Origin of the sequence: Desulfonatronovibrio magnus, from assembly GCF_000934755.1 — a bacterium.
Classification (GTDB): Bacteria; Desulfobacterota; Desulfovibrionia; order Desulfovibrionales; family Desulfonatronovibrionaceae; genus Desulfonatronovibrio; species Desulfonatronovibrio magnus.
The window spans coordinates 1-57,671 of record NZ_KN882179.1 but is presented as its reverse complement, the minus strand read 5'-3'; the positions used below and the strand labels follow the sequence as shown (position 1 = coordinate 57,671).

The following is a 57,671-nucleotide window of genomic DNA, read 5'->3' as shown; positions in this document are numbered from 1 at the left end:
TGGTGCAAAATGGGGCTGACCATTTTGACGAACTGCTTAAACAGACTGATGAGGGCCTGAGATATTGTCTGTCATTTCTTAATGCTGACAGTTCTCCAAAAGAGATGATGGCCTGGGTAAACGGTTTTCTTGGAGGGCTTAAGGATTTCTCCCTGAAAACATATTATATCCCCAAAGTAGCAGGGCTTTTGGGGCTCACCGAAACAGAGCTTAGAAAGGGCCTCAAGGATAAGCAGCCCGGAAAAAGACCACCCCGTGCAGAGGGAAAAGATAATGAGAATGTTCACAAGCCATGTCTGAGAGATCTGGAGATACTGACTTTTGCTGTTTGTTTTCCTGAATACAGAAATCATCTGGACCAGAAAAACCTTGATATTGTTTTAAGCTCCAGCTGGTCCAGAACGTTCTGGAACAAAATAAAGACCAAGTCGGACAAGGATGAAGAACATGGTTTTGACGCTGGAGAACTGGACTTTTATTACCGTGCCAGGATGCAGGAGTCGTCTCTAAAAGTAAATAAGGAGGAAATTTTTAATGAATTGTCAGGGTTCATTGATGAAAACTACCTGACCTTGATTAGGCAAAATTACAAGCAGGCCCTGATCAGGGCCCAAAAAAACAATGACAAAGATGAAATTAAAAGAATCCTTCGCATGATGCAGAGTGTGTATAATGATAAAATCAAATCAATATAGAATTTTCAAGGGGGGGCAATGCGCAGCATCAAAGATGTACAACAGATAAAAACACTTCTGGCTGAGGGCAGGAAAAAAGGTTTCCTTACATTTGAGGAAATTAACAAGGCCTTGCCCTCTGACGTGACCACTCCTGACCAGATCGAAGAGATTATCTCGATTTTTGATCAGCTTGATATTGCCATAGTTGACGGAAAGATGGGTAAAACCATGTCGGTAGTACCTGAAGATTCCGAGACCATTGCCGAGACTCTGGCTATCAATCTGGAAAAATTGGAGGATGTTTCAGACACTCTTTCCAGAAGCAGTGATCCTGTACGCATGTACTTGCGTGAAATGGGAGCAGTAGGTTTGTTAGACAGAGATGGCGAGGTGGTGATTGCTAAAAAGATTGAAGCCGGTGAGATGGAAGTGCTCTATTCTCTCGTGGAAGTTCCTGTGGCTGTTGAAGAACTTATCGGAGTTGGCGAAGATCTGCGAAAGGAACGTATCAAGCTGAAGGATGTGGTCAAGACCATTGAAGAGGATGATCCCTCTGAGGAAGAAATGAATCAGCGAGAGAGGGTGATTTCTCTGTTGGAAGAGGTCAAAAATATTTACCGCAAGAGGCGCAATGTCTATGAAAAACTCAATGACTGCGCTCGGCTTGACCGCAGAGTCTATGGTATGCAGAAAAAAATCATGGATTATAAAGATGACATAGTGGAGTGTCTGCGCAACATTAAAATTGAAAAGACGCTGATTGACAGGATCATTGAAACTGTGAGTGATTATGTGCGCCAGATGTATAACTGTCAGCGTGATTTGAGTGCCTACATACTTTCTCTCGGACTTTCCAATGAAGAGCTTTTTTCTCTTTTGGAAAAGTTAGATAAAAGAGAAATTAATCCAGTAGCAGCGGCTGATCAATTGGATATGACCATAGAGGAGTTGTTTTCCTTCAAGGAAATGATCTATGGCAAAACTGAAATTTTAGAGCGCCTTGAGCAGAAGTGCATGCATAACGTGCATGAGCTTGAGGAAATACTATGGCGCATCAGAAGGGGTAATCATGACGCTTTGAAGGCCAAGCAGGAACTTATCAGGGCTAATTTGCGTCTTGTGGTGAGTATTGCCAAGAAATACACCAATAGGGGCCTGCAGTTTCTTGACCTTATTCAGGAAGGTAACATCGGCCTGATGAAGGCAGTGGACAAATTTGAATATCAGCGCGGTTACAAGTTTTCCACTTACGCCACCTGGTGGATCAGACAGGCCATAACCAGGGCTATTGCAGATCAGGCGCGTACTATCCGCATTCCCGTTCATATGATTGAGACTATTAATAAACTGGTGCGTACTTCAAGATATCTTGTCCAGGAACTTGGCCGCGATCCAAGTCCGGAAGAGATAGCCGAGCGCATGGACTATCCTTTGGAAAAAGTTAAAAAGGTCTTGAAGATCGCCAAAGAACCCATCTCCTTAGAAACTCCTATTGGAGATGAAGAAGATTCCAGCCTCGGCGATTTTATTGAGGATAAAAAAGCAGTGGCTCCTGCAGATGAAGTGGTTAATTCCAAGCTTTCCGAGCAGATTGCCAAAGTTCTTGCAGAGTTGACCCCAAGGGAGGAACAGGTTCTGCGCAAGCGTTTCGGCATTGGTGAGAAGTCGGATCATACCCTGGAGGAAGTGGGCAAACTATTTAACGTCACAAGGGAGAGAATCAGGCAGATCGAAGCCAAGGCCCTGCGCAAGCTAAGACATCCTGTTCGCAGCTCTTGTCTGAAAACCTATTATGAAACTTAGATGACATTTTTGCCATTGGGAAGTTTTTCCTGGACTGGCCCTCCCGGAACCTGATAGCCCCTTAAACAACACGTTTAAAACATCGGCCGATGCACAAGTGGATCTCGGAGCGCTTGTCTTCTTTTATAATGGATCAGGAGTGTTTATGTGTAAAGTATTTAGAGTCTTTTTTATATTTTTATTTTGTCTGTTTTTGTATGGGCTGGCAGGTGCTCAAGATGTTCGTGTAGCATGGGTGCCGGACGGAGATACAGTAATCTTAGACAACAGAGAAGTTGTCCGCCTCAAAGGCATAGATGCTCCTGAGACAGGTTTTGATGGCGGACAGGATCAGTATTTTGCCAGAGAAGCTACACAGCGCCTGGAAGATCTGGTTATGGGCAGAACCATTACCATGCGTACTGGACAGGAACCCAGAGACAGGTTTGGAAGAACTCTTGCCTACCTTTATCTTCCTGATGGACAAAATATCAATCTGTTACTTATAAGAGATGGTTATGCATTTTACTATCCTCATGAACAGCAGGATGAAGAGATCTCATCAAGACTGCTGAGAGCCCAGCGCCAGGCCATGGAACAGAACCTTGGATTCTGGCCGGAAATTTTTACGCTTGATGAATTAGATCTAAATTTCGTTGGCAACAGGCGATCCCAGCGTTTTCATGTAGCTACTTGTGGATATGGCCAGCGCATCTCTCCTCAAAACAGGATAGAATTTTCTTCAATTTATGATGCTTTTTACGCTGGCCATGCACCATGCAGGCGTTGCTCTCCCTGGCCTGATGCCAGATAAACTTTTGCCAGCAAAACTTACTATGGTTAGATAAAATATATCTGTTTAGCGCTTTTAAGGAAAGCAGGGGACAGGCACTCCGGGAGCCACTTGAGCATCAATTTGTGCTCAAAATGACTCATTTTTGGGACAAGTGGGTCCCGGAAGAGCCAGTCCCCGTGCCACATCCAAAGCGCTAAACAGATACGATAAAATGATTTTATCGGGGTAATTTATTGTTTTCAGCTGGAAATTTGACAACACAACATAAACAGGGAGCATTACGCTTTTCTGAAAACATAAATAATGAGCTGTGTGCCATAGCTATTTTGGGATTAAAGCCTGATTTTAACAGCATGGCACGGCTTCCTGCCCGGAGGCTACAGCCCGGAGGGGGACTGCCCCTGACTTTGGGACTGTCCACAATCGATCTTTCAGAAAAGTGTAAAGCTTTGGTACAAGGAGATGAATCATGGATGACTGGGTTATTGTAGCAACATTTGATGAGATGAGTGAAGCTGTTAATAAGGAAAAGGAACGGATTGAAGACATGGCTGTTGATGTTGGCCTGATGCCGGAGCAGGTTGTAAAAATCCAGGATAAGGACAACAAGGTTTTTATTGTGATTCACCCTGAGTTTTACTCATATTACGAAGGTTAATGGCCTCAAGGTGGATTTTTTATGAATACAATGTTATTCTGGCAGACTTTGGCAGTTTTTGGCCTGAGCAATGTGGACTGGTCCTACTGGCCGTTTGGAGAAGGTTTCACAGGAAGCTGGATCCTGACCCTGTCAAAGTTTGTCTTTATAGGGGTTATCCTTGCTGTCATCCTGGGTTTTTTACGGATACTTTTCGGGCCAAAGGGGATTTTCAGAGACAAGGAAATGGATCTGGAAGCTGAGCAGGAGCGGGAAAGAGTTCGGGAAGCAGTGGATATCCTGCGCCAGCGACTGGCCAAAGGCGAGATAAGCGAGGATGAGTTTGAGCATAAGAAATGGCTTCTGGAAAAATGAATGATTACAATTATTTTGAATCTTTTTTCAACAACTATGCTCAAAGGTTCATCCAGGCCGCAGATAATGACCCCAATATCAGCTTGAAAAAAGATCATTCACATAATGTAGCTGAACAAGCCCGCTGTATTGCAGAAAGTGAAGGCTTTCCCGGCGGGCTTGTCTTTTTGTGTCGATTGACCGGTCTGTTTCACGATATTGGACGCTTTGAGCAATATCGGCAGTTCAAAACTTTTAAAGACAGTGAGTCTGTCAATCATGCCGGTCTGGGGTTTAGAATCATTACAGCAGAACCGGTGTTTAACTGTCTGAGCATAGCTCAGAAAAGGGATCTGCGCCTTGCAGTGCTTTTTCACAGCCGCATGAAAATACCCGTTGGTCTGCCTTTTACAACGGCATCTGTATGTAAAGTCCTGCGCGACGCTGACAAACTGGACATTTATCCCATCATGCTTTCCCATCTGACTCCGGGCAACGCCACCAGTACAGTTGTTACTCTGGGCCTTGATCCTGAGAATCGGGTTTCACCTGAAATACTGGATCAGGTCAGTCAGGGCAGACTGGGTGAATACTCTGCCATGCGGTACGAAAATGACTTCAAACTGCTGTTATGTTCCTGGGTTTATGACCTGAATTATGATTATTCCCGTAAATTTGTTTTAGACAATGGCTATCTGGACCAAATTTTTGATCTTTTACCTTCAGCCAATGATATTAAACGATTGAGAATACAGGTCATGGATCATCTTGTCCGGTCTTCTTCCTGAAGCTGCCTGAATATAAATCCGTCAAGACTTTTAATCAGTTTTTTGTAAAGCCCCCCATAGCCGGGAAATTTTCCAAAGAGTATTATTTTCTGTTCCTGCAGTTCTTTATTGGAGCTGCACTCCGGGGATGAAGGTGCCAGGGCCATGGCCAGCCGCTCATGGCTTAAGTAGTCCAAAAGCTGGTCAAGAAAAGTATTCATTGCTGAAGAAAATTCCTGCTGGCATTGTTCCCAATAAAGTTCTGCATCAGGTCCTGGCAAAGTGGATAAAGCCTGGCAGATCATTGCATAAAGAAAGTTTATGGGCGATCCGGGCACTCCTCTTCTCCAGCCAAGCAGCCAGGGGGTGCGCCAGAACAGAAGGAACTGGCTCTGGCTGATTTTTATTGCGTGATCCATGCCTTTTTTGGCTTTTAGCAGCACAGTATTGTTCCACATTGGGATGAAGTTTTTCAGGTCCCAGAATATCTGGTCCGGCTTGAAACAACTTTGTGAATAGGTATTTCCAAGGGTTTTCGCGAGCAAATGGTACAATACTGTGTTGGCCTGGTTAGATTCAGGAGTTTCAAGGTGGGAGTAACTCAGATAGTATTGTCCCTGGCCGTAAACTCCCTTGATCAGGCAGGGTTCGCCGTTGATAAGTTGTGGATTCAGGTTAATGCCATAGATTGATTCCCACCTGCTCAGATCCTGTCCGGAAATCTGGGAAAGATTGAGATCAGAACTCCAGAAGTCAGGTCCTGGCGTGGAATAAGTTATTAGAACCTGGACGCGGTCACTGGTTTTACTGGGTTGAAATTGCGAAGGCCACCATACAGGAAGCATGAGGCTGTCCTTGTCCTGGACCGGTAGTTTCAGCTCTGGAGAAGCTTTGCAATAAACATGACCACTGAAGTTGGGCAGTCTTTCATTAAATGGCTTTCGTCCCCAGGGACACAGTTCCAGACATGGTGCATGGGGTGCAGCTTCAAGGGCCATACCGGCACCGCCGCAAAAGCCTATGTACGTTCCACCCTGGCGCACGTAAGTTCTGATGTTGTCAAGCCCCTGCTCGCTTAGACTTAAGGCCTTGAGCCTGGCCCATCCTCCTGGAACCAGCAGCCCGGCAGGAGGATTTGCATCAAGAAGGCCTGACTTTACAGCCTTGGAGTCGATAACCTGAAATGGGACCCTTAAGCTTTTCAGTGATCTTGCAAGCATCACTCCCCAAAGATGAGATTCATCCCAGAGCATATAGAATGTTTTGTTCTGCTGCTTCATATTCTGCTGCTTTGTGGTTCAAGTTGTTTTATGACAGGGTTCAGGGAATAAGTTGCTAACGCAGGCTGTGCCCACAACCCAGTTATCTGTTATCTGTTAATTGTTATTTGTTATTTGTCATCAGGGTAAGGCAGTGAATTCAGGCTTTTGTTTTTTAACCACTAACCATTAACTATTAACTGATAACAATTTCTTGTTTTTTCTACAGGATTCAGGCGGTAAGTCACTAAATGTCATTGTAGTGATAAGAACTTAAAACAAACAGAGCAATGGAACTTCTAAGGTTTGGCTGCCAGGTTATTTTGCTGAATTTTCCTGATGGCCCTTGCCCTGCATGATGGCTCTCCCTGATTTCGGCTTTGAGTTTACGGCACAGCAGAACAAAATCATCCACTGTAACTAATCGAATGTTTGGGGTTTCATACCATTCATATGGTAAATCCCGGTTAACAGGCAAGCGTCCCTTAAACATGAGCTGCAGCCTGATTCTCCAGTGAGCAAAGTTGGGAAAAGTGACAATCACCTGATTTGCCGCCTGAAGAGAGGCCTTTAAAAGTTTTTCCGGGCTGGGAACACTCAGTAGAATCTGGTTGAGAATGATCAGGTCGAATGCTCCAGGCTCGTAGTCACTGATGCTTTCCATAAGATCACTTTGGATCACCCTGAGTCCTCTTGCCAGACAGTCCGCCACCTGTTCAGGATCCAGCTCCACCCCAAGTTCGTCAATACTTTTCAGGTCCTTGAGCATGTGCAGCAGTTCACCCTTACCGCATCCAAGGTCCAGAACACGGCTTTTGCTGCGGGTCAGACTGCAGATGATCTGGTCAAAATACCTGTCTCGATCCTGACTGGCAGACCAGTTAATATTTTTATCCACAAGATCATTGTTCATCTTCGGATCTCACTTTCGAGTCTGGTGAGAAAGCCTGACACAACCTCACCCATTCTGTTGCCTGGCAGCAGAAAAGCGTCGTGGCCCTGATCACTGCCAACATTGCAGTAGGAAACATGTTTACCAGCCATACGAATGGCTTTGACCAGCTCTTGAGAGCATTCAGGCGGGAAAAGCCAGTCGCTGGTAAAGGAAATTACCAGAAATGAGCTCTGGCATTTTTCAAAAGCAGCTTTAAGACTGCCATAATCAGCTTCGAGATCAAAATAATCCATGGCTTTGGTGATAAACAGATAAGTATTGGCATCAAAGCGCTTTACAAAAGAGCTTCCCTGGTAGTGCAGATAGCTCTCTACTTCAAAGTCTGCTTCAAATTTATAACCCCTGGTGTTGCCCTGAATGAAGCGTCTGGAAAACTTGCGCAGCATGGCATCCTGAGACAGATAGGTAATATGGCCGATCATCCTGGCCAAAGCGAGGCCAGAGGCAGGTGGGCTTTGTGGTTCATAAAGACCAAAATTCCATTGAGGATCACTCATAATGGCCTGCCTGGCAACTGCGTTAAAAGCAATGCTTTGCGGTGACATTCTGGCTGTGGTGGCAATGGGCAGAGCACCGTGCACCATTTCCGGAAACTGGATGGCCCATTGCAGTACCTGCATCCCGCCCAGGGATCCGCCAATGACAGCGAGAAGGCTCTTTATGTTGAGATGGCTGACAAGCCACTGCTGGACCTGGACCATATCCCTGACAGTGTAAAAAGGAAAATCAAGTCCGTAGGGCTTTCCTGTGGCTGGGTTTATGGAGGTCGGACCTGTGGTGCCTTTGCAGCCCCCCAGAAAGTTGCTGCAGATAATAAAATATCGATCTGTATCAAGACATTTGCCCGGTCCGATAAGCATATCCCACCATCCGGGTTTTTCACCTTCAACACCAGTGTGATATCCTGCAGCGTGTGCATCTCCTGTCAAGGCATGGCAGACAAGTATGGCATTATTTTTATCCGGGTTCAACTCACCGTATGTCTCATAGGCAATTGTGACTGGATGCAGTCTCTGTCCGCAATCAAGATTAAGAACATAATCATCGCCCTGAAAAGTTACCTTCTCAGTGGTGACCAAGCCTACCGATTTATTTCCAAACTCGCAAACGAGGGACATGCAAAACTCCGAAAAATGGCTCAGATTAAAAAGTCAACCCGCAAACTCCCAGCATGAGCGCGTAAGTCAAACCATAACACAGATGCTTGCAAAGAATTTTTGTCTGTCCAGTAACAAAAAAACAAGTGGTTGATACCTGTGAATAATTATATCGACTTTGTTGATGACAACCAACTGAAAAATGGTGACAATCTGTCACTTTTACATTAATAGTAACTCACCGGACGTGCCCAAGACCTGACAGACAACTGAATTTTCAAGGTCCAATTCCCGCATATGTCCCTAAGGAGGAAAATAATGAGTGTCAAGGATAAGGGTTTTATGACCAGATGTCTGCATGCTGGACATAACCCGGACAAAGATACCGGATCCAGGGCTGTGCCCATTTACCAGACAACAAGCTATATGTTTCAGGACTCAGACCATGCGGCCAGGCTGTTCGCCCTGCAGGAGCCGGGATACATATATTCCAGGATCATGAACCCTACAACAGATGTGCTGGAAAAAAGGCTGGCAGCCCTGCACAACGCTCCAGGAGCTCTGGCAGTTGCCTCTGGAATGTCTGCTGTTTTCTATGCAGTTACAGCCATTACTTCTGCGGGCCAGAACATTGTTTCCGGCAGCAACCTTTACGGTGGTACGCATACCCTTTTTGCACATACCCTGAAAAGATTTGGGATTGAAGTCAGGTTTGTGGATTCTTCTAATGTTGAGAATTTTTCCCGGGCCGCAGACAGTAACACCCGTCTTTTTTTTACTGAGACCATTGGCAACCCCAAATGCAATATTGACGATTTTGTGGGAATATCCCGCAGGGCTGAAAAGATTGGAGTACCTTTTATTGTAGATAACACCCTGGTGCCTCCTCCCCTGTTCAATCCCTTTGCCTGGGGAGCTCATATAGCAGTATATTCACTGACTAAGATGCTTGGGGGGCACGGCAACAGTATTGGTGGAGCCATAGTGGAAAGTGGTGAGTTTGACTGGCGCAGCTCTGGTAAATTTCCTGAAATGACTGGGCCTGATGAGTCGTACCATAATCTTAATGTATGGGAGCACATAGGATGCGGCAGCCAGGACAGCTCTGAATGTTCAATTTTTACCACCAAAATTAGAATCGGTCTTTTGCGGGATACTGGAGCTGCACTGGCACCCATGAACAGTTTTCTGATTCTGCAGGGATTGGAAACTCTGCCCCTTCGAGCAAAACTTCACTGCGAAAACGCCCTGACAATAGCTCAGTTCCTTGAAGGTCACTATGCAGTAACATGGGTCAACTATGCCGGACTGCCGTCTCATCCTAATAATTGGAGATGCCAGTCCATGTTTCTTAAGGGGTGCGGCGCTGTATTTGGTTTTGGAGTAAAAGGCGGACTTAAGGCTGCAAAGAAATTTGTTGAATCTGTAGAGCTTTGTTCTCATCTCGCCAATATACTGGATGCCAGGACCCTGGTCATACATCCGGCAGGCACAACTCATCAGCAACTGTCTAAGGAAGAACAGATCCAGGCGGGTGTTACTGAAGACATGATCAGGATTTCCGTTGGGCTGGAAAATATTGAAGATCTTTTAGATGATATTGATCAGGCCCTGGAAAAGTCGCAAACAGTTTAGGTTCCTGCTGGAAGTTTCAAACACATTTCAAAACAACAGTAGTTGCTCACGTGGCCCCTGGACTGTCTTTAGACTACTTTTTTTAAAATATGAGCAAAATTGCTATCAATAATCATGTTGTTTCTTTCCAGCTTCTTCCAGGAGAAGAAAGTATAATATAAAAGACTGCTGGACGAGCAATGATCCGGCAGCAGGCGGAGTTTCCCATGGACGAAGAAAGGCCCCTGAAACCCTCAAAAAAGGATGACGAACTAAAATTTTGTATTGGCTCAGGTAATTATGATCCTGAATATCCAGTATTGAAATTTCTTAAACTAATCATCCGCTATGCTGTAGTGGTTTTGGCCATTACCATGACTCTGGTCATAATATGGGGGGTGGGCGATGTTATCTGGGTTCTGGTAAACAGACTGCAGGAACCTCCGTACATGCTTCTCAGCATAAGTGATATCCTGGCAACCTTTGGTGCTTTTATTGCCGTGCTTATTGCCATAGAAATTTTTGTCAACATCACTCTTTACCTTGACGGCAAGATTATTCATGTCAAGCTTGTTCTGGCTACAGCTCTCATGGCCATTGCCAGAAAGGTTATTATCTTTGATTATGAAAAGCTGGGCCCTGAATATGTCTGGGCCACAGCTGCGGTTATCTTTGCACTTGTTGTGGGGTATTGGCTGGTGGATGAGTGATGTTGGAGGGACCGATTTAAGAAATTGTTATCAGTTAACTGTTAATAGTTAATAGTTAACTGTTAATAATTAATGGTTAATGGTTAGTTCTTGCGGCTCCAGCCGTTTCTTCAAAATGTGGCTGGAGCCACAAAAAAAGAGCTGTTCCCAGGCTGGAGCCTGGGAACAAGAAAAACATCATTAGCGCGAGATTGCTTCGCTTCGCTCGCAACAAGGATTGCCGCGCTCGAAGACTCGCTCGCAATGACACCTGAGTTGTCAGGGATGTACTTGCTGAAAACCTGTCATCCACGAGGGAGCCTAAGCGACCGAAGCAATCTGTATGGTAAAACCATAATACCCTGATTTTATTAGTAATTAACAAATAACAAATAACAGATAACAGATAACAGATAACAGATAACAAATAACTGTGTTGTGGGCACAACCCGCATTAATAAACACTATTATGCTTAGTGAAAAGTGTGTAACCAGTATTGTTACAAAAGCTGGAGTTGAAGAAGTTTCCGAGCACCTGCTGAAAGAAACACCTTTTGCAGTGAATCTCAATGATGAGCCTGCAGGATCGTCCATGGTTCTGGCTTCAAATCTTGAGGAATTTGGCGTTGGCTTTCTTTTTGGCCGTGGTCATTTGACTGCAGAGGCACAGATTCTGGAAGTAAAAGTCTGCCCGGAAGGCAGGGTCGATGTTTACGCAGATGTAAGCATGAATCCGGATGAAGAGATGATCATAACTTCAGGCTGCGGTGCCACGGGACAGATAGCGAAAAGACTTTTAAAGGAGGATTTTCCTGTTCTGCCTGATTTTCAGATTGATTTTGCCTCCCTGAAAGATCTGGTAACAGGGTCCCTGTCTGCCTCAAACCTGTCACAGCAGACCCATTGTGTCCATGGATGTGGATTTTTGACCAGCAAAGGGTTTGAGGCCTGTTATGAGGATGTTGGCAGGCACAATGCTGTAGACAAAGTGATGGGGGCAATTATAATGGGAAGATTTTCCCGCACAGGCGCAATATATACTACTGGCAGACTGACATCGGATATGGTTCTCAAATGCGCCCGCATGGGCATACCCATTGTCCTCTCGAGAACCGCTCCATCGTCATTGGGTCTTGAAATAGCGAGAAAAGCGGGCATAACTCTTGGAGCCTATGTTCGTCCCGGCAGAGTTAATGTCTTTAATGCACCCGGCAGGATAATCAGTGGCTAACTGCTGGCTGCATTATTTTTTTGGTTACAGCAGTTGCAGGAAATCTGAATTATCAGTGAAAATCAGGAATGATCGAGCCTGGAAAGAACTTTTTGACCGCCGATATAGTTGGCCATAACCCGTCCCTGTAATGTCTGGCCAAGACAGGGTGTATTTTTACTCTTTGAAAGCATGCTCTCAGAAGTGACCTTCCATTTTTTCTCCATATCAACCAGTATAAAATCAGCAGGATCTCCCTTGGAAAATCTGTTTACAGGAAATCCAAATAGTTGGGCAGGATTGTGAGACATCAGTCCGCAAAGATCGGACAGATTGATGACCCCGTCCCTGACCAGCTGCAGGCAGATGCTTAGAGCTGTATCTAACCCTGATATTCCATTAGGGGCCTGGGCAAAAGGTACTTCCTTTTCAAAGTCTGCATGAGGAGCATGATCAGTTGCAATGATGCTTATAACACCGCTTTTAACTGCGTGACGCAAGGCCAGAACGTCCTTTTTGGTGCGCAGGGGGGGATTAACCTTTGCCAGGGTGTTGTAGCCCTGAACAGCTTCTTCGTCCCATACAAGATAATGGGGACATGTTTCAGCGGTTACCGGAATGGACTTTTCCCTGGCCCAGGCAATGAGCTCGACAGATTCTTCACAGCTTATATGAGCAAGATGTACGGGTGTATCAAGATAAGCTGCAAGCAAAATATCTCGCGCGGCCTGCATACTTTCAGCAGTTGTGGGTATGCCCTTTAGCCCGAGATATCCTGACAGCCTGCCCTCGTTCATTACTCCGTCTGCAGCAAGATAAGAATCTTCACAATGGTCGATGACCAGCATATCTAAGTCGGAAGCGTATTCCATGGCCCTGCGGAAAAGCTCGTTATCCTGAACCGGCAGACCGTCATTGGAAAAGGCTTTGCATCCGGCATCCTTGAGTTCTGCCAGTGGAGCAAGCTCTTTGCCCTGGAGATTTCTGGTCAGAGCGCCCACAGGATGCACATAAGGCCCGTAAGGATGATGGACCTGATTTTTTTCCAGCATCAGCTTAGTGACTGCTGAGTTGTCATTGACCGGTGCTGTATTGGCCATGGCCATAACCCTGCTGAACCCTCCACCAGCTGCCGCGCCAAGGCCTGAATTTATGTCTTCCTTATACTCAAAGCCTGGCTCACGAAGGTGGACGTGTACGTCAATGAGGCCAGGCATGATAGTACACCCTTTACCGTCGAAAGTATTATCTGAAGAGTCCAAACTCATCCGGCCCTGAACAAATGAGTCTATGGTATTGTCTTTAATTATCAGAGTGCCGGATTGATCATTCAGGAAAACATTTGTTATCTTTAAAGTTGCCATTTAATCCTCCTGAATTTCCTGTTCATTTTTGTTGCCAGTGCAATATAGAAAAAGCAGAGCCATACGCACGGCAACTCCGGATTCAACTTGATCCAGAATCAGACTGTCTTTTGAGTCTGCCAGCTCTGATGATATTTCAATGCCTCGATTAATGGGACCCGGGTGCATGACTCGAACATCCGGCCCGGCATTGCAAAGATGGTGTCGTGACAGACAATAGCGAGAGGCGTATTCCCGGATATCAGGCAAAAGGCCGGCTTTCTGACGTTCAAGCTGGAGGCGTAAACTGATGACAGCGTCAACCCCCTTGCAAGCATCAATTAGATTGTTGTAAACTTTAACCGGCCAAGTATCCACACCCGAAGGCTGCAGTGTTCTCGGAGCGCAGATACGCACATTGCATCCCAGTCTGGTGAAAAGTTTGATATCTGATCTTGCCACTCTGCTGTGAGCTATGTCGCCGAGAAGAAGCAGGTTTTTACCGGTAAAGTTGCTGTGCCATACCTGGTTAAGGGTCAGGCCGTCCAGAAGAGCCTGGGTAGGGTGGGCGTGCCATCCATCGCCTGCGTTGATGACGCTGCATTTGAGGTGCTTGGAAATAAAGCCGGCTGACCCGCTTAAGTTGTGGCGCATGACAATGACATCAGGCTTCATGGCCTGCAGGGTGAGTACTGTATCCTTAAGACTCTCGCCTTTTTTCAGGCTGCTGCCTGATGTAGCAAGAGAAAAGCTGTCCGCGGACAGTCTCTTAGCAGCCATGTCAAAGGAAGTCTTGGTGCGGGTGGACGGTTCGGCAAAGAAAAGAACAACACTTTTTCCCTTGAGGATGGGAACTTTTTTGATGCTCCTGGAATTGATCTCAATGAATCTGGATGAAGTGTGGAAAATATGTTGGATTTCTTCGATAGACAAAGACTCAATGTCCAGAAGGTCCTTGTGAGTCCAGTTCATTATTCACCTTTTGTGTCAGTTGAGCGTTTTTTACAAAAAAATGGTGGTAGCTGTTTGTTCAAAGTTTGTGGCTGTTTGTGGGTCATGCTCGCAAGCCGTAAAGATTTTATACCAAAACCTACTCATGCGCAAGGATATTATACGTAATGTCAAGCTGTATCAGTAGACTGCCTTTTACGATATAAATCAGCCCTTTTATCGGCAAAAACAGGACTATGGTCATGCAAGTGATTAAAAATTATCATCTCAATAAGCGGTTTAGGTCTTGACCTCAGCGCGATAAAAAGTCAAAAAACCAGCTTGCGGGTGAAAAGACCTGGAATTGGCTTTTTTTCCAGGGCTTTTTATTCGGCAAACACAACGGGGAGGAAGGTTCATGAAAAAATGTCTGATGTTTTTATCGATTTTGCTTATGATGACTGTGGGAATTGCCAGTGCCCAGGACTCAATAAAGATAGGGGCAGTGGTGTCTGTGACCGGAGCTGCATCTTTTCTCGGCGAACCGGAGCGCAACACTCTAATCATGCTTGAAGATCAGATCAATGCCGATGGCGGCATTCTGGGCAAGAAGCTGGAAATTATTATTTATGATGATGAAACAGAGGTCAATAACGCAGTACTTGCCGCAGACAGGCTGATCAGACGCGATCGGGTTCAGGCAGCAATCGGGGGCACAACATCAGGAAATACCCTGGCCATCATGAATAACTTTGCACGGGCACAGATACCTCTGGTGTCCATGGCTGCAGCCGAGCGCATTGTCAATCCCATTAATCCCTGGATATTTAAAACCCCACAATCCGACCGCCATGCCGTGACCAGAATTCTGAATCACGCCAGAGAACAGGGGCATAACCGCATTGCTATTTTGACAGTTTCCGACGGTTTTGGCCAGGCAGGAAGGGAAGTGTTAAGAGAGCTTGTACCTGAATTGGGTTTTGAGCTTGTAGCTGATGAAATTTACGGCCCCAGGGACACTGATATGACTTCCCAGCTGACCAGAATCAGAAACCTGAGTCCGGATGCCATAATCTGCTGGGGAACCAACCCCGGCCCGGCAGTCATTGCTCGCAACAGACACCAGCTCAGGTTGGATGTACCTCTATACATGAGTCATGGAGTTGCTTCGAGGCGTTTTATTGAGCTGGCCGGAAGTGCATCTGAAGGTTTGCTTTTACCCCTTGGCCGTCTGTCTGTAGCTGATCAGATCCCGGATGATCATCCGCAGAAAGACCTGCTTACAAGATATATTGCAGATTATGAGAGCAGATTCAACACCCCTGTGTCCTCTTTTGGAGGTTACGCATGGGATGCATTGATGCTCATAAAAGAGGCTATTGAAATGGGCGAGTCTGCAGAGTCACAATCAATTAGAGACAATCTGGAGAAAATTCAGGGTTTTGTGGGAACTGGCGGCATTTTCAACATGTCTCCTGAGGATCATAACGGCCTTGATGAATCTTCTTTTGTAATGGCTGTTATTGAGGATCAGGACTGGGTGATTGTTTCAGAGTAAGTCAGGGGTCAGATATCAGAGGTCAAGGGGCAGAGATCAGAAGTCAGGTATCAGGGAGTTGAGTTCTAATCTCCTCACTAAGGCGGCCCGGGACCGAGCCTGCGAGTAGCTTATACCTATCAAAACCTGGATTCCGGCTTTCGCCGGAATGACGGTAAAGAGTAAAAATTTGCTTTAACCGTCACCCCGGACTTGATCCGGGGTCCAGTTTTTTATAGTTACTTGCAAGCTCCTTACCCGGGCTGGCCAGGACCAAACCTGTGAGTAACTTATACCCCGTCGTTCCCAGGCTCCAGCCTGGGGACGTTTAGTTCTTGCGGCTCCAGCCGCTTCTTCAGAATGTGGCTGGAGCCACAAAAAAGAGGAAAATAACCTTAGCACGTTAGGGATTGCCGCGCTCGAAGACTCGCTCGCAATGACACCTGAGCTGTCAGGGATGTGGTTGCTGAAAACCTGTCACCCACGAGGGAGCCTAAGCGACCGAAGTAATCTGTATGGTAAAAGCATAATATTCTGAATTTATTTATTATACGGTCAAGTTACTTGTAAGTAGACAGTGGAGTTGCACTATAGCCTGGCACGGGGACTGTCCCCAGTCGTCTTTTCAGGTTACGTTCAACCAGGAACAAAGAACCAAGAACGAGGAACGAGGAACCAAGAACGAGGAACCAGGAACCAGGAACCAAGAACCAGAAACCAGAACTTTTAACTCTCAAGTTAGCGATAAGCCTAACCAAATTATGGATCTAAGCAGTTTCCTTCAATACCTCATATCCGGATTGACCGTTGGCAGCACATATGGACTGACTGCCCTGGGATTTACCATCATCTTTAATGCCACCAGGGTCATTAACTTTGCTCAAGGTGAGTTTGTTATGATGGGGGGAATGCTTTCGGTCTTTTTTATGAGCGCTCTGGGAGCCGGTCTTATGCCGGCCATTGTTCTGGCCATAACCTGCACCACCATTGTCGGTGTCTGCATGGAGCGCCTGACAATTCGTCCTGTTCAGGGGGCTCATGTAATAAATATCATCATTATCACCATAGGGGTGTCCATTTTCATCCGGGGTATGGTTATGCTGTTCCTCGGTAAAGACACTTATGTCCTGCCGCCCTTTTTCGGACAGGAAAACATTATCGACTTTTTTGGTGCTTCCATAATGCCTCAAAGCCTATGGATTCTGTGCATCACCATGCTGGTTCTGGCAGGTTTGCGGGAGTTTTTTAACAAGACAATTTTCGGAAAAGCCATGCTGGCCTGTTCTTTTGAACAAAAGGCTGCACACCTCGTGGGCATCAGTGTTGACCGCATGGTGATGTTCTCTTTTGCCATTTCGGCTCTGGTAGGTTCCATTGGAGGAGTTATCCTGACTCCCATTACCATGACCTCTTATGATGTAGGCATTATCCTTGGCCTCAAGGGGTTTGCTGCCTGTATCCTGGGAGGACTTGGCAATCCATTCGGCGCTGCAGCTGGAGGTCTGATGATCGGAGTTCTGGAGGCCTTCGGGGCCGGATATATATCTTCGGCCTTTAAAGATGCCTTTGCTTTTATAATTTTGCTGGCCATTCTGTTTGTTAAACCGTCAGGCATTTTCGGCAAAGCCGAAATCGAGAGGGTTTGACAATGGAGGGAAGAAAAAGTTTATTTGCTTTTATTGTATTTGTGGTTATTGCCTATGGTTTTCCCTGGGTCCTGACCAATGACTACTACCTGAGCATTTTGATCCTTTCAGGCATTACCGCCATTGGCGTTGTAGGACTTAATCTTCTTCTGGGGTATGCAGGCCAGATCTCCATAGGCCATGCTGCCTTTTTTGCAATTTCAGCTTACACTTCCGCTATCTTGACCACAAATTATGGACTGCCGGTGTTCGCTGGCATGGCAGTGGGTATTGTCTTGTCCGCTGTGGTGGCTGTTGTCATCGGCATACCCGCCCTGAAGCTCAAAGCTCTGTCCCTGGCCATGGCTACTCTGGGTTTTGGGCTGATTGTATATATCTGCCTCAATGAAGCCATTACCTTTACCGGAGGGCCATCAGGCTTTGTCGGCATTCCAAGGTTCAATATTCTGGGGCATTATTTTTATTCTGATCTGCACTATTATTATCTTGTCACCGGGGTCTTGACTCTGGTCATTATAATATCTTTAAATATTATCAATTCCAGGGCGGGGCGGGCCCTGAAGGCCATCCACTCCAGCGAGAACGCAGCCCGGGTCATGGGTGTCAATGTGGCCAGGTTCAAGCTGTTCGTTTTCGTGCTCTCAGCATTATTTGCAGCCACAGCAGGGGGATTGTATGCCCACTACCTGAGTTTTGTGGCCCCATCGTCTTTTGATTACCATTTTTCCATCAAACTTATTGTCATGGCAGTACTGGGAGGTATGTCCAGTGTGTGGGGAGGGGTGCTGGGAGCTCTGTTTCTGACATCCATGCCGGAGTTTTTGCGTATGTACGAAGAACTTGAAACCATTCTTTACGGCCTGATTCTAATTTTGTGCATGATGTTCATGCCCACTGGAATAGTTGGTGGCTTCAGTAAACTTGCAGGCCTTTTTATGGGCCGGCATTCCAAGGGTGGCAAGGATGTCTGACTTCGTTGATTTGATGCAATGTAAAGATGTATATGTCCGCTTTGGAGGAGTTATGGCCCTGAGCGGGGTCAGCTTCAATGTACCTCAAGGCATAGTGTCTGCCCTCATTGGGCCTAACGGAGCAGGAAAGACAACCCTTCTCAATGTTATGACCGGCATGGTTATTCAGACAGAAGGAACCATCACTTTCAAGTCTCAAGATATTTCTCAGGCACAGACTCATGAACGCTCAGCATGGGGTATGGTCCGTACGTTTCAAAATCTGGAAATTTTTTCGCACATGACAGTTCTGGAAAATGTCATGACTGGTGCTCACAATCTGTTCAGCTACTCCATGCTGGATGCTGTTTTCAAGACACCTCGCTATTTTTCCCAGGAAAAAAAATGCCGGGATGCGGCTATGGAAAAGTTGAAGTTTGTGGGTCTTGAGGGAGACTGGAATCAAAATGCAGAAGATCTGCCATATGGAAAACAGCGCCTTCTTGAACTTGCCAGGGCCATTTGCGGAAAGCCTGATCTTCTGCTTCTCGATGAACCGGCAGCAGGGCTCAACCCAAAAGAAACCAGGTCCCTGGCCGAGGTTATCGCCAATGTCCGTTCAAAATTAAACATCACGATTGTACTGGTGGAACATGATATGGATCTGGTCATGAATGTCAGTGATTACATAACTGTTCTTAACTTTGGTCAGGTCATAGCCCAGGGAACACCAGGAGAAATTCAGAATAATCCCGAAGTCATCAAGGCTTATCTCGGAAGCGAGGACTAAAGGATATAAAGGACTGCTGAGTAATATGCTGGTTATTAAAAATATTGATGTTTTTTACGGCAATGTACATGCGGTAAAAAGGGTGTCACTGCACGTGGATCAGGGAGAAATCGTTGCCCTGATCGGCAGCAACGGGGCAGGCAAGACCACTTTGCTCAGCACTGTATCCGGCCTGATACGAGCCAAAAGCGGGACAATAGTATTTGATGGGCAGCAGATCAGCAGGCAAAAACCCGATAAAATAGTTAAGACTGGTGTATCCCAGGTGCCCGAGCGCAGGCTGGTATTCAAACCTCTTTCGGTTGAAGACAATCTGCTTCTTGGTTCCTACCATCGTTACAGCTTAGGTAAATCCAGAGCTATTTCTCAGGATATTGAGGAAATTTACACCATGTTTCCGGTTCTTGGAGAACGCAGGAACCAGGCTGCTGGCACCCTGTCAGGTGGTGAGCAACAGATGCTGGCCATTGGCCGGGCATTAATGGCCAAGCCAAGACTGCTCCTGCTTGATGAGCCGAGCATGGGGCTTGCTCCTGCAGTTTCCCAGATGATCTTCAGGCATGTTTCCAAGTTGCGGGACGAATTAGATGTTACAGTATTGCTGGTAGAACAAAATGCCAGAGCTGCTCTCAAAATATCTGACAGAGGATATGTTCTTGAGACAGGCAGAGTTATCGTACAGGGAACTTCTCAGGAACTGGCCCGCAATAATGATGTTCAGCGTGCTTATCTCGGAAGGGATCAGGAAAGTTAAGAGGGCTGGATTTTACTTTGCAACTGCATATGTTCAAATTTTCTGTAATGCATATTACCCGTCTGCAGCCAGTATTGCGGGTGATGGCCTGGTAATGGAGAAAGATTAATGTATTTTGAAAAAAAATATGAGTGCATGAACCGGCAAGATCTTGAACACCTTCAACTGGAGCGATTGCAATCGGTTTTGACCAGGGTATCCAAGAATGTTCCGTTTTATCGTCAGAAGTTTGCTGATCTGAAAATTGACCCTTATGACTTTGACTCTATTGGCGATGTGATTAATTTGCCATTTACAACCAAGGCTGACCTGGCCCACCATGCACCTTACGGGCTTTTTGCAGTACCGCTGAGGGAAGTAGTCAGGCTGCATGGCACATACGGTCTCCGGGGAAAGTCAGTAGTTGTGGGCTATACAATAAATGATATACATCGCTGGTCTAAGCTCGCGGCAAGGGTGCTCATGGCCGGGGGCGTAACCAAGGATGATGTCATTCAGGTTGCCTATAATTACGGGTTGTCCACCAGCGGTTTTGGAATTCACTACGGGGCCGAGGAAATGGGTGCAGCTGTTGTTCCTGTTTCCAGCGGCAACACCAGTCGGCAGATAAGTATAGTGCAGGACTACAATGTTACCACTCTGGTCTGTCTGCCCAGTTATGCCCTTTATCTCGCGGACCGGCTTGATGAAATGGGCATTAATGTCAATGCCCTGAACCTAAGGACTGGCTTGTTCGGTGAAGAGGCCTGGTCTGAAGAAACAAGATCTGAAATACAAGACAGGCTGAAAATTACTGCTGCAGATAATTATGGACTGAGCGAGCTTATGGGGCCGGGTATTGCGGGTGAATGTCTTGAACGAAAGGGCATGCATATAAATGAAGATCATTTTCTGCCCGAAGTTATTGATCCCGTTACCTTAGAACCTGTAGAGCCCGGACAGGCAGGTGAACTGGTAATCACCACCCTGACCAAAGAAGCCTTGCCCCTGGTGCGCTTTAGAACAGGAGATTTGACCAGGATTGTGTACGACCAGTGTTCCTGCGGCAGAACTTTTGCTCGTTTGCAGCGTATTGCCGGGCGTTGTGATGACATGCTCATTGTTCAGGGTATAAATGTATTTCCAGAGCAAATCAGTTCCATTTTATCAGGATTGCAGGGTAAGAATCTCAACCATCAGATTGTGCTTGAGCGTGAGGGGCGCCTGGACAAAGCCACAGTCCTGATTGAAGCAGATGTGCTGGTGCCGGACAAGATCAAAGAGCAGCAGAGATTTATTGAGACACTCAAACAGCGCCTGACCATGGAGCTTGGGGTGTTTTTTGAGGTCCGGCTTGTTGAGCCTGCCAGTATGAAGCATGAGGGAGACGCTATCGTACCTGTTGTGGATAAAAGGACTTTTTGATGATCTCATTGCAAGTTCTTATGCTGCTGCAAATCATACCAAATGAGTAGAGTCAGGGTTTTTACCAGAAGTCTGGGTTGTCCAAAAAACCTGGTTGACACGGAAAATATTCTTGGCGGGCTGGGTAAATCTTATGAGCCTGCCCCGGATATTCAAAACTGCGATGTGGTACTGATAAACACCTGCGCCTTTATTCAGCCTGCTGTAGAGGAATCACTTGAAGTAATTTTCGCTGCTCATGAAGAGCGCAGAAGACTTGAAAAATCTCCGCTGCTGGTGGTGACCGGTTGTCTGCCTTCAAGATATGGAAACAGTTTAGAGATGGAGTTGCCTGAAGCAGATTTGCTTGCACCCATCAGCCGACAGAAAAATCTGCCTCAAGACATCCTTGCTGCCCTGAATGCCAAACCTGCATCCTCAGCCTGTCAAAGGCGCATCAGTACCCCCAACAGCTACGCCTACCTTAAAATCAGTGAAGGGTGCAATAACAAGTGTTTTTTCTGCACCATTCCCTCCATCAGAGGAAGACTGAAATCTCGAAATGCTGATGATATTTTAACTGAAGCCCAGTGGCTTATATCTTCGGGAATTAAAGAAATTATAGTTGTAGCCCAGGATAGTACAGCCTGGGGGCGCGACAGCGCAGAAACATCTGATGCTGCCGGGCTGATAGCAGAGCTTTCAGGATTGAAAGGCCTGCAGCGCCTGCGCCTTATGTATCTTTACCCCACAGGGCTGAGCCATACCTTTCTTGAATTCATGGCCCGGACCGGACCTCCACTTTTGCCTTATTTTGATGTACCATTTCAGCATTCCCATCCAGATATTCTTAAAAGTATGGGCAGGCCCTTCAGGCAGGATCCCATGGAAGTTGTCAAAAAAATTAGACAAGTTTTGCCCGGAGCTGTTTTAAGAACCACTCTTATAACCGGATATCCTGGTGAAAAGGAAGAGCACTTTGCACATCTTTGCGACTTTGTGAAGAATGTAGGCTTTAATCATCTTGGAGTCTTTCCGTTTCATGCTGAAGAGGGAACAAGGGCTGCAGAAATGCCGGAACAGGTACCTGAAGAGCAGAAGGTCAGACGGGCGGAAATGATTATGTCCATGCAGAAAAATATCAGTCGTGAAAAGCTTGCAAAATATCAGGATAAAGAAGTGGAAGTTCTTGTTGATATCCCTCATCCTGAATGGCCGGGGCTGTTTATGGGCAGAACCTGGTTTCAGGCCCCGGAGATTGATGGCATTACCTATGTCAGCGGTCCGGATGTTGAACCTGGGGCTATTGTCAGGGCCAGGGTCCAGGAGACCAAGGACTATGACCTTGTGGCCATGCAGGATTAAACATGCTGATGTTCATATAAATTTTCAAAACCACCCATTATTTTTGTTGTCAATTCCAGGACTATCTGATAGATGTGCACAAATTTATTTGTGTGTTAGGGGGATTTTTTATGCAAAACACAGAAAACGTGGCTGATGTGAACGAGAATTTTGACAACGACAATTTTGAAGGGGAAATGGACTTTGAATCCGCGCTGGAGGATTATCTCAACGCAGACTTTGGTGAAGTTCAGGAAGGCGGCATAGTAACAGGAGAAGTGGTCAAGGTTGAAAAAGACTATATCCTGGTGGATGTCTGTTTTAAGTCTGAAGGGCAGATTCCTGTTGCTGAATTTACAGATGCTGATGGTAATGTTACTGTCAAGGAAGGCGACAAGATTGATGTTTTTGTAACTAACAAAGACGAAAAAGAAGGCATCATCACTTTGTCCCGTGAAAAGGCTAAACGGGTCAAGCTGCTGGATGACCTTGAAGATATTCTTGAAAATGAGACCACTATCAAGGGTCGTATTATCAAGCGCATCAAGGGTGGTTATAATGTAGATCTTGACGGATTAGAGGCGTTTTTACCTGGATCACATGTGGATTTAAGGCCGGTGCCTGATATGGATGCACTTGTGGATCAGGAGTTTGAATTCAGGATTCTCAAGATTAACCGCCGCAGAAGTAATGTAATTATTTCACGCCGGGTACTATTGGAAGAAGAAAGAGAATCCATGCGCGAAGATCTGCTCAACTCCATTGAAGAGGGGCAGGTGGTTACAGGGCGTGTCAAAAATGTTACTGAGTACGGAGTCTTTATTGACCTTGGCGGTCTTGACGGATTGCTGCACATAACAGACATGTCCTGGAAAAGAATCAGACATCCCAAGGAGATGGTTCAGATCGGTGATGAGCTGGAGCTTAAGGTTCTTGGTTTTGATCCGGATGAAAAAAAGGTCTCTCTTGGCATGAAGCAGTTAGTGATTGACCCGTGGGAAAATATTCATGAGAAATATCCTGAGGGTGAAAAATTCACAGGCAAGGTGACCAATCTGGCTGATTATGGAGCTTTTGTGGAGTTGGGAGACGGTGTAGAAGGCCTGGTGCATATCTCTGAAATGTCCTGGACCCGGAAGCTCAGACATCCATCCCAGATGGTCAAGCCTGGCGATGAAGTTGAGGTAGTCATTCTTGGCATTGATTCCGAGCGCAAACGCATTTCTCTTGGCATGAAGCAAGTTAATCCCAATCCATGGGATGTGGTCGCTGAAAAGTATCCTAAAGACACTATTCTGGAAGCCCCCATCAAAAATATCACTGAGTTTGGTCTTTTTATAGGCATTGAAGATGGAATAGACGGACTGATTCATGTATCAGACATGTCCTGGACTAAAAAAGTCCGGCACCCTTCTGAAATGTTCAAAAACGGCGAGTTTGTCAGGGCCAAGGTGATTATGGTGGACAAGGAAAATGAAAAGTTCACCCTTGGCATCAAACAGTTGACAGAGGATCCATGGCTTGAAGTTCCTAATCACTATCCTGTAGGCACTACAGTTAATGGCAAGATTACCAATATCACTGATTTTGGTCTTTTTGTAGAAGTTGAAGAAGGGATTGAAGGGCTGGTTCATGTCTCTGAGATGAGCAAGAAAAAGATCAAAAGCCCCAAAGAGTCCTTTGAAGAAGGCCAGGAAATTCAGGCCAAAGTTATCCATGTGAGTGCAGATGAAAGACGACTGGGTCTATCCATCAAGCAGCAGCAGGAAGAAGAAGACAAGAAGCGAGGCGGTGAACAGAAAGCTAAAGTCGGCGCCGCACCTGCTGGAAGCAATCTTGGAGACTTGATCCGACAAAAGCTGGAAGCAGAGGATGGAGAAAACAACTCACAATAAATTCAGCCAGAGGCATCCTCTTATATTTGGATTTATGATGATAATTACGGCCGTAGTCATCTTTATGATGGCTATGGCCGTTTTTAATTTCCTGTTCTTCAGCGAACAGTCCAAGATGAGGGGAAAGCAAGTAATAGGTGTTGTCAAAGTCAACGGCCTGATAACGGACTCCCGGGATATTGTGGACTGGATCAGCGAGCTGAAGAGGAAGGACCATATTAGAGGAGTTGTTATCCGAGTCAACTCTCCAGGCGGAGTTGTGGCTCCTTCGCAGGAGATATATGCAGCTGTGCGGGATCTGGCTCTTGAAAAAACAGTAGTTGTGTCCATGGGTGCCATGGCTACATCGGGCGGTTATTATCTGTCCAGCCCGGCGCATAAGATTGTGGCTAATCCAGGTACTCTTACAGCCAATATTGGTGTCAAGGCAACCTTGACCAACATGCAGGAACTTATGCGTAAGATCGGGATTGAAGACCAGGCGATTTACAGCAGCGAATACAAAGATGCAGGTACAGTTACCAGGCCCATGACGGACAGAGAAAAAGCGTATTTCCAGGAAATCATGGATGATCTCCATGAGCAGTTTGTACTGGATGTTGCGGCTGGAAGGAATATGGATGTTGAGACTGTGGCCTCTCTTGCCGATGGCAGGGCAATGACCGGCAGGCAGGCTTTAAATAATGGTCTGGTGGATAAGCTGGGAGGCATGAATGATGCTGTTGATTTAGTGCGGGAGCTTGCTGAAATCAAAGATCAGGTTTTTCTTCTGGAAGGTCCTGAGCAAAAAACTTCCCTGCTTAGAAGAATTGTGGGAGAGTTTTCCCTCAGACAGGAAATTTTTGGTCCAGGGTGGGTTTTTTCTTATGAATAGTGCAACACCGGTAATCAAGAAAGTCATGGATGGTGGGCGCATTTCAGCAGAAGACGCCTTAATTCTTGTGGAAAATGCTTCCATTCACGATCTTGGCAGTATAGCTCATACGGTGCGCAGCAGGCTTCACAATAATAAAGCTTATTTTATATATAATCAGCATTTGAATTTTACCAATATCTGCGCCAACAAATGCAGATTCTGTGCTTACAGCAAAAGATCGGGAGAGCCTGGAGCCTTCAGTCTGAGTATAGACCAGGTCAAAGACATGATTCTTGCCAGATCCGATGAACCCATAGATGAAATTCATATTGTGGGCGGCCTGAATCCTGATCTTGGCTATGAATACTACATTGACATGTTGAAGACTGTCCGCAAGCTGCGTCCCAAAGCCGGGATCAAAGCATTTACAGCTGTGGAGATAGCTTTTTTGTCAGATGAGTACGGACTTACCCATGAGCAGGTCTTGACGGATTTTTCCAAAGCCGGCTTAGATGCATTGCCTGGCGGGGGAGCTGAAGTTTTTTCACCCCGGCTGCGTCAAAAATTATGCCCTGAAAAAGTATCTGGAAAAAGATGGTTGGAGATCCATGAGACTGCGCACAAGATATCCATTCCCACAAACTGTACCTTGCTTTTCGGCCATGTGGAAACATGGTTAGACAGGATTAATCATCTTCTGGCCTTAAGAGATCTTCAGGATAAGACTGGGGGCTTTTTGTGCTTTATTCCACTGGCTTACCAGCCAGGCTATAATGATCTAAACGCAAAGGGGCCGGATGGAGTTGACTTTTTCAAAATGACTGCCATTTCCAGGATATTTCTGGACAATATCCCTCATATCAAGGCTTATTGGGCTTTCAGCGGCATAAAGGCTGCGCAGCTTGGGCTATGGTATGGTGCAGATGATTTTGACGGTACCATTGTAGAGGAAAAAATTGGCCATGCTGCAGGTGCTGATACTCCCAAGGGGCTGACCATGGAACAGTTGCGGTCATATATCCGGGAAGCAGGTTTTGAACCAGAGCAGAGAAACTCTTTTTTCCGTATTAGTAAGTCTTTCTGAGTGACGCATGGTGGCAGTTTTCATTCTGGCCTGGAGTGGAAGCATTACGCATTTGAGAAAACATAAAAATTTATTGTGAGGTTATAATCTAATTATAACAGCAGGGCACAGGGATTTCCCTGGCTTCGGGACTGTCCCAATCGACTTTTCTGAAACGCGTAATGCATCCATTGGTGTGAACAGTATCTGCGCGGCGATAATATGCGCTGGAAATAGCCACTACCCGCGCCATATGCAAACCAATAAACAGTTATGAGAACTACTACTTGACATTGATCAGGTCTGATGATTATTTAGTGAAATAAGTAACGTACATTTAAGTCAATACAGGAGGCTGACATGCTTGTAGAACTTTTTCGAGACATGATGAGCAGTACAACCGAAGGTTTTTTTGGCGTAACCGGGATTTATCTGTATTTTGTGGTCATGGTGGCTGCCGCCATTTACCGCATTAAGGAAGGCATGAACGAGGGCCATCACTAAAGTTCCAGATCAAAGCTTACAAGTACCTGCAATCGTATTGCCAATAAAATCAGATACTTACAAAATTCAGTAAATTTGCTCTTGTTCCCAGGCTCCAGCCTGGGAACACCTATTTTTTTGTGGCTCCAGCCACATTTTGAAGAAGCGGCTGGAGCCGCAAGAGTAAGACATCCCCTGGGAACGAGGTGTATGAGTTACTCACAGGTTCGGTCCCGGGCCGCCCGGGTGAAGAGCTTACAAGTAGCTATAATTGTTTTGATAATAAAATCAGACGGTTACAATTTTCATATTTTTATGATTTTTGCTTATGATTGATGCACATTTGCCTGAAAAATTTCGTCAAAGATGGGAACTTTGCACCTGGCACAGGGACTGTCCCTCGCTGTGTAAATTTTTCCATTAAAGCAAATTTCTTCCAGGAACCAATGCAGCATCAATCTGTTTTATAGTACCTCGCGGGGACTGTCCCAATTTCCAGATATGGGACTTTTCTTCAATGTGGAGGCGGCTTCCAGCCGCCTGGAATTAAATAGCCTGCAGGATGCAGGCTCCACTTTAAAGACAGTTACTCGCAGGTTCGGTCCCGGGCCGCCCCAGGGGAACAAATATGTGACAGTTCTTCAAGGTGGAGGCGGCTTCCAGCCGCCTGGAATTAAATAGCCTGCAGGATGCAGGCTCCACTTTAAAGACAGTTACTCACACGTTCGGTCTCGGTCCGCCCGGGTGAAGAGCTTCTAAGTGACTGGAATCATATTGGCAATAAAATCAGGCACTTACAAATTTCAGTATATTAACACTTGTTCCCAGGCTCCAGCTTGGGAACGAGGGGTATAAGTTACTCGCAGGTTCGGTCCCGGGCCGCCCGGGTGAGGTGCTTCTATCTTCTTTCTTACTTCTTCCACCTTCCACTTTCACCAACCACCCTCGCCCCTCCTCCCTTCTTCCTTCAGCCTTCTTCCTTCAGCCTTCAGCCTTCTTCCTCCTCCTTCCTTCTACAAATCTCCAATTAATAGTGCTGAATTTCAAAGTCTTGTGCATATAGCCAACATTAGTATGAATTATGTATGGATTTTTTTTTAATTCTGGAATATAAGTATTTGTTATGCCTGATGCTGAAGATTTTAAGCTTGAAAGCTATCAATATGATCTGGATGAGAAGCTGATAGCACAACATCCCTGCTCTGAAAGGTCTGAATCAAGACTTATGGTCCTTGACAGGCAGAATACTACTGTCAGTCTTTCAAGTTTCAGCAGACTTGCTGAACATCTTGAGCCTGGTTCGCTTTTGATGGTAAATGACACAAAAGTCCTGCCAGCTCGAATCAATGGCCATAAGGATACAGGGGGCAAGGTGGAGTTTTTGCTGCTAACGCCTTTGCCACTGATAAAACCACAGGAAAGTGGTTATGAAAAATCAGCAGTGGTTGAGTGTCTGCTGAAAGCTTCCAAAAGACCCAAAATTGGACAAAAGATCTTTTTTGCTCATGGAGTCAGCTTCACGGTGTTGCAAAATCTGTCCATGGGCAGGACAAAGGGCAGACTGTTCTGGACTGGTGATTTGGCGAGCTACTTTGTAGACTGCGGACATGTGCCTTTACCACCATATATTCAGCGCCCTGACAGTCATGTTGACGCTGATAGATATCAGACTGTTTATTCCAGTAATAGCAAGCTTGGATCAGTTGCAGCCCCGACAGCCGGGCTGCACTTTACTCCAGGCTTTAAGGACAGCCTGATTAAAGCCGGTTATGAATGGGCAGCAGTAACACTGTACGTTGGCTATGGTACTTTCAGTCCGGTTAGAAGTAGTGACATCAGGCAGCACAAGATGCATCCAGAGTATATTGAGGTTTCAGCTGCTTCAGCTCAAGCTGTGAAAAGGGCCAGGCATGAGGGCAGGAAAGTTGTAGCTGTGGGCACTACCACAGTTAGAACTATCGAGAGCGCCAGTGCTCAGCTTACAAATGGACAAGGTTTCCAGGGCTGGACTGATCTTTTTATTTATCCTGGCTATAAATTTCAGGTTGTTGATCAATTAATCACAAACTTTCATCTACCAGGATCATCACTTATTATGATGATATCGGCATTAGCCGGGCGAGAAATGGTAATGGGTGCCTATGCAAGAGCAAGGGATGAAGGTTTCAGGTTTTATTCCTACGGTGATGCCATGTTGATTATCTGACTTTCAGGCTGAAGGTTGAAGACTGAAGGCTGAAGGCTGAAGGCTGAAGGCTGAAGGTTGCAGGCTGAAGGTTGCAGGCTGAAGGCTGTAGGCTGAAGAATTAGGAATTTGGGTATTATGGCCCATGTCAGGGTTTAGAAAATCTTGTTTTCTGCTTTAAGATTGAGGCGGTAAGTTATTTAAGGAGCAAAAGAGACTCAGGCACTGTATTTCATGCACAGGTCTAAGCTGTTACTGGAAAGGGCAAATCAATCCTGTCCAAAGTTTGCTTTTTCAACCACAAACCAAAATAGGGGTATTCAATGTCGCGAGTAGTGTTTCGTGAGGAGAGATGCAAAGGTTGTCTTCTCTGTACCGAGGTTTGCCCTACTGAAATCCTTATTCAGTCGGACAATTTCAATAAGCAGGGATACAAAGTTGTTTGCGTCAAGAATGGTGACATGGAAGGATGCAAAGGTTGCGCCTTTTGTGCAGAAATCTGTCCGGATGAAGCAATTATTGTTTACCGGACCAAAAAGAGTTCCAAGGAAAATGATCTGTCGGAGGAAATAGATGAGTAGAATATTTATCAAAGGGAATATAGCTGTTTCCAAAGGGGCTCTCGATGCTGGATGCAGGTGTTATTTCGGGTATCCCATCACCCCTCAGAATGACATACCAGAGTTTATGTCCAAGGCCATGCCCGAGACAGGAGGAGAGTTTGTGCAGGCGGAAAGCGAAGTTGCTGCAGCCAATATGCTGCTTGGAGCTGCTGCATGCGGAATAAGGGCCATGACGTCTTCTTCAAGCCCAGGCATGTCTTTAAAGCAGGAAGCTCTTTCCTATATGGCAGGAAGTGAACTGCCCGGTGTAATTGTCAATATGAATCGCGGTGGTCCTGGACTGGGAGATATCGGGCCGTCCCAGGGTGATTACTTTCAGTCAGTTAAAGGTGGTGGTCACGGAGATTACAAGCTTTTAGTCCTGGCTCCCGGTACTGTTCAGGAAGCTTATGATCTGACCTTTCTGGCTTTTGAGCTGGCTTTTGCCTACCGCAACCCGGTACTTATTCTGGGAGACGCAATTATTGCGCAAATGCAGGAGCCCATTACTCCCAGGGATCCTCTTGCTGTAGATCCCTTTGAAGGGGGTTCATGGAGGCTTGAAGGTGCCATGGACAGAGAACCCAGAATTCTCAAATCTTTACATCTTACTGATGGAGCTTTGGCCGGGCATAATCTCAAGCTGCAGGAAAAGTATCAAAGAGCAGCGAAAGAGTGTCGCTACGAGGAATTTCTCACAGAAGATGCAGAACTGATTGTTGTTGCTTATGGATCCATCGGACGCATAGTTAAGTCTACCATTCGCAAGCTGCGCAAGGAAGGCATTAAAGCAGGGCTGGTAAGGCCCATCACTTTGTTTCCCTTCCCATCGGCAATACTGGAAAGCCTGGCTCACCAGGGCAGGAAGTTTTTAACTATTGAACATAATATGGGCCAGATGGTTGAAGACGTAAGACTATCTATCTGCGGATATGCCAAAAGTGATTTTTTTGCACAGCTTCCAGGCAATCTGCCTACCCCCAATGATTTTGAAAAACCCATCAGGGATGCTTTGAGGAGTTGAGAACAATGGAAGAAGTTTTAGCTTATGAATCCCCGCGCCTTCTGGCTGACAAGCTCAGCCATTATTGCCCGGGATGTCACCACGGAACAGTACATAAACTTGTTGCCCAATGTCTTGAAGAACTGAACCTTGGCCAGAACACTATTTGTGTTGGATCCATTGGCTGTTCGGTTTTTATATATAATTATCTGCTGCTGGATGCTGTAGAAGCTCCGCATGGACGGGCACCTGCAGTAGCTACCGGAGTCAAGAGAAGCCGTCCTGACAAGTTTGTTTTCACTTATCAGGGTGATGGAGATCTTGCATCCATAGGGCTGGCTGAAATTATGCATGCAGCCAACAGAGGCGAAAAAATATCTGTAGTTTTTGTCAATAATACCGTTTACGGCATGACCGGTGGTCAGATGGCTCCTACCACCATGATCGGTCAGCAAACTACCACCTGTCCCGGAGGCAGATGTGCAGAGCGTGAAGGGCAGCCTATGAAAATGGCAGAGATTATGGCTGGTTTAGGAGGAGTTACTTATTCAGCACGAGTGGCGGTAAATAATATTAAAAACTTTAAGAAAGCCAAAAAAGCCTTGAAAAAGGTTTTTGAAATTCAAATGGCCGGCAAAGGATTTGGTTTTATTGAATTTCTTGCATCATGCCCAACGAACTGGAGAATGACCTCTCCGGCTGCCAATAAAAGGCTTACAGAAGAAATGATTCCGTATTTTCCTCTTGGCGTGTATAAAGACTTAGAAGGAGATGCATAATGGGAGTATATAATGACGCGATAATCGCCGGCTTCGGAGGGCAGGGGGTTATGCTGATCGGCAACCTTCTGGCCTATGCCGCCATGGAAAGCGGTCTCAACGTGACATATATACCGGTTTATGGTCCGGAAATGCGCGGTGGCACAGCCAATTGTACAGTAGTTGTTTCAGATGAGGATATCGGTTCTCCCATAATTAAGAATCCGTTAAGCCTGATTGCCATGAACAGACCGTCTCTGGATAAATTTCAGCCCATGGTGCAGGATCAGGGTCTGGTGATCATCAATTCTTCACTCGTGGATATGGAACTTGCCGACAAAGACCGGGTGAAAACATTTGCAGTGCCAGCCAATGAAATTGCTGATAAAATAGGCAATACCCGCATGGCCAATATGGTGGCTCTCGGGGCCTATGCTGCGGCCACAGGCATCATTGAACTGGATGTAATGCAGAAAAGTCTGACCAATGTTATATCAGCCCATTACAGTCACCTTATCCCCAAAAATGCTGAAGCCCTTGCAGCAGGTGCAGAAGTTATCAAACAGGCTAATTAGTCACCATAACTGGACCGGGACAGGGAAAACTTTTTGATAAACTCTTACAAACATAACAATCACTCAAGGTAATACAGCTTATGTACCAGGCTTATGGGGTGCTGGGTTACCCCTTGGGACATTCACTGAGTCCTTACCTGCATAATAGTGCTTTTGAGCTTCACAATATGCAGCGTTGCTATTTCAAGTGGGAGATCAGGCAGGATGATCTGGAAGCATTTATGCGTTCAGTGCGCATCCTGCCACTCTCTGGAATCAGTGTCACAATTCCCTATAAAGAAAATATAATAAAGTTCCTGGATGAAATTACTCCTGAAGCTCAAGCAATGGGGGCAGTAAATACTGTATACCATAACAATGGAATACTTGTTGGCGCAAATACCGACTTTATCGGCTTTATGGAGCCAATAAAGCATTTGCCTTTGCATTCAGCCTTAGTCTGTGGAGCTGGAGGAGCTGCTCGATCTGTAATATATGGTCTTAAAAAACTTGGTTTAGAATCCATATGTCTTTGCAACCGCAGCACTGGCAAGGCAGCGGAGCTGGCGCAAGAGTTTAAGGTGGATCATATATTATGGGAAGATCGACACAAATATGAAGCAGATTTGCTGGTGAACACCACCCCCCTCGGTACATCTAATCAAAACCAGGATTTGAGCCCATGGGAAATTAAAAATCTGCCCTTTAAGGTCGTCTATGATCTGGTATACAATCCTTTAGAGACAGTGTTGCTTAAACAGGCTGCATCAAATGGAGCTGTTGCTGTTTCCGGGCTGTCCATGTTTGTTCATCAGGCCGCCGAGCAATTCAGGATATGGACTAATGAGAAAATGAATACAGAATGGGCTGAGAAACTGTTGCGTGAAAAGCTTGGGAGTTGAAGTGAAAATTCCAGGCTCAAGCTGCTCACTATATTCCTGCAACTGTTGTCATTCTGAGCATTTGTCCTAAAATAACGGCACCGGCTTGAGCCACGTTAAGAGATTCAAATCCGCCAGGCATGGGTATATGTATCTGTTCATGACAGCGTTTTAAAACATTGGGTCTGATGCCCTTTTCTTCGCCTCCCAAAACCAATACTGCAGGAAAGTTAAATTCCATCTCAAAACAGCTTGTACCCTCACGGGCTACTGCTCCATAAATCCACAATCCATTGTCTCTATAATCATCAAGTGTTCTGGCCAGATTGGTGACCTGAGCCAAATCTATGCGGGTCATGGCTCCTGCAGAAGCTTTCATGGCTCCGGCACCCGGATGAGCACTTCTATCTTTGGGAGTAATTATTCCCATGCCCCCAAAAGCCGTCATTGTCCTGCAAAGAGCTCCTAAGTTTCCGGCATCCTGAACCTGATCCAGAGCCAGCACAACTGGAAAAAGACTGGTTGAGCTTTTGAGTCGAATCATATCTGCGTCAGCACTCTTAATTGTTTTTAATCTGGCCAGTATGCCATTATGTCCTTTGAAAATTCTGTCCATTTCCTGGGCAGAGCTCAGTCGGTATTTGATATTGTGCTGGCGGCACTTATCCAGTATGCGGTTGAACTCCTTAGAAACCGGCTTTTTGACGAGTACGAGATCTACTTGTTCCGGTGATGCTGAAATGAATTCATAGACTGGCTTTCTGCCAGGGAGAAAGTCGTTTTTCATGTTTAATCCAGGGTTGTTTTTTAGTAACCTACAGCTGTAAGTAAAAATATCATAAAATATAAATGGCGAACTTGTCTCTCAGTAGGGAGCGTCACCATTTCATACCTGAGAAAAAAATATCTGTTGCAAATTCTTCGGGTTTCTAATAGCAGTACTGTGTTTATGTAATAGACCAAACACCTGTGTCAAGTTGACTGTCCAATGCTTTTTTAAAAGCCCTTTACCTTGGGCGGACCGGGACCGAAGCTGTGAGTAACTGTCTTTATAGTGGAGCCTGCATCCTGCAGGCTGTTTAATTCCAGGCGGCTGGAAGCCGCCTCCACACAGAAGAACTGTCACTTTTTTGGAAATTGGGACAGTCCCCGCGAGGTACTATAAAACAGATTGATGCTGAATTGGTTCCTGGTAGAGATTTGTTTTAATGGAAAAATTTACACAGCGAGGGACAGTCCCTTTGCTAAGCGCAAAGTTCCCATCTTTGACGGAACTTTTCTGGCAAATGTGCATCAATCATAAGCAGAAATTATAAAAATGTGAAAAGTGTAAGCATTTGATTTGATTGGCAAAACGATTGTAGTTACTTGTAAGCTCCTCCCCCGGGCGGCCCGGGACCGAAGCTGTGAATAACTCATACACCTCGTTCCCAGGCTCCAGCCTGGGGACGTTTTGTTCTTGCGGCTCCAGCCGCTTCTTTGAAATGTGGCTTAAGCCACAAAAAAAGAGGTAATAGCCTTAACGCGTTTGAGATTGCCGCGCTCGAAGACTCGCTCGCAATGACACCTGAGTTGTCAGGGATGTGGTTGCTGAAAACCTGTCACCCACGAGGGAGCCTAAGCGACCGAAGCAATCTGTATGGTAAAACCGTAATGCTATGAATTTATTATATATACGTTTGTAGTTACTTAGAAGCACTAATCTGTAATCTTTTTTTCAAAATATAATTCAACAACAGAAAACAGATATCAATAAATATTCTGAGAGGAGTACACTTCCATGATCTTAAGAACTATTCTGGTTGTAATCAGTACATTTATGCTGATGGCCTGCGCGACTACTTCTGCGGACAAGTCCAAAAAAACGGACGATCCTTCGGTTTCTCGTGCAACTGATACAGATGGATTATCCTTTGAGGCTGATCTGGCATCCAGAATGCTGGACCATGATAATCTGGACCTGACTCCTGAGAGGTTGCAGGAACTTCAGAAGGAATCCCTTACTAAAACTGAAGAAAAGGTTCTGGATGCAGAGGTAGGTTTTGATTTTTTCCTGGATGCCCAGGAGACCCAGGCTATGGAAAATTACTTCAAGATGTTCACACATACCCACAGGCACACCTTTGAAAACTGGCTCAAGAGATCTGAAACATTTCTGCCTTATATAAAGGGCGTTTTTCAGGAAAGGGGTCTTCCTACTGATTTAATCTATCTGCCTTTTGCAGAAAGTGGTTTTAATGCCTGGGCCTACTCCCGGGCTGGAGCTGCCGGTTTATGGCAGTTCATGCCTGCTACAGGCAGACATTATGGACTGCGCGTGGACTGGTGGATGGATGAACGTCGCAATCCATATCTTTCCACCCATTCCGCAGCCGACTATCTGGAAAAGCTGTTCAATGACTTTGATGACTGGTATCTCGCTCTGGCCGCTTATAACGCTGGTGAAGGAAGGGTATCAAGAGCCATGGTCAGGAGCGGTCATGACAATTATTTTGATCTGATTCAGGGACCATACCTTGCGAGAGAAACAAGAAACTATGTTCCAAAGTTTCTGGCTATTTTGAAGATTGTGCATAATTTGGAAGAGTTGGGCTTTGAGCCAATAAACTGGGATAATGCACCTGATCTGCGAGAAATTGAGGTTCAGCCTGGAACTGATCTTCTGGCCCTGGCCAACGCCTGCAATATGGACTGGGATGATTTCAGGCATCTCAATCCTGCTTTTCGCAGACAGGTCAGCCCATCTAATGCTGCGGTTGATGTCATGGTCCCGGCTGCTCAGTATGAATTGGCAAATAACTTTTTACAAAGCCCGGATTCACGTCCTTTTGCCGGTTATCAGCGTTACCAGGTCGGGAGAGGTGATTCATGGTGGCGTATTTCCAACCGCTTTGGTGTACCAGTCAATGTGCTTAAAGCGGTAAATAACACCAATTCCAATCTGCTGAGGGTGGGACAGTATGTAATTGTTCCAGCTGGAGGATCTGGAGCTCAGGTTGCTTCCTCAACGACACAAGACCACGCCCAGCGCAGAGCAACGTATATTGTGCAGCGTGGAGACACTCTTTCAGAAATTTCATCAAAGTTTAATGTCAATCTGGCAACCCTGATGGCATCCAATGGTATTAATAATCCAAGATCCTTAAGAGCCGGCCAGAGGCTCTACATTCCAGGGCCCACCCAGGCTGCTCAGGAGCAGGGCCGGCAGGTTGAATATCAGGTTAGAAGAGGAGACACTATCTGGGGGATAGCCAGGCGCTTTGGGGTTGAACCTCGTGATCTGCAACGGTGGAATAATATCTCAGGGAATCAGATAATCAGGCCGGGTGACAGTTTGAGGGTCTATGTGAGGTAGGTTGATCTGTTTAATTTTTAAACTTTTAGTTTTGATAAGGGGCGCCTTGACAGGATTTAAAAGTCCGTAAGTCAAATTCAGTAGTTTGTTCAAGTAGCCGAGAGTCAGTCTTCATATCCTTGATTTTGACTAACGGGCTCAGGGCTGGTCAAACAGGCAGCAATGGCGAAAACCAGCCAGGATGCAGGCTTTACGCAAAAGTGAAAGAATGTGGTGAACTGTTACAATTAAACTAAACAAAGTGTCCATGTAGTGGTAAAGACTTCAAAAAATAAGCCTGGTAATTTTCATTGATGAATGAATTTATCAGGCTTATTTTTTTTTCAGGATCTGCAAACATTATAAGCTATTATAACGAAGGTATTTAAAATCTATAGGTAAAACCTAATGCAACTACCGGGTACCAGCGATAGTTTTTAACATCACTTTCAATGTCCTTTATTTCTCTTCTGATGTCTTCATTAAGAATGTCTAAGTTCAAAGGATTTTCAGCTTTAAGACTTATGCTCGGTGAGCCATGGTATAATACTCCCAGGTCAAATGTGAAGAACCAGTTGCGATCAACTCCAAAGTTCGTTCCCCATCCCAATCCCAGATAAGGGGTTACGTCGTTTACGTCAATAACATCCACATGATATAAAATTAAGTTAACAATAAACCTCAAAAAACCATAAAGAGTTTCACAGTTAAAATACCTTATATGTACCAATGCATAAAGTTAAATTATATTTAAAATGAGGTCAACAAAAAATACTCAAAATGAATATGTGTAAGGCCCCAGCGATTGAAACAATCTTTACTTTTTTGAGGCTGGTATCAGGAAAAATGCGGTTTAAGTTTGAGATTGCCGCGTCGCTGGCGCTCCTCGCAATGACAGTAAAGTATAAATGAAATGTTTCTAACATTGGTTGCTCTTGAAACTTGAGACAGAGGGCTGCCATAGTGCATCTAGCATTAACCCTGGTAATTTTCATTGACGAGTGAATTGATAAGGCTTAATTTCATATTAAAGCACTGGAGGCACTAATATGGATATGAGCACCTACAGAGTCATGCTGCGCCTTAATCCCTGGATCGAAGACAAATTTGCCTGGCCTGGATATGCTGTCCGTCATTTACCGGAAAATTACATTGTTAGAGCTCTTGGTCCAGAATTAAGTAAGGACAAGGTGACCTTGATTATCGGACCTAGGCAGGCAGGAAAGTCAACTCTCGCCTGGAAAGCCATCAGCAACTCTCATAATCCCTTTATCTTTATAAACTGCGAAGAACAAATTCTGAAAGAAGCCTGCTCATCTCCAGCCTTATTCTTAGATGAGATGGATAAGCTGGTTCCTGATGCAGCAGGATACTTTTTTGAGGAAGCACAGCATCTTGAGGAAGCTGGACTTTTTTTGAAAGGGTTAGTTGACCTGAAGCCTGGGAAAAAAATACTGGTTACTGGCTCATCCAGTTACCACCTTAAGTCTAAAACCAGGGAATCCCTGGCCGGACGTGCTATCAGGCATGTTCTGCTCCCTTTTGGATTCAGAGAGCTTGTTCCAGTAAACAGGTCTGAAACAGTGGTCAGAATGAAAGCTCAGGAAATTTGGAGTGAGCTTGCTCTTTACGGAGGTTACCCTGAAGTCTGGCTCAGCACAAGCAAACAAGATGTTCTGGGAAGACTAACAGAAGCCTTTGTACTCAGAGATGCGTCAGACCTTTATCATATCAAAAATTCATCGGCATTCAGGAAGCTGATGAAGTTGGCGGCTTCTCAAGTTGGTAATCTGACAAACTATTCCAGTTTTGCTGAAAATCTGGGTATCAGCGTAAATACGGTCACCCAGTATCTAAGCATCCTCGAAGAAAGCCACATTATCAGGCTTGTGCCTCCTTTTGCAGGCGGCAAGCGAGCGGAGATAACTTCCCGTCCCAAAATTTTCTTTCTGGATAATGGGATAAGGAATTATCTTTTTGGAGGATTTGATGACCTGGCAAACAGGGGGGATAGCGGTCAGCTAATGGAAAACCTGGTTTTCTCTGAACTATGCAAATCTTTAAACATGCTTAATGATCAGATTTATTATTGGAGGAGCACTTCAGGTGCTGAAGTGGATTTTGTCCTGGAATCCGGGAACCAGCTTGTGGGCGTAGAAGTCAAGTCTGGAGCAATGAAAAGACCAAGGCTCAGCAGATCACTCAGAAGTTTTATTGAGGCTTATAAGCCGGATAAAGTGTATGTGGTCAATAATGAGCTGGAAATGTCAATTAATGTCCAGGGTATAGAGGTGATTTTCATCCCTGGCAGTCAGTTTTTTGTAAAGGATGGGGAATTTTCAGGGGGATAGTGGAGTGATGTTAATAGCAAGAGGTATTTAAGGGTGTCAGGTTATAGTTGTCTATTATCAGTTTGTCCCGACTTGATCATAGGGAAGCTTCAATCTTACTGACGCCCTTTGCAAAACATTCATTTTGTCTGTCATTGCGAGGAGCGCCAGCGACGCGGCAATCTGTACCGTGTTGAGGCAGGTGTCAGGATAATTTCGGTTTGAGTTTGAGATTGCCACGCTCGCGGACTCGCTCGCAATGACAGGCTTTGATGGTACAGGCTGGTTAAGGGAATGGGAGGATAGTCGCAACATTTGTGCCTTTTCAGTCTTGTTCCTTGCAGTGATGAACACCTTACCTGTCATTGCGAGGAGCCTAAGCGACCGAAGCAATCTGTACCGTGTTGAGGCAGGTGTCAGAATAATTGTGGTTTGAGCTTGAGATTGCCGCGCTCGGGGACTCCCTCTCAATGACAGGCTTTGATGGTACAGGTTGGTTAAGGGAATGCGAGAATTGTCCCGGCTTTTTGCCTTGTTCCTCGCAATGACGGTCCAACTTTTATCACGAGATCTTAAGTCCAGGATCTGTTGGTCAAATTACGAGGCCAGCCTGTGGAGGGTGCAGGCGAGATTGTCTGGGACTTGGATCGGTTCAAACATTGTTCCAGGGTACAGGTAGGCTTCTCCAGATTCGTCAATTACCCTGAGCAGACCTTTTTGTAAGGAAATTTCATCCGGAATTACCTCGTAAATTTTTCTGAGTTCCAGAGCTGCTGGGTACTCATCATTGGATATGCAAACAAAAAAACTTGATTTCATAATAATTCCTTGATTTTGAATTCAACTCTGCCAGTGCCATGGGCTTCATACCAGTGAATTTCAGCTGAACAGATATGACGACCATCATTAAAAATGATTCTTGCTATGCCTTTTTTCTTCATCCAGTTTCCTGGGCCATAATGTTTTACCAGTCTCTGGCGTTCTCTAATCCCTTTTCCCGGGCAATGGTCTGAATTTGGCTGATCTCACCCAGAATTTCAAAAAAGGACACACTGAAACTCCTTTCTGATAATTATAAATTTTAGAGTAAGAAGAGCTGTTCTGTCAATGGTATGAAAAATTAATGACTTGAGCATTTGTCGTCAAGTGTTGACTGGTAATCGAACATTTTCTCCTTGGGAATGCGCTTGTTATAGTTGCACCATTTAGAGATCCGGCAACACCTGTCACCCTCGAGGGAGCCTAAGCGACCGAAGCAATCTGTAGCGTGTTGAGTCAGGTGTCAGGATATTTCTGGTTTGAGCTTGAGATTGCCGCGCTCGGGGACTCGCTCGCAATGACAGGCTTTGATGGTACAGGTTGGTTAAGGGAATGCGGGGATAGTCGCAACATTTGTACCTTTTCTGTCTTGTTCCTAGCAATGATGAACACCTTACCTGTCATTGCGAGTGCTGCACCTGCTTGAGCATCAGATTTTTCGGATGTGAATGCTGTTATCTTCAAGCACCTGAATGTACTGATCTAAAAGTTTTTTTATTTCAGGATAGATTTCAGCCATGAAAACATCTCCTTGATTAAAAACCTTCTTGTCTATCCTGTGTATGCCCAGCTTGGAATTTCAATATAATTATCAGGAAGGGTCTTTTGGGACTGAATCGCAAAAAAATGCTCCTCAATGCTCTTGAGAACTTTTGCATCATAGTAGATCATTCCACATTCAGAGCAAATTTCTACTGGAGTGCCAGGAACTAAAAGATAATTACCCTTATATGAATAAAGGTAATCAATTTTTTTGCGTTCACATGAAGTTGAGGAACAGAAGTTACATTTTTTTTCTATCATATTTGATTCCCCTGGTTCATGGATCTTTGAATTTGGGAGGTTTACCAGTCAGTTGAAAAACTCCCAATTGCTGCGTCGCTACAAAAAGTTCAAACTCTCACGTATGGATAAATACGCTTCGACCTTGAACTTTTTGTGCTCCTTGCACTTGGGGTTTTTGAACTGACTGTTGCTATGTACTTTCCCAACTATTCAGTGAGGAACATAGACGGTAATAAGAACTACCTTGTCACCTCTCCATCCACAGACGATATGTATAGGAATGTCAGCTGAAAATCCTACAATCAGACAACTTTCACCCCGTCCAGTATCAGGGTAGGCTTCAAGGATGCGGCCACGTAATAATGCCTGTTCCACTTGTTCCAGGGTAAGGTCATCAGCCTTTCTTTCAATATCAGCGTGCATTGAATATTCATACTTATTTAGTTTGATACTGGATTTAATGATTGATATATCCACAGTATTTCCAATTTTCTAAAATTTTTAGTCATATTGGATATGAAATCAGGTTTTGTCAATGCAGGAACTGCTGATCATTTCGAAGCAGTAGGGAACCGGCTGAAGTAACCTTTAACATATTGAGCCAGTAGCCGATCAGTCAAGGGTTGAAGACAAAGATTATTGCGTCATTTGGCCCTTAATGATGAACACCTTACCTGTCATTGCGAGGAGCGCCAGCAACGCGGCAATCTGTATCACTTTAAGCTGGGTGCCTGATTTATACCATTCCTGACTGACATTATCTCAGATCTTCGGTAAGATCCTTCCACTCCTGGTTAAGAGATTCAATCAAGGCAACTTTTTTTAGCTTTTGACCCTGCTTTGATTTGCTTTTCTCTATCAATTGCAGTTTCAATCCGGTAAAAGTGTTCAAAGTAGACCAGCTTGTGAAGATTGTATTTTTTTGTAAACCTGCTACCCACACCTTTCTTGTGTTCATCTAAGCGACGGATAAGATCCCTGGTCACTCCTGTGTACAGGACAGTATTGTTTTCGTTGGTCAGAATATAAACGTAATAGTTGTGCCCGTTCATGTTCATCTGGTTAGCAGAAGAATAAAAACAGGTAAAGAGAGTGATATCAGGAAAAATGCGGTTTGAGCTTGAGATTGCCGCGTCGCTGGCGCTCCTCGCAATGACAGGTGAGGGCGGGTCATCTTGCTATTTACTGGTTGCGTTTTTCTGCGGGCTAAGGACTTTGGATCTCGGAATTCCAAATCCCCAAATCCCTCAATCCCCCAATCCCCCAATCCCTAAATTCCTAAACTTCTAAATCTATACAGCACCAAAATAAAAAGGCCGGCAGATTACTCTACCGGCCTTTGTGGCGTCAGTATATTTATTAACTGTGATTAATTAGAAGCGATAACGGAAACCAGCTGCTGCTTTCCATGCTGCGTCATCAGCAAGATCACCTCTCCAATCAGTACCTCGAGCACTCATATCAACTGCCATGTAACCAAGTTCAAGAATGGCTGCCAGATTTTCGTACATCTGGTACTGACTGTTGAAGTTAACTTCCCAAGCTTTATCTGCTGTGGTGAAAAGACCGAGGTTGTCTTTATGGTTTGTGCCTTGATAGTAACCAGCTTGAAATTCATGTGTGAGCTTATCAATGAAAGCTATGTCAACGAGTTTGAATCCAACTCCCCACTTACCTGATGGTCCAAACGCACTTGCATTAGCCTGGCCAAGTCTGGCGCGTCCATTTCCTCTGAACTGTGAGCCTGAGAATCCAAAAGTTGAGAATCCCCAAAGGTCACCACTCAGTGTTGGCATAACCCTGCTTGTATTTCCAGCATCTGTGCTGGTTCTTGATTCACCTGATTCATACAGTCCATAGATCATTGGTGTGAACATATCCATGTTGTATGCAACTGCAAGATTGGCAATCCAGCCTTTTGCTTTGCCAATATTTTGTTCTGCTGCATTTTCACCAAAGTGGGAATTTCCACCAAAATTAAAATCAGCCATTACTGTGATAGGATCAAACATATCCATTGATGCACTTAAACCTACCCAGTAGTGAGTAGAGGAGGTAGGATCTGCGTTACCACCAACCTGATTGAAAGCATTTTTGCCAGCAAAAGCGACCGCACCGAATGGGTTAAGCTGAACACCATCCAAAGATACGGGTACAATTAAGGCTAGCATATCGATTTCATCCTTGCTATATCTTCCCGGATCTCCTGCAGCAGGTCCTGAGGTTTCATCATCTGCTAATCTTGCCCATCCTACGGTCACTCCAACCATATCATTGAACTGAGTTGATCCAAATACACCCCATACATTGTCATCTAAAATAAAAGAACCAAGATTGTTAGGCAAAGTGATTGGTTGGAGACCAGCTTTGATATTAACAGGTGAATTAGGGATCATGAAATCAAGATAAGCCCTGTCAAAATCCCAGTTAAACCTGTTTCCAACATCTAATCCACCAGCTCTATCGCTACGGGCTCCCCATCTTACATCTCCAGTATTAAAGCGTACAACACCTTTCAGGTTTTCATTTGCTATAAACTCAAAAGTTGTTCTTACGCGTTGTACTGCTTGAAAAGGGTCATCCTTAACATCGCTATCAAATCCTGGATTTTTAACATAGTTAGCACTCATTTGCCAGTCACCTTTGGCCTGGAACTGAATGGCCTGTGCTGCGCCCACTGTGCCAAGCAGAAAAGCAGCCATAATGGCTATTACTACTAAACGTTTCATAAGTCTTTCTCCTTTTGCATTGAGAAAAGTTAAAATTTAAAAAAATACCTGACGCCTCATACCTGTAATCGGCTTGTGCACCCTTTCTAAAGAGGTCGAAAAAAAAAAGCAAGTCTTTTTTGTCAAAAAAATGGAAAAAGTTAAAATTTTTTTACTGTGCAAAAATTTGTACTCTTTGGGGAAGTTCAAAGCCCCATGTGTCAGGATAGATGTCGCCTTGGATCAAATTCAGGCAGGGCCTTTGTCTTTTACCTGGGACGACTCCAGTAACAGATTCTTGTCAAGCAAGAAGCAATTTGAGACTCAAACAGGCCTGCCAGATTTGGCCAACAATCAGCTTGGCAGCAAATGATGAGAGAATGGGGAGAGTTAAATCTAAAACAAAAAAGGGTCCAGGCAATCAGCCTGAACCCTTTGAGTTTTTATGGTAGCGAGGGAGGGACTTGAACCCCCGGCACTGCGGATATGAGCCGCATGCTCTAACCACCTGAGCTACCTCGCCGTAAAGAGATTGCTTGTTAATGGCTTTGAAAAAAAAAATCAAGTCAAAAATTGTCAAAACATGAAATCAACTGCTTGAGCATATTTTAAACGTCTCAACCAGGCGGACCTGGACCAAGGTGTTGGGAAAAAAAAGAAAGCAAAAAATATGCTCACTTGCATATCCAGAGGCTTGAGCTGGTGAAGTTATTAAGGACTTTTTCACTGACTGAACCTACAAAGTATTTGGCCAGTCCTTTGGCCGGAGAACTTGAACACTTTCTACCCATAGCTATGGCCGCAAACTTATTTTTATCTGCATAGTCCAGGATAATTTGAGAAACGTTTTTGCCTTCAAGAACTTCAATGAAAACCCTGTTTTCTGGAAAACCATTATCAGTGATTTGAGCAAGAGTATTGCTGATGATCTGGTCTGTTTTGCCTGATTGTTCCTGAACGTGCGCTATGGTAATACTGTGGCGGGAATCATTGTTGAGCATAAAGCCAACGTGATCAGCAGTATTGAGGCTTTGCAGGGAGCCATCAGTGCAAAGAAGAACATTATGGTATTCTCTTTCAGGCATGCGACATATCCAGATGGGAATGTCGCACTGCTCATCTAATATCTTGCTGCTGACGCTGTCCTGAATCAGGTTCTCGAGAAGGGTAAGCCCCCGTCTTCCAAGAACAAGTGCATCGTACAAACCTTTTCTTCCATACGCCACAATATCTTTTACAGTGGAGAGCGAGTTAACCTTAACGTCTGTTTTTAGATTTTCACTGGGAAATTCCAGATCAACCAGCTTGGACTTAACAGAATCAACTACAGATTGAAATGAATTCATATCTTTTGCTGATGATTTTTTGTTTGAAATTTGTCCCTGGCTGGAAGGTCTGACCGGGGCTATACATAAAATGTCCACAAGCACATTTTTCTTGTCCTGAAAAAAATAGCCCAGAAATTTTGATCCATATTGATGGGTCCGGTCGTTGCCGGTTGCGAGCAGGATATGTTTATTGTGTTTCATATGCGAATTTGTGTTTAAAATTTAGTAATAGTTTAGCCCTTTTCTAAGGAAACCAGGGGACAGGCACCCCAGCCCTTGTTTTTTGTTGATGTAAAACACAGACTTAACAAAACAATGGCTGGGAGAGCCAGTCCCCCTCCGGGCTGTATGCCTCCGGGCAGGAAGCCGTGCCACATGCAAACGGCTAAACTGTTACAAAATTTATTGTTTTTGACTGCCTCAGGAATTGGAAAATTATCGCAGGACAGGCTGGTTTTCATGAGCAATAAGACTAACGCACGAGTAACCGCTTAAGAAAAATAAGGTACTGTTTTCGGCTTAATCACTTATACTTTCTGGTTAACTATTGAGCTTTCGCCCAGATAGGCAGGTTCGAGAACCGATTTCTGGAAATCGTAGTCAGCATTACCTGTTGAGCCGGTCTTAACATTCTGGTTATAGTTGTCTAAAGTACTTGTAACCAGCTGACCGTCAAACTCGGTCCTGGTTTTAGCCTGAACCGATTCCAACGACCAGCTCATTTGTGCATTGTTTTGTACTTCCATACTTCCTCCCCGGTGGATTAGAGCGAAAACAGTACCTGTTCAGCTGTATCGGCTAAAATATTGAATACTTTATGCTGAACTGTTGCTGGAAAATTATTCCTTTATTCATTGGCCAGTGGGCGGCCATCAAGGATATTGGAAAAATTCCTTGTTTTTTTATCTTTGACGCGGTTTTTTGGGCCTGCTTTTGCGTGATTTATGAAAACCTGGCTTGCGTCTGACGGAAGGAATATTTTCATCCAGTCCAGCCTTTCTGATCTTTATGCGTTTGCCCCGTATCTGGTTGCCATCCATAACTTCAATGACATTGGAAGCGTATTCCCCGGGCACGTCTACAAAGCTGTTATTTCTGCCCACATCAACTTTGCCGATAAGTCTGCCGGGAATACCTGTTTCACCGGCAATGGCACCCACAATATCCTTGATGGCAATGTCATTTTCCTGGCCGATGTTCAGGCTTAAGCGAACCATGCCTCGCTCGGAGCCTGTCATAGTATCTGAAAGAGGTTCTTCATGGGATTCTCCTTCAAAGCCCGGACCCATCAGCATTTTTAGCAGTGCAGCAGACATTTCCAGCGAGGATGAGTCTTCTTCCTTCTCTATGAAGCGCTCAACAATACCAAGGTATTTGTCCAGCCCTCCGGCTGCAATGGTTTCTTTTATCAGGCCCATGAACTTTTCGCTTCTCGCCTGTTCAACATCCACAATGCTCGGAATACGCTGCTGAGATATTTTGGATTTAGTGAATTTTTGAATATCCCTGATTTTATACATTTCCTTGCCTGAGACAAAAGTAAATGCCTTGCCCTGTCTTCCAGCTCTTCCGGTGCGGCCGATGCGGTGGACATAGTATTCCACATCATTGGGGATATCAAAGTTGATGACAGCTTCAATATCGTCAACATCTATGCCTCGGGCTGCTACGTCAGTAGCAACCAGTATTTCAGTGTTGCCGGATCTGAACGCAGCCATGACGCGATCTCGCTGGTTCTGGTTCATGTCACCATGAAGGCCGTCAGCAAGATATCCCCGCACCTGCAGGTGCCGGACAATATGATCTACTCCCCGTTTGGTATTTGAAAATACAATGGACAGTTTGGGGTTGTAATAGTCGATTATTCTGGACAGGGCTTCCATGCGTTTGCCTTTGTGGGCTTCAAAAAAAATCTGATCAATGCCAGGTACGGTAAGAACCTTGTGTGAGATTTTTACTATCTTGGGATCTGTAAGATATTTTTCCGCCATGCGGGTGATGGCCACTGGCATGGTAGCTGAGAAAAAAATGGTCTGTCTTTGTCTTGGGGTGGCTGCCAGAATTGTTTCAATATCATCGCGAAAGCCCATATCCAGCATTTCATCGGCTTCATCCAGAACTGCATATCTGATGTTGTCTAAGGTTAAGGTTTTCCGGGACATATGATCCATAAGCCTGCCCGGTGTGCCGATAATGATCTGGACCCCCTGACGCAGGGCCTTGATCTGTCTTTCTATGGGCTGGCCTCCGTATACCGGCAATACATTCAGTCCTTTATGAAATTTTCCAAGAGCGCTGATCTCTTCAGCCACCTGAATGGCCAGTTCTCTTGTGGGGCAGAGCACTATTGCCTGGATGGTTTTTGATTGCGTATCAATCTTTTCCAGAAGTGGGATTCCGAAAGAAGCGGTTTTGCCTGTTCCGGTCTGGGCCTGACCAATAATATCTCGGCCTTGCAAAATGGCCGGTATGGACTGGGCCTGGATGGGAGATGTTTCCTCAAAGCCCATATCTTCAATGCCTTTGAGGGTTTCAGTAGTGAGGTTCAGGGATTCAAATTTAATGGTTTCCATAAGTTGTTTTTGTTTATATCCTTAAAGATTAATGGTTAACTGGTTTTACTGCGGGTTCAAAATTCAGTGTGCCCGGATTTATGTCATGCTGACAGTCATCTGCCGGTTGAAAAGTTGAAAAATCAAGAGTACATTGGCAGAGTTTTGCAAGTTAGCACTTGTGTCAGGGGACAAGCAGGCATATTTCTTATCTGCTTCAGTCATATGGTTTAAGAAATGCTTACTGCTGTGGGGAGTGCCAAAGATCCCTCAGTGTTTTTCTGCTACGGGGATACATATCAGGTCATTCAGGGTTCTGATAAAAAAAGAAAAAGGCATTTTATCCGGCTATGGCCAGTGCAATATATTCACGCATTTCATCAGGCCCAAGTCCCGGCAGCGCTATGGCCTCCTTGGGGCAGGTAGCCTGACAAACTCCGCATCCATGACATAACTGGGGATCAACAACAATTAGTTTTTTTCCAGGCCTCCGGGCACTGTTTATGACATTGAGAGCCTCTACAGGGCATACATCCTTGCAAATTCCGCAGCCATCACACCTGTCAGGGTTTATGTGAATGGTTACCGGCAATTCAGGGAAACTCTTGTTATTGACAACTTTCATTTTTTAGTATCCTTGGGTTTCATTACTTTCTAAACATTTATTCTTAATACGGACAATGTTTTTTGGCAAGGATAAACGGGCAAAGCGAAAAATGCAAGGAGGAGACCATGAATAGGTGTCAGGGAGAAAAAACGCTGGTGGAACTTTTTGAATCTTCAGGCTGGAAAGAAAAATACAAAGATCAATCGCCTCCCAATGATGACGGGGTTCTTTACAAGTGGTCATCTGCAGAAGCAGAATATGCCATGCCTTTCTTCTCCAAGACAGGCCAAAGCATTATGACTGAAGAAACATGTATATCCAAAAGAAGTCTATTTTTGAACAGGGATGAAAGCAAAAATCTGACCCTTTACGTTTTTGAGACAGAAAAAGAAAGCTATAGGCAGGGTATACCAGATATGGCCAGGGAGTTTGCGTGTATGATGAAGGTGGATAAGCTTTTATGATTCCCGTGTATTGGTCTATCTGTAATATGGTCTGGTAATACTCAGAGATAGGTTCTGGCCCCCATGAACCTTGAGCTGAAATAAGGATTGGATAACTGTTCTATTCTTACATTGCTGCCTGTAGACGGGGCGTGGATAAATCTGTTTCTTCCAATATATATCCCCACATGGGATACTCTGCCCGGGCTGCCGGTGGCAAAGAAGACAAGGTCGCCCTTTTGAATTGATCTCAGGTTTACTGGGCGTCCAGCCCGGAACTGATATCGGGACACCCTCGGCAGGTTCAGTCCGTTTTGTCTGTAAACTACCATGGTCAATCCGCTGCAGTCAAAGCCTGATTCTCTGGTTTCACCTCCCCATCTGTAGGGGACCCCTATGAAACTGTGAGCGGTTCTGACAATTTCCTGGCGGACATGATTGACACCGGTTCTGGGTATCCTGGCAACGGAGTAGCTCTCGGGAAGAATAATGAAAAAATTGCTGATAATGCCTCTTGCCTGGAGGTTTGTGGCATTGGATCGCGCAGCCTGGTAAGATGGGTAATTGCCAAAACGTACCTTATAAAGCTGGTCCTGATCCCTGAAATAGTAAGCCTCAACCCCCATTCGTTCCAGCTGGCTCATCAGGCGAACAGCATTGTCTAATACAGCAAAGGCTCCGACCTGAACGCTGTATTGCATTCTGGCTATTTCACGTTCTGGAGCAGGCCCTCTTGTCGGAACTGTACCGGAATGTTTAGAGCAGGCCTGAAGGATGAGAATTGAGGCAAGCAAGACTGTGAAGATATAAAATTTCTTCATTGGTTGTCCTTATTTCAGGGGCTTAATTAATGACAGTGTCCTCATAAATTTACTTTAGACCCCATGGATTGAGGTGTCAATCCATGGGGTCTAAAGTAATTATGATTTATTTTTTGGATTTATTCACCATGCTGTGAGAACAGTCTGTATTCTGACTGGTTTTCTGTTGCTGCAAACACCCAGCATGAGCCCGTAAGTCAAAATCAGTAATTTATTCAAGTAGCCGAGAGTCCGTCCTCATATTCTTGATTTTGACTAATGCGGACTGTGCCCACAACCCAGTTATCTGTTATTTGTTAACTGTAATCAGGGTAAGGCAGTGAATTCAGGCTATTATTCTTTAACAATTAATAATCAACTATTCACTGATAACATTTTTTTTCTGCAGAATTGAGGCGTTGAGGCGGTAAGTTACTAACGGGCTCAGGGCTGGTCAAACAAGCAGCAATGGCAAAAACCAATCAGGGTACAGGCTGTACGCAAAAGTGAAAAAATGTGGTGAATAGTTACGATTTTTTCATTAAAAATATTGACGAGACAGTATGTTTGAGTTTATGTGAGAATTTTAAAAAGAGTTGAGCAAATTAAAAATTCCCAATAACTATGCAAAGGGCTGATTCTGACATGATAACATTTCTGCTGTGTAAGGGATTCTAACATGAAAATTGTGGCCTTTGCAAACTACAAGGGTGGTGTGGGCAAGACCACCAGCGTGGTCAATACTTCCCGGGCCCTTCAACAAAACGGCCATAAAGTTATGGTGGTTGACCTTGATCCGCAGGGTAACTCGACTCTGACACTCAGTCGCAGAAATCCTTTTGAGCACGAGATGACTGTTGGCAACCTGTTGTCAGACAAGGATGTTAACCTCGAGAGTTGTGTTGTAAATACACCTGTTGGGGTTGATCTGGTGCCAACAAACCTGAATTCTTACCCACTGGTTTCTTTATTGCCTCCCAATTCCGCCAAGAGGATTTACGGGCTTAAGAATAAACTAAGTGAAGCTGATGCAAGCTATGACTTCATTCTTATAGATTGTCCTCCCCAGATAGAGGGAGCGCTGATAACCAATGCAATTGCAGCTTCAGACTATTATATTCTGCCCATAGAAGGAGAATCAGTTTATGCTCTGCAGGGAGTGGATCACCTTGTCCAGGCTGTTGATCTCATCAGGGAGGATACCGGATCATCCATCAGGCTGCTGGGTGCCCTGGTGACTATGGTGGATACCAGAACCAATGCGGGCAGGCTCGTGATGGAGGCCATTAACAAATATTTTGGCGACATGGTTTTCGATACAGTTATTCGCAGAAATACTACAATTAATAAGGCAAACTTAAATAATAGATGTGTGTGCGACCTTGACCCTAAATCATCAGGCTGCTTAGACTACCAGGCTTTTTCCAAGGAATTGGTCGCTAGAATCGGTTCAGGGAAGTAAAAAATAGTGTTGGTTGAGCCCTGTTCAAGGAAGATCAAGTCTTTTTCAGCTATGCTTAGAGTTTACTGGCTTGTAACAATCAGCCCATTGCATGCTGCAGGTGGGCAGTCGTGCCTGACCTGCTGTTTTATAGTAACTCAGGGGCTACGTTGTCAGACATTTTTAAACTTGCAGATGGCTTGAACTTAATTGAAAGGTTGAACCAATACAAAAAATCAAAAGGACTTGACATGCCTACAAATCAAACCACCAGACAGAATGCACCCGGCAAGGACAGCGAAGCGTTGCAGAGCCTAATCAATGACCAGGCAGAAGCTCGGCTGAAAAAGGAAATCAACATTTCCAGAAGCGAAGCCGAGAATAAAACACAGAGCAAGCCAGACACCAGTAGTTCAGGGGCTCAGACCAGGGCTCAACCTGCTGGAATCCGCAAGCCTCCGACCATGAAAGAGACCAAGGCCCAATTGATTAAGAAGGTGGAAAAGCTCATAGCAGAGCTGGATAAGATTGAAGCAAAGCTTGAGCAGAAAGATCTGGAAGCTGAAAAGTATGAAAAATCGCGACAGGATCTTCTCACGGACATGGAGAAAGTCAAGCAGGAGAAGGCTGCTATTGAGATAGAACTCAAGAATAAAGAAGAGGCCTCTGCTGCTGTCAATGAAAAAGAGAAGGAGTTAGCTGCTAAAATACAGGAGCTACAGAAGGAAAATGAGGCAATTTCTGCACAGATGCAAGAGAAAGAGCTGGCAAACCAGACGCTGGAAAGGGAAAAACAGGATCTGTTAGGCAGGTTTTCTGATCTGGAATCCAGAGTTCGCGATGTAGCTGAGCTGGAATCTGCCTACAAGGCGAAACTGAACGATAAGGACAGTGAATTATACGTATTAAATCAGGAAAAAATCAAACTTATGGAAGAAATGGGTAATATGAAAAAAGAAATTTCTGCACAGGAAAATGTATCAGCAGGGGAGTCCAAACAAACAGATGCTGAACAGTGGAGGGAAAAGGCCGGAGCCTTGTGGGATGGAACAGCTTACAGCGCACCACAAAAGGCTATATACTATCTTAACGCAGCTTTGGAATTAAAGCCCAATTGGCCACAAGTGCTCAATGACAGAGGGTTAGCTTATCTTGATGAGTACCAGCTTGACAAGTCTCTTGATGATTTCACTGCAGCTATAGCCATTAAAAGTGATTTTGCTGAAGCCTACCACAATCGTGCAGTAGCCTTGCTCAAAGCTGGCAAGAGCTACGCTGCAAACAAGGATTTTCAGATAGCTGCAAAATACGGTCTATGGATGGGTTTAAACTCTGTTTCTACGCCTGTCAAAAAAAGTGCTCTTAAGGATATGATTGAAAAGCTTAAAAAATTACTGGGAATGGGCAGGAAAAAATAATGATTATTAAGGTGATCTACTATTCAATGTATGGACATGTGCACACTATGGCCGAGGCCATTGCTCAGGGAGCTGCAGAGGTTGAAGGTGCTAAAGTGGACCTCAGAAGGGTACCGGAAACATTATCTAAGGATATCCTTGAAAAAATGGGAGCTGTCCAGGCCCAGGATAAAATGAATGAAGTTCCAGTCTGTACAGTTGATGAACTTGATGAAGCCTCAGCCATTATATTTGGCACACCGACACGTTTTGGCAATATGTGTGGTCAAATGCGTCAGTTTCTTGATGCAACAGGCAAGTTATGGGCTGCAGGAGCACTTATCGGCAAAGTGGGCAGTGTGTTTGCCAGTACAGCTACACAGCATGGAGGTCAGGAGTCAACGATTCTAAGCTTTCACACAACATTGCTGCACCATGGAATGGTTATAGTCGGGCTTCCGTATTCCTTTCAGGGGCAGACGCGCATTGATGAGGTAACAGGCGGGTCTCCCTATGGTGCTACCACCATAGCCGGAGGTGAAGGTCAGAGGATGCCCAGCCGCAATGAGCTTGACGCAGCCCGTTTCCAGGGGCGTCATGTAGCTGAGCTGGCTGCTCGGCTTGGGTGACGAAAAGGGCAGCCTGATGTATGAATTATAGTTTTATGCTGCCACATTTTGGATTAAGGGTCGCTGCAGTTGCTGCGACCTTTTTTTTTGATATTTTCGTAGCTATTTACCATGTTTCTAAGTCAGCCAGCATCCTGATTAGTTTTGTGTTGCTGCAAACTCCCAGCATGACCGCCTGAGTCAAAACCAGTAATTTGTTCAAGCAGCGGAGATTCCGTCTTCATATCCTTGATTTTGACTAACGCGTTCCGGGCTGGTCAAACAAGCCAGGATGCTGGCTTTATCTGAAAGTAGAATAATGTGGTATCTGTTTACCGCTTTTGATGTGGCACGGTTTCCTGCCCGGAGGCATACAGCCCGGAGGGGGACTGGCTCTTCCGGATCCCACTTGTCCCAAAAATGAGTCATTTTTTAGCACAAATTGATGCTCAAGTGGGTCCCGGAGTGCCTGTCCCCTGCTTTCCTTAAAAGCGCTAAACAGATACATAATGTGGTGAACAGTTACATATTTTTTTCCTTACGTGCCATCGCCCGTAACTTCCTTTTTGTCTCTTGGGGCAGGTCTTAAGCAGTATCTTGCTAAGCCTGAGGGTCATCATCCAGAGCATCCAAAAGATTGATGGTCAGGCTGAGAAAGTCAGCTTCTGTAATAATGCCAACAAGTTGATTGTCATCAACTACAGGCAGACAGCCAAATTTGTGCTCCAGCAGCACTGTGGCAGCGTTTTTCAGAGTTTCGCCGGAAGAGATAGTCTTTACCTTGATGTTCATAATTTCCATTACAGGAATGCCCCGATCAATTTCTTCCTGAGTCTGGCTGTCAACATCGGCAAGTTTGGACACTGTGGCATCCAGAATGTCTCTATGTGTGAGCAGGCCAATGAAAACGTTGGAATCTGAGACAATAGGTATGTGCCTTATTCTGGCAAGGTGCATGACTGATCTGGCCAGGGCCAGGTTGTCGGTCTCTTTCAATGTGAAAACATCTCTGGTCATAATATCACTGACTTTTAACATGAGATTTCCTTTAAAGTTTGTTTAAGAGGGCTTTAGCATCTGTCATTATAGGCCAAGTCAGAAGATTTTATAGTGTTTGACTTGATAATTATTGTTTTGTCATTGATTAATATACTTTTGCTGCATTTCCGTCAATGGACAGATTAGACCATTGGAAGCGGCACGGGGACTGGTTACTCCGAGACCCAATTTCCAGAAAAGTGACAGATTCTTAAAGTTACTCACACGTTCGGTCCCGGGCCGCCCTGGAAAGGAGCTTTAAATGACGATGCTCAGAAGCGATTTTTCAGGCTTTGAAAATTACGTGGACAGCCTGATGAAAAATATTTATGTGAGCGTATCGACAAAGCAGGCACAGAAATGTTAAATGATTGCAAATCCAGAATGGAGTGTGAGAGTTTGTGATTGATCCCAGAAGAAAAAGAGAAAAGATGGTGCGCGAACAGATTGAGGCCAGAGGTGTAACTGATCCTGAGGTTTTGAGAGCCATGAGAAGCGTACCGAGGCATTTGTTTGTGGATGAGGCCCTGCAGGCTCAGGCATATGAAGATCATCCTCTGCCTATCGGGCATGGCCAGACAATTTCTCAGCCTTACATTGTAGCCCTGATGTCCAGTCTGCTGCAGATCAAGCCGGGAGTAAAAGTTCTCGAAATTGGTACAGGCTCGGGATATCAGGCTGCTGTGCTTGCCGAAATGGGCGCTGACGTATTCACAGTGGAAAGGATAAAAGCCCTTTATCAAAAGGCGAGACAATTGTTTTCCAATTTAAAATATCACTATATTAAGACCAAGCTGGATGACGGCACCATGGGCTGGCATGAAAAAGGACCTTATGACCGGATACTTGTAACTGCAGGAGGACCTGACGTTCCACCCCCCCTTGTTGATCAGCTTGAGGACCATGGGATTTTGATCATACCGGTGGGCGCGTCTAAAAGAAGTCAGAAGCTTATCAGAGTGATCAAGGATGGCCGTGACACAAAACAGGATGATATGGGCAGTGTGGCATTTGTTGACCTGGTGGGAAAGTTTGGCTGGTAGTACCACCACTTATGATTCCTGGGGCCTGATAATTGTCCCCTGCTTGCGTGAAAAATGGTTAAACTTCCACCTAAATCATCAAAACAGAGCCAATAATGACTTTGCAGACAAATATATATTAGAGGTATAAAATGACAGATAAACAGGAATGTAAAACTTGTCCTTCTCAGGGAAAAAGCGCCAAAAGCCCCGCTAAGACTATTCAGGATGAGCTCATCAGCTCTACATTATCCAAAATTCATTACAAGATTTTTGTAATGAGCGGCAAAGGAGGGGTGGGTAAGAGCTCGGTTGCCGTTAACCTTGCTGCTGCACTTGCTGACATGGGAAAAAAAGTAGGGCTTTTAGATGTTGATATTCATGGTCCATCTGTGCCTCATCTGTTAGGTATCAAAGGACAGCTTGATGTGGAAAAAGGGAGTATCGTAAAACCAAAAAAATACAACGAAAATTTGTCTGTTGTGTCCATGGAGTCACTTCTTAAAGATCCGGATCAGGCCATCTTGTGGAGAGGCCCCATGAAGACATCTGCCATTCGACAATTTGTTTCAGATGTAGGTTGGGGGGAACTTGACTTTCTGATCATTGACTCCCCTCCCGGAACTGGTGATGAGCCCATGACGGTACTTAAAACCATTCCAGATGCTTTGTGTATGGTTGTTACAACTCCACAGGAGATTTCTCTGGCTGATGTGCGCAAGTCAATTAACTTTTTACAGTATGCCAAAGCAAATATTTTAGGCATTGTTGAAAACATGAGCGGTCTGATTTGTCCTCATTGTCAGGGAGAAGTAAGTCTGTTTAAAAAAGGCGGCGGCAAAGAACTGGCTGAGAAGTATGGCCTGACTTTTCTTGGAGCTATACCTCTTGACCCGGTCAGCGTGGTGGCTGGAGACCTCGGAAAGCCTGTAGTGCTCATTGATGAGCCGTCCCCAGCCAAAGACTCACTTAAAAAGCTTGCCGAGACAGTTGAGCAGGCAGCAAAGGACAGCCTTGAAGCTGTCTCTACTGTGCATAAATAGATTGCATAGATTGTTTACTCTTAAACCAGGCTTTGTCCACAACCCAGCTGAAACAAGGATCGTAATCCTGGAGAGTTATAGTTTTCAGGCTGAATGGAGAGGGAAGAAGGCTGAAGGCTGAAGGCTGAAGGAGGAAGGAAGAGGGAAGAAGGCTGAAGGAAGAAGGAAGAGGGAAGAGGGGAGAAGGAAGAAGGCTGAAGGTTGAAGGGAGAAGAAAGAAGAAAGAAGAAAGAAGAAGGCTTAAGTTCAAGGCTGAGGGCTGAATAAAGAAGTTTTTTACCCAGGTTAACAGGGCGGATTGATCGTAAGCATCCCTGAAAATTCAGTCTGGCTGATTTAATTAAATCAATAGTTAGCTGGAAAGATCAAAAAAAATAAAAAAAGTCAAAAAAAAGCTTGCATTTTAAAATTCGAACATATATATCTCCCAATTCCTTTGGCTGGCGTAGCTCAATTGGTAGAGCAGCTGACTTGTAATCAGCAGGTTGCGGGTTCAAGTCCCATCGCCAGCTCCATGGAGGGGTACCCGAGTGGCCAAAGGGAACAGACTGTAAATCTGTCGGCGTATGCCTTCGGAGGTTCAAATCCTCCCCCCTCCACCATAAAATATTAGCGCGAAAGGTCCGGGAAAGTCCGGACCTTCTTTGTGCTCAAGGCTTGCAATTTGTAGGAGGCAGGTTAAACCTGTTGCTTGACTACAGTATAATTAGCGGGAATAGCTCAATTGGCTAGAGCATCAGCCTTCCAAGCTGAGGGTTGCGGGTTCGAGTCCCGTTTCCCGCTCCATTATATTTCCAGTCTAAGGCAAGCCCACGTAGCTCAGTCGGTGGAGCACTTCCTTGGTAAGGAAGAGGTCACCGGTTCAAGTCCGGTCGTGGGCTCCAGTCAGGCATAAGGCCAGCCTCATATATTCCTGATACAGTCAAATCAAGTGATGCGCGGCAAATCATGCAGCCTGGGTGTTGATGCATAAGATTTCCGGTAATTTGCTTTTAATGCTTGTCCTTCAGGCAAGCCATAATATATTTGATGTATAAACATATTTTCATGCGCAATATTCAGGTTGAAAACGCATGAAAGACTTTTTTCAGGAAATAAATCTTTATAGTTTTTTTGTCGACAGGCTGCTGGCAATGTAATTCTGAAGCAGCCGGGCCTGAACAGTAACCTTTGGGCAACAATCCCAAAAAAAGTTAACAGGGGGAAGAGATGGGAAAGGCAAAATTTGAGCGGAAAAAACCGCATGTTAATATCGGCACTGTAGGCCACATCGATCATGGTAAAACCACCCTGACAGCAGCCATAACTAAGGTTTTGAGCATGAAGGGCGGAGGCAGTTTTGTAGCTTTTGATCAGATTGACAAGGCCCCTGAAGAAAAGGAACGAGGCATCACCATAGCAACTGCTCACGTAGAGTACGAGTCCGACAATCGTCACTACGCTCATGTGGACTGCCCGGGTCACGCCGACTACATCAAAAACATGATTACAGGTGCAGCACAGATGGACGGTGCCATTCTGGTGGTAGCAGCCACAGATGGTCCTATGCCCCAGACAAGAGAGCACATCCTTCTTGCCCGTCAGGTAGGTGTTCCCAGTCTTGTAGTTTTTCTGAACAAGGTAGACCTTGTTGATGATCCAGAACTTCTTGAACTGGTAGAACTTGAAGTGCGCGAACTTTTGACAAAGTATGGATTTCCCGGAGACGATACACCTGTAATACACGGCAGCGCCCTGAAGGCTCTTGAGACAGAAGATTCCGGTTCAGAAGAAGCCAAGTGCATTCATGAGCTTGTAGAAGCCTGCGACACATTTATACCTGAGCCTGAGCGCGACATTGACAGGCCATTTTTGATGCCCATTGAAGATGTCTTTTCCATATCCGGTCGCGGTACGGTAGTGACCGGCCGAGTGGAGCGTGGCATCATCAAGGTAGGCGAAGAGGTTGAGATTGTGGGCATGAAAGACACCACCAAGACAGTTTGCACAGGTGTTGAAATGTTCCGCAAGATTCTTGATCAGGGTCAGGCTGGTGATAATGTGGGAGTACTTCTTCGGGGCATCAAGCGAGATGATGTAGAACGCGGGCAGGTTCTTGCAGCGCCCAAGTCCATAACCCCTCATCGTCGTTTCAAGGCCGAAGTATATGTACTGAGCAAGGAAGAAGGTGGACGTCATACGCCGTTTTTCGGTGGTTACCGTCCCCAGTTTTATTTCCGTACCACCGACGTAACCGGTGTAGTGACACTGCCTGAAGGTGTGGAAATGATAATGCCCGGAGACAATACAACATTTGATGTTGAGATGATAGCGCCAATAGCCATGGAACCAGGACTGCGCTTTGCAATTCGTGAAGGCGGCAGAACAGTGGGCGCAGGCGTTGTGTCTGAAATTACGGAGTA

General features: G+C 45.2%; 54 protein-coding genes and 5 tRNA genes (1 of these 59 running past the window's edge). 39 read left to right on the top strand and 20 right to left on the bottom strand.

Annotated elements, in window-relative coordinates:
• The 6 genes from dnaG to LZ23_RS17890 form a co-directional block, all read left to right on the top strand.
• A protein-coding gene (gene dnaG, locus LZ23_RS17920) for a DNA primase (RefSeq protein ID WP_045216415.1) crosses the window boundary here: on the top strand, positions 1–695 show its end. It extends 1,033 nt beyond the left edge of the window; 695 of the gene's 1,728 nt are visible here — the last part of the coding sequence; its start codon lies beyond the left edge, outside the window; the stop codon is at positions 693–695.
• An 18-nt stretch (positions 696–713) separates the two neighbouring features.
• Positions 714–2,480, top strand: a complete 1,767-nt coding sequence (gene rpoD / locus LZ23_RS17915) for an RNA polymerase sigma factor RpoD (RefSeq protein ID WP_045216414.1) — start codon at positions 714–716, stop codon at positions 2,478–2,480.
• Between the two features lie 145 nt (positions 2,481–2,625).
• A complete protein-coding gene (locus tag LZ23_RS17910) occupies positions 2,626–3,273 on the top strand; it encodes a thermonuclease family protein (protein ID WP_052507495.1) in 648 nt (215 codons plus the stop codon).
• 451 nt (positions 3,274–3,724) lie between these two features.
• Positions 3,725–3,913 carry a hypothetical protein gene (locus LZ23_RS17900; RefSeq protein ID WP_045216412.1) on the top strand — a complete coding sequence of 63 codons (189 nt, stop codon included), beginning with the start codon at positions 3,725–3,727 and terminating at the stop codon, positions 3,911–3,913.
• Between the two features lie 21 nt (positions 3,914–3,934).
• Positions 3,935–4,267 (top strand): SHOCT domain-containing protein, encoded by a 333-nt coding sequence (locus tag LZ23_RS17895; protein WP_052507494.1) that lies wholly within the window; start codon positions 3,935–3,937, stop codon positions 4,265–4,267.
• Entirely contained in the window at positions 4,264–5,034 is a 771-nt protein-coding gene (locus LZ23_RS17890) for an HD domain-containing protein (RefSeq protein ID WP_198146043.1), read from the top strand. Before LZ23_RS17895 ends, LZ23_RS17890 begins: the two co-directional genes overlap by 4 nt.
• On the opposite strand, the gene LZ23_RS17885 is transcribed toward LZ23_RS17890, so the two are convergent.
• The 3 genes from LZ23_RS17885 to metX form a co-directional block, all read right to left on the bottom strand.
• The gene (locus LZ23_RS17885; RefSeq protein ID WP_045216411.1) at positions 5,010–6,293 is read right to left on the bottom strand and encodes a BPL-N domain-containing protein; all 1,284 of its coding nucleotides are present in this window, start codon (positions 6,291–6,293) and stop codon (positions 5,010–5,012) included. The two genes, LZ23_RS17890 and LZ23_RS17885, sit on opposite strands and share 25 nt — an antisense overlap.
• 226 nt (positions 6,294–6,519) lie before the next feature.
• Positions 6,520–7,185, bottom strand: coding sequence for a methionine biosynthesis protein MetW (gene metW, locus LZ23_RS17880; RefSeq protein ID WP_052507492.1), 666 nt, complete (start codon positions 7,183–7,185; stop codon positions 6,520–6,522).
• Positions 7,182–8,345, bottom strand: a complete 1,164-nt coding sequence (gene metX, locus LZ23_RS17875; RefSeq protein WP_045216409.1) for a homoserine O-acetyltransferase MetX — start codon at positions 8,343–8,345, stop codon at positions 7,182–7,184. The genes metW and metX overlap by 4 nt, the downstream gene beginning before the upstream one ends.
• A gap of 297 nt (positions 8,346–8,642) precedes the next feature.
• Between metX and LZ23_RS17870 the strand changes: the two genes are divergently transcribed.
• The 3 genes from LZ23_RS17870 (at position 8,643) to LZ23_RS17860 (ending at position 11,858) form a co-directional block, all read left to right on the top strand.
• Positions 8,643–9,959 (top strand): O-acetylhomoserine aminocarboxypropyltransferase/cysteine synthase family protein, encoded by a 1,317-nt coding sequence (locus tag LZ23_RS17870; protein WP_045216408.1) that lies wholly within the window; start codon positions 8,643–8,645, stop codon positions 9,957–9,959.
• Between the two features lie 206 nt (positions 9,960–10,165).
• Positions 10,166–10,648: a phosphate-starvation-inducible PsiE family protein gene (locus tag LZ23_RS17865; protein WP_052507505.1), complete on the top strand. Its 483-nt coding sequence runs from the start codon at positions 10,166–10,168 to the stop codon at positions 10,646–10,648.
• A 448-nt stretch (positions 10,649–11,096) separates the two neighbouring features.
• Entirely contained in the window at positions 11,097–11,858 is a 762-nt protein-coding gene (locus LZ23_RS17860; RefSeq protein ID WP_045216406.1) for a formate dehydrogenase accessory sulfurtransferase FdhD, read from the top strand.
• A 62-nt stretch (positions 11,859–11,920) separates the two neighbouring features.
• Here LZ23_RS17860 and LZ23_RS17855 read toward each other — a convergent pair whose 3' ends face one another.
• Entirely contained in the window at positions 11,921–13,201 is a 1,281-nt protein-coding gene (locus tag LZ23_RS17855; RefSeq protein WP_045216405.1) for a dihydroorotase, read from the bottom strand.
• Complete coding sequence (locus LZ23_RS17850; protein WP_045216404.1) at positions 13,202–14,152, bottom strand: aspartate carbamoyltransferase catalytic subunit; 951 nt, start codon at positions 14,150–14,152, stop codon at positions 13,202–13,204.
• A 376-nt stretch (positions 14,153–14,528) separates the two neighbouring features.
• On the opposite strand from LZ23_RS17850, the gene LZ23_RS17845 reads away from it, so the two are divergent.
• The 17 genes from LZ23_RS17845 (at position 14,529) to aroE (ending at position 32,815) form a co-directional block, all read left to right on the top strand.
• Positions 14,529–15,668 carry an ABC transporter substrate-binding protein gene (locus tag LZ23_RS17845; protein WP_045216403.1) on the top strand — a complete coding sequence of 380 codons (1,140 nt, stop codon included), beginning with the start codon at positions 14,529–14,531 and terminating at the stop codon, positions 15,666–15,668.
• Between the two features lie 740 nt (positions 15,669–16,408).
• Positions 16,409–17,293, top strand: coding sequence for a branched-chain amino acid ABC transporter permease (locus LZ23_RS17840; protein WP_045216402.1), 885 nt, complete (start codon positions 16,409–16,411; stop codon positions 17,291–17,293).
• 2 nt (positions 17,294–17,295) lie between these two features.
• Positions 17,296–18,264: a branched-chain amino acid ABC transporter permease gene (locus tag LZ23_RS17835; RefSeq protein ID WP_045216400.1), complete on the top strand. Its 969-nt coding sequence runs from the start codon at positions 17,296–17,298 to the stop codon at positions 18,262–18,264.
• Positions 18,257–19,033 (top strand): ABC transporter ATP-binding protein, encoded by a 777-nt coding sequence (locus LZ23_RS17830; RefSeq protein ID WP_045216399.1) that lies wholly within the window; start codon positions 18,257–18,259, stop codon positions 19,031–19,033. Before LZ23_RS17835 ends, LZ23_RS17830 begins: the two co-directional genes overlap by 8 nt.
• Before the next feature lie 25 nt (positions 19,034–19,058).
• Positions 19,059–19,787 (top strand): ABC transporter ATP-binding protein, encoded by a 729-nt coding sequence (locus LZ23_RS17825; RefSeq protein WP_045216397.1) that lies wholly within the window; start codon positions 19,059–19,061, stop codon positions 19,785–19,787.
• 108 nt (positions 19,788–19,895) lie between these two features.
• Entirely contained in the window at positions 19,896–21,191 is a 1,296-nt protein-coding gene (locus LZ23_RS17820; protein WP_045216395.1) for a phenylacetate--CoA ligase family protein, read from the top strand.
• A gap of 42 nt (positions 21,192–21,233) precedes the next feature.
• Entirely contained in the window at positions 21,234–22,535 is a 1,302-nt protein-coding gene (gene rimO, locus LZ23_RS17815) for a 30S ribosomal protein S12 methylthiotransferase RimO (protein ID WP_045216394.1), read from the top strand.
• Positions 22,536–22,645: 110 nt separating this feature from the next.
• Entirely contained in the window at positions 22,646–24,409 is a 1,764-nt protein-coding gene (locus tag LZ23_RS17810; protein ID WP_045216392.1) for a 30S ribosomal protein S1, read from the top strand.
• On the top strand, positions 24,387–25,283 hold the full coding sequence (gene sppA / locus LZ23_RS17805) for a signal peptide peptidase SppA (protein WP_045216390.1): 897 nt from the start codon (positions 24,387–24,389) through the stop codon (positions 25,281–25,283). The genes LZ23_RS17810 and sppA overlap by 23 nt, the downstream gene beginning before the upstream one ends.
• Positions 25,276–26,349 (top strand): aminofutalosine synthase MqnE, encoded by a 1,074-nt coding sequence (gene mqnE / locus LZ23_RS17800; protein WP_045216388.1) that lies wholly within the window; start codon positions 25,276–25,278, stop codon positions 26,347–26,349. The genes sppA and mqnE overlap by 8 nt, the downstream gene beginning before the upstream one ends.
• 339 nt (positions 26,350–26,688) lie before the next feature.
• Complete coding sequence (locus LZ23_RS24800) at positions 26,689–26,832, top strand: hypothetical protein (protein WP_198146042.1); 144 nt, start codon at positions 26,689–26,691, stop codon at positions 26,830–26,832.
• 1,102 nt (positions 26,833–27,934) lie between these two features.
• Positions 27,935–29,017, top strand: coding sequence for a tRNA preQ1(34) S-adenosylmethionine ribosyltransferase-isomerase QueA (gene queA / locus LZ23_RS17790; protein ID WP_045216387.1), 1,083 nt, complete (start codon positions 27,935–27,937; stop codon positions 29,015–29,017).
• A gap of 302 nt (positions 29,018–29,319) precedes the next feature.
• Positions 29,320–29,577 (top strand): 4Fe-4S dicluster domain-containing protein, encoded by a 258-nt coding sequence (locus LZ23_RS17785; RefSeq protein WP_045216385.1) that lies wholly within the window; start codon positions 29,320–29,322, stop codon positions 29,575–29,577.
• A complete protein-coding gene (locus LZ23_RS17780) occupies positions 29,570–30,622 on the top strand; it encodes a 3-methyl-2-oxobutanoate dehydrogenase subunit VorB (RefSeq protein WP_045216383.1) in 1,053 nt (350 codons plus the stop codon). The genes LZ23_RS17785 and LZ23_RS17780 overlap by 8 nt, the downstream gene beginning before the upstream one ends.
• Positions 30,623–30,627: 5 nt before the next feature.
• Complete coding sequence (locus LZ23_RS17775; RefSeq protein WP_045216382.1) at positions 30,628–31,380, top strand: thiamine pyrophosphate-dependent enzyme; 753 nt, start codon at positions 30,628–30,630, stop codon at positions 31,378–31,380.
• The gene (locus LZ23_RS17770; RefSeq protein WP_045216380.1) at positions 31,380–31,934 is read left to right on the top strand and encodes a 2-oxoacid:ferredoxin oxidoreductase subunit gamma family protein; all 555 of its coding nucleotides are present in this window, start codon (positions 31,380–31,382) and stop codon (positions 31,932–31,934) included. Before LZ23_RS17775 ends, LZ23_RS17770 begins: the two co-directional genes overlap by 1 nt.
• A gap of 80 nt (positions 31,935–32,014) precedes the next feature.
• Complete coding sequence (gene aroE / locus LZ23_RS17765) at positions 32,015–32,815, top strand: shikimate dehydrogenase (RefSeq protein WP_045216378.1); 801 nt, start codon at positions 32,015–32,017, stop codon at positions 32,813–32,815.
• 28 nt (positions 32,816–32,843) lie between these two features.
• Here the strand turns inward: aroE and LZ23_RS17760 are convergent, their stop codons facing one another.
• Positions 32,844–33,581, bottom strand: coding sequence for a TrmH family RNA methyltransferase (locus tag LZ23_RS17760; RefSeq protein WP_045216376.1), 738 nt, complete (start codon positions 33,579–33,581; stop codon positions 32,844–32,846).
• 993 nt (positions 33,582–34,574) lie between these two features.
• Between LZ23_RS17760 and LZ23_RS17755 the strand changes: the two genes are divergently transcribed.
• The gene (locus LZ23_RS17755; protein WP_045216374.1) at positions 34,575–36,149 is read left to right on the top strand and encodes a lytic transglycosylase domain-containing protein; all 1,575 of its coding nucleotides are present in this window, start codon (positions 34,575–34,577) and stop codon (positions 36,147–36,149) included.
• Positions 36,150–36,513: 364 nt separating this feature from the next.
• Here the strand turns inward: LZ23_RS17755 and LZ23_RS17750 are convergent, their stop codons facing one another.
• A complete protein-coding gene (locus LZ23_RS17750; RefSeq protein ID WP_052507491.1) occupies positions 36,514–36,813 on the bottom strand; it encodes a hypothetical protein in 300 nt (99 codons plus the stop codon).
• 370 nt (positions 36,814–37,183) lie between these two features.
• Here LZ23_RS17750 and LZ23_RS17745 point away from each other — a divergent pair, with 370 nt between their 5' ends.
• Complete coding sequence (locus LZ23_RS17745) at positions 37,184–38,479, top strand: ATP-binding protein (RefSeq protein ID WP_198146041.1); 1,296 nt, start codon at positions 37,184–37,186, stop codon at positions 38,477–38,479.
• Between the two features lie 576 nt (positions 38,480–39,055).
• Here the strand turns inward: LZ23_RS17745 and LZ23_RS17735 are convergent.
• The 11 genes from LZ23_RS17735 to LZ23_RS17670 all read right to left on the bottom strand — a co-directional run bounded on the left by LZ23_RS17735 (position 39,056) and on the right by LZ23_RS17670 (position 47,495).
• Positions 39,056–39,277, bottom strand: coding sequence for a hypothetical protein (locus LZ23_RS17735; protein ID WP_045216367.1), 222 nt, complete (start codon positions 39,275–39,277; stop codon positions 39,056–39,058).
• Positions 39,274–39,399, bottom strand: coding sequence for a hypothetical protein (locus LZ23_RS25390; protein WP_269745193.1), 126 nt, complete (start codon positions 39,397–39,399; stop codon positions 39,274–39,276). The genes LZ23_RS17735 and LZ23_RS25390 overlap by 4 nt, the downstream gene beginning before the upstream one ends.
• Positions 39,400–40,048: 649 nt before the next feature.
• Positions 40,049–40,300 carry a type II toxin-antitoxin system MqsA family antitoxin gene (locus tag LZ23_RS17720; RefSeq protein ID WP_052507490.1) on the bottom strand — a complete coding sequence of 84 codons (252 nt, stop codon included), beginning with the start codon at positions 40,298–40,300 and terminating at the stop codon, positions 40,049–40,051.
• Between the two features lie 192 nt (positions 40,301–40,492).
• Positions 40,493–40,759, bottom strand: a complete 267-nt coding sequence (locus LZ23_RS17715; protein WP_052507489.1) for a DUF4258 domain-containing protein — start codon at positions 40,757–40,759, stop codon at positions 40,493–40,495.
• 326 nt (positions 40,760–41,085) lie between these two features.
• Positions 41,086–41,334, bottom strand: coding sequence for a GIY-YIG nuclease family protein (locus LZ23_RS17710; RefSeq protein WP_198146040.1), 249 nt, complete (start codon positions 41,332–41,334; stop codon positions 41,086–41,088).
• A 321-nt stretch (positions 41,335–41,655) separates the two neighbouring features.
• The gene (locus LZ23_RS17705; RefSeq protein WP_045216363.1) at positions 41,656–43,011 is read right to left on the bottom strand and encodes an outer membrane homotrimeric porin; all 1,356 of its coding nucleotides are present in this window, start codon (positions 43,009–43,011) and stop codon (positions 41,656–41,658) included.
• Positions 43,012–43,436: 425 nt separating this feature from the next.
• Positions 43,437–43,513 (bottom strand) — tRNA-Met (locus tag LZ23_RS17695).
• Positions 43,514–43,664: 151 nt separating this feature from the next.
• Positions 43,665–44,519 carry a universal stress protein gene (locus LZ23_RS17690; protein WP_052507488.1) on the bottom strand — a complete coding sequence of 285 codons (855 nt, stop codon included), beginning with the start codon at positions 44,517–44,519 and terminating at the stop codon, positions 43,665–43,667.
• A 326-nt stretch (positions 44,520–44,845) separates the two neighbouring features.
• Complete coding sequence (locus LZ23_RS17680) at positions 44,846–45,064, bottom strand: hypothetical protein (RefSeq protein WP_045216358.1); 219 nt, start codon at positions 45,062–45,064, stop codon at positions 44,846–44,848.
• Between the two features lie 156 nt (positions 45,065–45,220).
• Complete coding sequence (locus LZ23_RS17675) at positions 45,221–46,891, bottom strand: DEAD/DEAH box helicase (RefSeq protein ID WP_084591132.1); 1,671 nt, start codon at positions 46,889–46,891, stop codon at positions 45,221–45,223.
• Between the two features lie 319 nt (positions 46,892–47,210).
• Positions 47,211–47,495 carry a 4Fe-4S binding protein gene (locus tag LZ23_RS17670; protein WP_045216357.1) on the bottom strand — a complete coding sequence of 95 codons (285 nt, stop codon included), beginning with the start codon at positions 47,493–47,495 and terminating at the stop codon, positions 47,211–47,213.
• A 107-nt stretch (positions 47,496–47,602) separates the two neighbouring features.
• Between LZ23_RS17670 and LZ23_RS17665 the strand changes: the two genes are divergently transcribed.
• Positions 47,603–47,941 carry a hypothetical protein gene (locus LZ23_RS17665; protein ID WP_045216355.1) on the top strand — a complete coding sequence of 113 codons (339 nt, stop codon included), beginning with the start codon at positions 47,603–47,605 and terminating at the stop codon, positions 47,939–47,941.
• Positions 47,942–47,982: 41 nt separating this feature from the next.
• Here LZ23_RS17665 and LZ23_RS17660 read toward each other — a convergent pair whose 3' ends face one another.
• Positions 47,983–48,741 (bottom strand): NlpC/P60 family protein, encoded by a 759-nt coding sequence (locus LZ23_RS17660; RefSeq protein WP_198146039.1) that lies wholly within the window; start codon positions 48,739–48,741, stop codon positions 47,983–47,985.
• Positions 48,742–49,399: 658 nt separating this feature from the next.
• On the opposite strand from LZ23_RS17660, the gene LZ23_RS17655 reads away from it, so the two are divergent.
• The 3 genes from LZ23_RS17655 (at position 49,400) to wrbA (ending at position 52,187) form a co-directional block, all read left to right on the top strand.
• Positions 49,400–50,182 carry a ParA family protein gene (locus tag LZ23_RS17655; protein ID WP_045216352.1) on the top strand — a complete coding sequence of 261 codons (783 nt, stop codon included), beginning with the start codon at positions 49,400–49,402 and terminating at the stop codon, positions 50,180–50,182.
• Positions 50,183–50,412: 230 nt separating this feature from the next.
• The gene (locus LZ23_RS17650; RefSeq protein ID WP_157493318.1) at positions 50,413–51,579 is read left to right on the top strand and encodes a tetratricopeptide repeat protein; all 1,167 of its coding nucleotides are present in this window, start codon (positions 50,413–50,415) and stop codon (positions 51,577–51,579) included.
• Positions 51,579–52,187, top strand: coding sequence for an NAD(P)H:quinone oxidoreductase (gene wrbA / locus LZ23_RS17645; RefSeq protein ID WP_045216347.1), 609 nt, complete (start codon positions 51,579–51,581; stop codon positions 52,185–52,187). The genes LZ23_RS17650 and wrbA overlap by 1 nt, the downstream gene beginning before the upstream one ends.
• A 579-nt stretch (positions 52,188–52,766) precedes the next feature.
• Here wrbA and LZ23_RS17635 read toward each other — a convergent pair.
• Complete coding sequence (locus LZ23_RS17635) at positions 52,767–53,204, bottom strand: CBS domain-containing protein (protein ID WP_045216344.1); 438 nt, start codon at positions 53,202–53,204, stop codon at positions 52,767–52,769.
• 401 nt (positions 53,205–53,605) lie between these two features.
• Here LZ23_RS17635 and LZ23_RS17630 point away from each other — a divergent pair, with 401 nt between their 5' ends.
• From LZ23_RS17630 to tuf, 7 genes are all read left to right on the top strand, one after another.
• On the top strand, positions 53,606–54,247 hold the full coding sequence (locus LZ23_RS17630) for a protein-L-isoaspartate(D-aspartate) O-methyltransferase (RefSeq protein WP_232300536.1): 642 nt from the start codon (positions 53,606–53,608) through the stop codon (positions 54,245–54,247).
• Between the two features lie 131 nt (positions 54,248–54,378).
• Positions 54,379–55,269: an Mrp/NBP35 family ATP-binding protein gene (locus LZ23_RS17625; RefSeq protein WP_045216343.1), complete on the top strand. Its 891-nt coding sequence runs from the start codon at positions 54,379–54,381 to the stop codon at positions 55,267–55,269.
• 439 nt (positions 55,270–55,708) lie between these two features.
• A tRNA-Thr gene (locus tag LZ23_RS17620) sits at positions 55,709–55,784 on the top strand.
• 1 nt (position 55,785) lies between these two features.
• Positions 55,786–55,871 (top strand) — tRNA-Tyr (locus LZ23_RS17615).
• A 107-nt stretch (positions 55,872–55,978) separates the two neighbouring features.
• Positions 55,979–56,055: transfer RNA gene (locus LZ23_RS17610), tRNA-Gly, on the top strand.
• A gap of 22 nt (positions 56,056–56,077) precedes the next feature.
• Positions 56,078–56,153 (top strand) — tRNA-Thr (locus LZ23_RS17605).
• A 325-nt stretch (positions 56,154–56,478) separates the two neighbouring features.
• The coding region (gene tuf / locus LZ23_RS17595; RefSeq protein WP_045212973.1) for an elongation factor Tu at positions 56,479–57,671 on the top strand (1,193 nt) is incomplete at its 3' end.

Coding starts and splice junctions, on each gene's coding strand:
- rpoD (WP_045216414.1), top strand. CDS start 714: ATGCGCAGCATCAAAGATGTACAACAGATAAAAACACTTCTGGCTGAG.
- LZ23_RS17910 (WP_052507495.1), top strand. CDS start 2,626: ATGTGTAAAGTATTTAGAGTCTTTTTTATATTTTTATTTTGTCTGTTT.
- LZ23_RS17900 (WP_045216412.1), top strand. CDS start 3,725: ATGGATGACTGGGTTATTGTAGCAACATTTGATGAGATGAGTGAAGCT.
- LZ23_RS17895 (WP_052507494.1), top strand. CDS start 3,935: ATGAATACAATGTTATTCTGGCAGACTTTGGCAGTTTTTGGCCTGAGC.
- LZ23_RS17890 (WP_198146043.1), top strand. CDS start 4,264: ATGAATGATTACAATTATTTTGAATCTTTTTTCAACAACTATGCTCAA.
- LZ23_RS17885 (WP_045216411.1), bottom strand. CDS start 6,293: ATGAAGCAGCAGAACAAAACATTCTATATGCTCTGGGATGAATCTCAT.
- metW (WP_052507492.1), bottom strand. CDS start 7,185: ATGAACAATGATCTTGTGGATAAAAATATTAACTGGTCTGCCAGTCAG.
- metX (WP_045216409.1), bottom strand. CDS start 8,345: ATGTCCCTCGTTTGCGAGTTTGGAAATAAATCGGTAGGCTTGGTCACC.
- LZ23_RS17870 (WP_045216408.1), top strand. CDS start 8,643: ATGAGTGTCAAGGATAAGGGTTTTATGACCAGATGTCTGCATGCTGGA.
- LZ23_RS17865 (WP_052507505.1), top strand. CDS start 10,166: ATGGACGAAGAAAGGCCCCTGAAACCCTCAAAAAAGGATGACGAACTA.
- LZ23_RS17860 (WP_045216406.1), top strand. CDS start 11,097: ATGCTTAGTGAAAAGTGTGTAACCAGTATTGTTACAAAAGCTGGAGTT.
- LZ23_RS17855 (WP_045216405.1), bottom strand. CDS start 13,201: ATGGCAACTTTAAAGATAACAAATGTTTTCCTGAATGATCAATCCGGC.
- LZ23_RS17850 (WP_045216404.1), bottom strand. CDS start 14,152: ATGAACTGGACTCACAAGGACCTTCTGGACATTGAGTCTTTGTCTATC.
- LZ23_RS17845 (WP_045216403.1), top strand. CDS start 14,529: ATGAAAAAATGTCTGATGTTTTTATCGATTTTGCTTATGATGACTGTG.
- LZ23_RS17840 (WP_045216402.1), top strand. CDS start 16,409: ATGGATCTAAGCAGTTTCCTTCAATACCTCATATCCGGATTGACCGTT.
- LZ23_RS17835 (WP_045216400.1), top strand. CDS start 17,296: ATGGAGGGAAGAAAAAGTTTATTTGCTTTTATTGTATTTGTGGTTATT.
- LZ23_RS17830 (WP_045216399.1), top strand. CDS start 18,257: ATGTCTGACTTCGTTGATTTGATGCAATGTAAAGATGTATATGTCCGC.
- LZ23_RS17825 (WP_045216397.1), top strand. CDS start 19,059: ATGCTGGTTATTAAAAATATTGATGTTTTTTACGGCAATGTACATGCG.
- LZ23_RS17820 (WP_045216395.1), top strand. CDS start 19,896: ATGTATTTTGAAAAAAAATATGAGTGCATGAACCGGCAAGATCTTGAA.
- rimO (WP_045216394.1), top strand. CDS start 21,234: ATGAGTAGAGTCAGGGTTTTTACCAGAAGTCTGGGTTGTCCAAAAAAC.
- LZ23_RS17810 (WP_045216392.1), top strand. CDS start 22,646: ATGCAAAACACAGAAAACGTGGCTGATGTGAACGAGAATTTTGACAAC.
- sppA (WP_045216390.1), top strand. CDS start 24,387: ATGGAGAAAACAACTCACAATAAATTCAGCCAGAGGCATCCTCTTATA.
- mqnE (WP_045216388.1), top strand. CDS start 25,276: ATGAATAGTGCAACACCGGTAATCAAGAAAGTCATGGATGGTGGGCGC.
- LZ23_RS24800 (WP_198146042.1), top strand. CDS start 26,689: ATGCTTGTAGAACTTTTTCGAGACATGATGAGCAGTACAACCGAAGGT.
- queA (WP_045216387.1), top strand. CDS start 27,935: ATGCCTGATGCTGAAGATTTTAAGCTTGAAAGCTATCAATATGATCTG.
- LZ23_RS17785 (WP_045216385.1), top strand. CDS start 29,320: ATGTCGCGAGTAGTGTTTCGTGAGGAGAGATGCAAAGGTTGTCTTCTC.
- LZ23_RS17780 (WP_045216383.1), top strand. CDS start 29,570: ATGAGTAGAATATTTATCAAAGGGAATATAGCTGTTTCCAAAGGGGCT.
- LZ23_RS17775 (WP_045216382.1), top strand. CDS start 30,628: ATGGAAGAAGTTTTAGCTTATGAATCCCCGCGCCTTCTGGCTGACAAG.
- LZ23_RS17770 (WP_045216380.1), top strand. CDS start 31,380: ATGGGAGTATATAATGACGCGATAATCGCCGGCTTCGGAGGGCAGGGG.
- aroE (WP_045216378.1), top strand. CDS start 32,015: ATGTACCAGGCTTATGGGGTGCTGGGTTACCCCTTGGGACATTCACTG.
- LZ23_RS17760 (WP_045216376.1), bottom strand. CDS start 33,581: ATGAAAAACGACTTTCTCCCTGGCAGAAAGCCAGTCTATGAATTCATT.
- LZ23_RS17755 (WP_045216374.1), top strand. CDS start 34,575: ATGATCTTAAGAACTATTCTGGTTGTAATCAGTACATTTATGCTGATG.
- LZ23_RS17745 (WP_198146041.1), top strand. CDS start 37,184: ATGAGCACCTACAGAGTCATGCTGCGCCTTAATCCCTGGATCGAAGAC.
- LZ23_RS17735 (WP_045216367.1), bottom strand. CDS start 39,277: ATGAAATCAAGTTTTTTTGTTTGCATATCCAATGATGAGTACCCAGCA.
- LZ23_RS25390 (WP_269745193.1), bottom strand. CDS start 39,399: ATGAAGAAAAAAGGCATAGCAAGAATCATTTTTAATGATGGTCGTCAT.
- LZ23_RS17720 (WP_052507490.1), bottom strand. CDS start 40,300: ATGATAGAAAAAAAATGTAACTTCTGTTCCTCAACTTCATGTGAACGC.
- LZ23_RS17710 (WP_198146040.1), bottom strand. CDS start 41,334: ATGAACGGGCACAACTATTACGTTTATATTCTGACCAACGAAAACAAT.
- LZ23_RS17705 (WP_045216363.1), bottom strand. CDS start 43,011: ATGAAACGTTTAGTAGTAATAGCCATTATGGCTGCTTTTCTGCTTGGC.
- LZ23_RS17690 (WP_052507488.1), bottom strand. CDS start 44,519: ATGAAACACAATAAACATATCCTGCTCGCAACCGGCAACGACCGGACC.
- LZ23_RS17680 (WP_045216358.1), bottom strand. CDS start 45,064: ATGGAAGTACAAAACAATGCACAAATGAGCTGGTCGTTGGAATCGGTT.
- LZ23_RS17675 (WP_084591132.1), bottom strand. CDS start 46,891: ATGGAAACCATTAAATTTGAATCCCTGAACCTCACTACTGAAACCCTC.
- LZ23_RS17670 (WP_045216357.1), bottom strand. CDS start 47,495: ATGAAAGTTGTCAATAACAAGAGTTTCCCTGAATTGCCGGTAACCATT.
- LZ23_RS17665 (WP_045216355.1), top strand. CDS start 47,603: ATGAATAGGTGTCAGGGAGAAAAAACGCTGGTGGAACTTTTTGAATCT.
- LZ23_RS17660 (WP_198146039.1), bottom strand. CDS start 48,741: ATGAAGAAATTTTATATCTTCACAGTCTTGCTTGCCTCAATTCTCATC.
- LZ23_RS17655 (WP_045216352.1), top strand. CDS start 49,400: ATGAAAATTGTGGCCTTTGCAAACTACAAGGGTGGTGTGGGCAAGACC.
- LZ23_RS17650 (WP_157493318.1), top strand. CDS start 50,413: ATGCCTACAAATCAAACCACCAGACAGAATGCACCCGGCAAGGACAGC.
- wrbA (WP_045216347.1), top strand. CDS start 51,579: ATGATTATTAAGGTGATCTACTATTCAATGTATGGACATGTGCACACT.
- LZ23_RS17635 (WP_045216344.1), bottom strand. CDS start 53,204: ATGTTAAAAGTCAGTGATATTATGACCAGAGATGTTTTCACATTGAAA.
- LZ23_RS17625 (WP_045216343.1), top strand. CDS start 54,379: ATGACAGATAAACAGGAATGTAAAACTTGTCCTTCTCAGGGAAAAAGC.